This window comes from Oceanibacterium hippocampi (genome assembly GCF_900172325.1).
Taxonomy (GTDB): domain Bacteria; phylum Pseudomonadota; class Alphaproteobacteria; order Sneathiellales; family Sneathiellaceae; genus Oceanibacterium; species Oceanibacterium hippocampi.
Window position 1 is genome coordinate 57533 of sequence record NZ_FWFR01000005.1, and the last position, 57170, is coordinate 114702.

A 57170-nucleotide genomic window follows, 5' to 3' on the forward strand; every position below is an offset into this window, starting at 1 on the left:
TGGAGCCATGTCAGATCCGGAAGCCGAGCACATGCGGCAGCCACAGGGCGATTTGCGGGAACATGATCACGAGCAGCATCGCGATGCCCATGCACAGAACCAGCCAGAGAATCCACGGCACCGTCGCCTCCATCGTCACGCGCGCGATCTTCGCGGTGACGATCAGGTTGACGGCGACCGGCGGGGTGAACTGTCCGATCGCGATGTTCATCGCCATCACGACGCCGAACCAGGTGAGGTTCCAGCCGAAGGCGGTCGCGATCGGGACCAGCAGCGGCAGGGTGATCAGGTAGATCGATACCCCGTCGAGGATCATCCCGCAGACCAGCAGCAGCACCATGATGAGCCCCAGCACGACGGTGCCGTTGCCGCTGAAGGCGAGAATCTCGCGAGCCGCGTGGTCGAAGGCGCCGAGCGTCGATCCGGCCCAGGCGAACAGCCCGGCGAGCGAGATGATCACCAGGATGACGGCCGAGGTCTCGGCGCTGTCGGCCAGGACCCGCCAGGCGTCGGACCAGCGCATGCTGCGATAGATGAAGACACCGACGAAGAAGCCGTAGGCGACCGCGACGGCGGCCGCCTCGGTCGGCGTGAACAGGCCGGAGCGCAGGCCGCCCAGGATGATGACCGGCGCCATCAGGCCGGGCACCGCGCCGCGCAGGCTGGGCCAGAAGGGCGGCCGCTCGGAGCCTTCGGCGGCGCCGAAATCATGGCGGCGGCTGAGGAAGATCGTCGGCAGGATGACCGCGAGCCCGGCCAGCAGGCCGGGAAACAGGCCGGCGGCGAACAGCGCCCTGAGGTCGACGCCCGGAACCAGGATCGAGTAGACGATGAGCGCGATCGAGGGCGGGATCAGGATCGCGGTCGAGGCCGAGGCGGCGATCACGCTGGCGGAGAATTCGCGGGGATAACCGGCCTTCAGCATGGTCGGAATCATGATCGTGGCGACCGCGGCGGCGTCCGCCGGGCCGGAGCCGGACATCCCGCCCATGATCAGGCAGACCATGGTCGCGACGACGGCGAGCCCGCCGCGCCGGGGGCCGACGATCGACTGGGCGAAGGTGACCAGCCGGGCGGCCACGCCGGAACGCTCGAACACCATGCCGGTCAGCACGAAGAGCGGGATGGCGATCAGCGGATACTTGGCGACCGAGGCATAGGTGTTGCTGCCGACCATGGCGACGGTGTTCAGGTCGAGGCCGACGGCCACCGCCGCGGCGCCGGCAAGTCCGAGCGCCACGGCAATCGGCGTGCCGAGGGCGAGCAGGACGATGAAGACGCCCAGCAGCAGGAAATTGGCGGTAATCACGCCCGCCCCCGGATTGTGGCGATCAGCCGGCCGAGGATCCTGAGCAGGATGACGAAGCCGAGGATGGGCAGCCAGATCGTGTAGATCCAGGTCGGATAGCCGAGGCCGGGCGAGGTCTGCTCGAAGCGATACTCGTCCCACGTCAGTTCGCCGCCATACCAGACGATCAGCGCGAACATGAAGAAGGAGGCCAGCGCCGCGAGGACCTCGCAGGTCAGCCGCGCGCGCGGCGGCAGCCGGTCCAGCAGGAAGACGATGCGGATATTCTCGTTGGTGGCGAATGCCAGCGAGGCGCCGACGAAGGTCATGATGACCATCAGGAAGACCGAGAATTCTTCCGTGAAGGCGAACGACACGTCGGTCGCGTAGCGGACCACCACGTTGGCGAAGCTGATCAGGCAGATCAGGCCCATGGCGAGCGCGCCCAGCGATCGCTCGATCGAGATCGGGACGCGGGCATGGGGCGCTTCGCCGCGAATCGATTCCGCGGCAGGCGGTTCAGTGCGGGAATCTGACACGTTGTTCACCGTGTTCTGGAAGGGGTGGGCGCCCGGCGCCCACCCCCCGTCAGGATGCCGTTCAGCGCTTGGCGATCGATTCTTCCGCCATGGTGACGAGATCGGCGCCGATCTTTTCCTTCCACTCGGCATAGACGCCACGGGTGGCGTCGACGAAGGCCTGCCGTTCCGCGTCGCTCAGCCGGACGACCTTGACGCCGAGCGCCTCGAGCGAGGTCACCGCGGAATCGTCGCCGCCGGTCAGGCCCTTGCGGGCGATCTCGACGCCTTCCGCGCCGGCATCGACCGCCGCCTGGCGGACGATGGCTTGGTCTTCCGGCGTGAAGTTGTTCCAGACGTCCTGGTTGACCGCGAAGATCAGCGGATCGGCCACGTAGCCCCAGAGCGTGAGGTTCGATTGGCCGACTTCATGGATCTTGGCGATGGCGAAGACGCTGAGCGGGTTCTCCTGGCCGTCGACGGCCCCGGTGGTCAGCGCCGGCTTGGCGTCGGCCCAGCTCATCTGGGTCGGGTTGGCGCCAAGCGCGGTGAAGGTGTCGTTGAACAGCGGCGAGCCGACCACGCGCATCTTGAGGCCCTTCAGGTCGGCCGGCGTGCGGATCGGATGCTTCGAGTTCGAGACCTCACGGAAGCCGTTCTCGGCCCAGGCAAGCGGCTCGACGCCCTTCTCGCGCAGGATGGCGAACAGTTTCTCGCCGACCGGACCCTGCGTCAGGGCGTCGATCGCCGCGTAGTCCGGCATCAGGAAGGGCAGGGAGAAGAGGTTCAGTTCCTTGACCTGGGGCGACCAGTTGATGGTCGAGCCGACCGACATGTCGATGATGCCGCGGCGCATCGCCGTGAATTCCTTGGTCTGGTCGCCGGAGACCAGCTGGGTGCCCGGATAGACCTTCATCTTGATCCGCCCATCGGTCCGCTCGCCGACCAGCGCGGCCCATTTCTCGGCCGCGATGCCCCACGGGAACGGCGCCGGGACGACGGTGGAAATCTTGTACTCTTCCTTGTAGTCGGCGGCGCCGGCCGGCATGCCGGTCATCGCCGCCAGGCCTGCAAGCAGGGCCAGACTCAATAAACGCTTGGACATGGTTCCTTCTCCCTTGTTGATTCTTTTCGACACAATCACTGACCGGTCATATCGCGGGCCGCGGCGACAACCGCCTCGGCCGTCACCCGGACCTCGTTCTCGAGCGGCGGGGCATAGCTGATCGGCACCCGGGGCGCGCCGAGCCGGCGGACCGGGGCCTTCAGCGCGGCGTGGCAGGACTCGGCCACGGTCGCCGCGATCTCGGCGCCGAAACCGGCGACGGCGACCGCTTCATGGACGACCAGCAGACGGCCGGTCTTCTCGACGCTCGCCAGTACCGCGTCGCGATCCCACGGCCACAGCGTCCGCAGGTCGAGCAGGTCGGTCTCGATCCCGAGGCCGGCCAGTTCGCCCGCCGCCTGTTCGGCGGTATGCACCGCGGCCGACCAGGAGACGATCGTCAGGTCGCCGCCTTCGCGCACCAGGCGCGCCTTGCCGAACGGCGCGACGTCGTCGCCCTCGGGCACCTCGCCCTCGAGCGGCCAGAGCCCCTTGTGCTCCATGAAGACCACCGGATCGTCGCAGCGGATCGCCGCCTTGAGCAGCGCCCGGTTGTCCGCCGGCGTCGACGGCACGGCGACCACGAGCCCCGGGATATGCGCGTACCAGGCTTCCAGCGACTGCGAATGCTGGGCGGCCGACGAGCGCCACATGCCGATCGGTTCGCGGACGACGATCGGCACCCGGGTCTGCCCGCCGAACATGTAGCGGGCCTTGGCCGCCTGGTTGACCAGTTCGTCGACGGCGCAGAGCGCGAAGTCCGAGAAGCGCATCTCGACGATCGGACGGGTGCCCATCATCGCCGCACCGACGGCGGCGCCGACGATGCAGGATTCGGAAATCGGCGCGTCGGAGATACGATCGGGCCCGAACTGCTCGGCCAGTCCCTTGTACTGGCCGAAGACGCCGCCCCGGCCGAGATCCTCGCCGACCGCCCAGACCAGCGGATCGCGCTCCATCTCCTCGGCGACGGCGACGCGGGAGGCTTCGAGATAACTCAGGCGTCGCATCAGTAGGCCCTCTCACGCGGGTCGCCGATATCCTGGACATCGGTGAAGGCAAGTTCCCGTGCCGGCCAGTCGGTATTCCTCGCGGTTTCGCTGGCCTGCTTCATTTCCCGTTCCGCCGCCGCCGCGACGGCTGCGAGATCGGCGTCCGCCACCCCTGCGCCGGCCAGCACCTTGCGGGTATTCGCGATCGGGTCGTTCCGCCAGCGTTCCTCGACCTCCGCCTGCGGGCGATAGGGCGCGGTGTCGGCGCTGGTGTGCCCGGTCAGCCGGTAGGTGCGAGCGAGCAGGAAACGCGGCGTGCCGCGGCGCGCCACCTCGATCAGTTCGCGCGCCGCCTCGTCGACCGCAAGCAGGTCGTTGCCATCGACGGTCTCGGCCTTTATGCCGATGGCCTCGGCACGCGCCGCCGGGCCGTCGCCGCTGGTCATCGACTGGGTCCGCGTCGTCGAGGCGAAGCCGTTGTCCTCGCAGACGAACAGGATCGGCAGCTTGAAGACACCGGCCCAGTTGAGGCCCTCGAGAAACGGGCCGCGATTGATCGCGCCATCGCCGAAGAAACAGACGACGACCCGGTCCTCGCGCTTGAGCTTGATCGCGTGCGCGGCGCCGGCGGCGATGTTGATGTTCGCCGCGACGACCCCGTTGGCCCCGAGCATGCCGACTTCGAAATCGGCGATATGCATCGAGCCGCCCTTGCCCTGGCTGGTGCCGCCGGCGCGTCCGAACAGCTCGCGCATCATGGCCAGCGCGTCGGCACCCTTGGCCATGGTGTGGCCATGGCCACGGTGGGTCGACAGGATGATGTCGTCGCGGCGCAGGTTGCTGCACACGCCGACCGCGACGGCCTCCTGGCCGATCGAGGGGTGAATCGCGCCAAGCACGAGCTTTTCCTCGGCCGCCGCGATCGCGGCCTTCTCGAACTCGCGGATCCGGCACATCTCGCGGAACTGGGCGAGGTGGCGATCGACATTCAGATTGGAGGCGATCGATGAGCTACGTCCTGGCACTCCGACTCTTCCCTATCTAGGTTCCGAACGTGGAAGCGGGGAGCCGGCATTTGCCGATGGTCCGGGCACGAGGCGCACACGTGTGTCGTGGCGGGCGCGCGTCGGGCAGGCGAACCCTGACGATCGCTCGTGCCGATACCAGTTTCCCCCTCCGAAAGCACGCTGCACTTTCTTCGTGTGGACAGTTTCTTCTGTGCATCCGATGGCCGAACGAGTTGACAACAATTCGTTCCGTACAGCGGAATTTCGAAGAGGCTATTATGGAACAAAACGCCGGTCAATCCTCGATTCACCGCCTGGTTATCGGCATTCTGCAACCGCTGGTTCCGACGTTTCCGGAGCGCCTCGGGAGCATCCAATTACCGCGCGAGAAAGGTCTGCTCCAAGCCGCTCCGGAAACCCGAAATCGTTGAAACGGGTATGGTTTGGAGCAAACCATTAAGGCGAAAATCGACCCCGATTCTGTAAAAATTCTTTTCATTCCTCCCGGGCCGGTGTCGGGATAGGTCGAAAAACTCAACGGAATCAAACATTACTGATATGGCATTAAACTTGCGATATGGCCCTGCACAACCTCTTGATTCGGACCAGATCCGATGCCAAGGCCATAGAAGAAGTGAAAAGGGGTAATGCCATGAAGAAGGGCATGTTCTTAGCCGGCGCGATCGCGGCCTGCGTCATGTTCGCGGGGGCTGCGCAGGCGACGGTCATCAATCTCGCCACGGGCGGCGATGCGACCACGACGTCGTTCTCCAAGGCGGGTATTTCCGGCACGATTTCCGCGCGCAGCGGCGGCAATTCCTATCCGGGCAACAATGCGCTCAACAGCAACGTGATCAATCAGGACGCGTTCGGTCTCGGCATCAAGCTGAATAGCAATGATGACCCGGACGTTGACGGGCGGAACACCATCGAGTGGCTGGTCTTCGACTTTGCCTCCGCCGTCACCCTGAACAGCATCTCGTTCAGCGACGACAACCTTAGCGGCAACTGGGACGTCTGGATTTCCCTGGCCGGTGCGGTCACGAAGGTCGGCAACGGCTCGACCCAGAATCCCTTCACCTCGGGCCTCGGCGTCCTCGTCGACCGCTTCGTCGTGAAGGCCGACAGCAACAGCGATTCCTGGCGTGTCGGGAGCTTCGACGCGACCGCGGTGCCGGAACCGGCGACGCTCGGCCTGTTCGGCCTCGGCCTGCTGGGCCTGGGTCTCGCGTCCCGCCGTCGCAAGGTCGCCTGACCGACCTTTTACGACGCGTGGCGTAACGCGAAAAAAGCGTGGCGGCGGCTCCCCTGAGCCGCCGCCATCTTTTTGCGCGATCGGTGGAACGCCGCTCAGCGTCCGGTGAAGTTCGCCTGGCGCTTCTCGACGAAATGGGCGACGCCCTCGCGGAAGTCCTCGCTCCGGAAGCTCTCCGCCATTTCCCGGTTGCCGACGGCGACCGCCTCGGCGAGCGTCTCGAACTGGGCCGCGTAGACCTGCCGTTTCATGACCGCCATCGAACGCGGCGAGACGTTTTGGGCCAGATCGGCGGCGTAGGCGCGGACTTCGGTCATCAGCTCGGCCTGGGGCACGACCCGGTTGACGAGCCCGAGACGGAGCGCCTCCTCGGCCCCGACCTTGCGCGACGAGAGCAGCAGGTCGAGCGCCGCCGCGAGACCGATCAGGCGCGGCAGCATCCAGGAGATCCCGTGCTCGGCGATCAGCCCGCGCTTGGAGAAGGCGGTCGAGAAGACCGCGTCGGCGCCGGCGATACGGATATCGCAATAGAGCGCCATGACCATGCCGAGCCCGGCCGCCGGGCCGTTGATCGCGCCGATCACCGGCTTCGAAACGGCCGGGAAATAGGAATAGCGGGTCTGGTAGTCGGGCGGCACCGAGACGTCGAAGGGGCGGGTGCCGAGCGGCCGCGGCGCCCTGTCGCCGGCCTCGGTCCGGATCGTGTTCAGCACCGCCATGTCGGCCCCGGCGCAGAAACCCCGACCCGCCCCGGTCAGAACGATGACCCGGACCGCGTCGTCGCAGTCGGCGGCCTCCATCGCCTCGCGCACCTCGCGTTCCATCGCCGGGGTCCAGGCATTCAGCTTGTCCGGCCGGTTGAGCGTTATCGTGGCGATGCGGTCGCCTGTCTCGACCAGGATATCCTCGTGGCTCATGGTGTCTCCTCGCTCCCTCGACATCCCGCACTTGATTTCGAACATCCGTTTGGTCAAAAACCTAGTCCTGTCGGCGCCGGCTTGTCCATGACCAGTCGCCTTGCCCGCAGGCTCTCCCCGATCCGAAGGACCACGCGATGAACGAGCAGCGCCCCGGACCGAACGACGATGCCGCGATGATTCCGCCGGGCTTCCGGCCGCTAGACCTCGCCGGCGGCTACAACCGTCACAACGGCCCGCTCTATATCCGCGACGACGGCGAGCACCTGGCGCTTGGCTTCCGCGTGCTCGACCGCCACACCAACCCGGCGAACAGCTGCCACGGCGCCATGCTGATGTTCCTCGCCGACCTGCAACTCCCCCTCGGCGCCCGCCACCAGGCGAAGCTGGAAATCCAGTTCCTGCCGACCGTCAGCCTGACCACCGACTACCTGGCGCCGGCGCCGCTCGGCTCGTGGGTCGAGGGTCGGACCGAGGTCATGCGGGTGACCCGGAACCTGATCTTCACGCAGGGGGTGATCACCGCCGACGGGGAACCGGTGGTTCGCACGAACGGTATCTTCAAGCGGAGTTCTAGGCCGGTCCCCGGCCATGGCCTGCCGATCGAGTGAGCAGCGTTTCCGGCTATTCCGGGCCGCGTCGCCCGAAAAAAATGGCCGGCCACGGCGGGGGGCCACGGCCGGCCAAGGTGGGCGACGATCGGCAGGGAGGGCGCCAGCCGTTCCGGCACTGGAGACGCCGGCTTGCCTCGGGCGAGGTGCGATCGCCGTTGGCGGGGGAGTCCGACTGACGCCGGCAGAGCCGGAACGTTCCAGGCACGGATCGTAGGGAGGCCTGTGGCGTCCCGGTGAACCACCGATCAGGAGCACCTTCCCATAAATGGCGTGAATCGAACGTGATGCGAGAGTGATCTCGCGGTCATTCGCCCGGAAAAGACCTGTGCGCTGAGTTCAGCAGCCACCCAGGTCGACGCCGTGGGTGGCGAACAGGGCGACGATTTCGGCGCGCGCCGGCATCGCCGTCGTGCCGATCAGGACGAGCCGCGCCGCCGGTTCGCCCGTTCGCCGTTCGAGCCGCAAACGGCTGCCGGCCCGCTGGATGGCGATGGTCCGGGCCGCTTCGCCGGCCAGCCGCGCAAAGCCCTTCGCGCGCAGCACGGCGGCCGGCAGGGCGGCGAGCGCGGCCTCGAGGGTGCCTGCCTCGACCGGACCCCGGAACGCGAAGCTCTCGGCGCGAAAATCCGCGCCATGACGATGTGCGTCATGGCTGTGCGCCGGGGCCGGCCCGGTGTCCTGCGGCAATGGCGTGGCGAACAGCAGCTCCGGCGGCAGGCGGGCCTCCCGGGTCTCGACTACCGGCACGCCCGGTGCGCGCCCGGCCAGCCATTCGCGGAGCGATGGAAGCGCTTCCGGCCCGACAAGATCGCATTTGTTGAGCACCAGCAGGTCGGCTGCCGCCAGCTGGCCGGCGACTGTCTCGGTCAACCGCTCGTCGGCGGCCCGGGCGCGGATCGTCTCCGCATCGACGACGATCGTGATGGCATCGCCCGTGAGGCCGGGCAACAGGGCCGCGGGGCCGGCGATCTCGCGCGGATCGGCGACGCCGCTCGCCTCGACCAGGATATGGTCCGGCGGCTCGTCGCGGTCGGTCAGGTCGAGCAGGGTCGCCAGGTAGTCGTCGCCCATGGTGCAGCAGAGGCAGCCGTTGGCGAAGGCGATGGTGTCGCCGTCATGACGGGTGACGAGCGCCTCGTCGATGGCGAGCGCGCCGAAATCGTTGACCAGGACGGCGAAGCGCACACCGCCGGCATTGCCGAGGAGATGGTTGAGCAGGGTCGTCTTGCCGGCCCCGAGAAAACCGCCGATCACGGTCAGCGGGATCGGCAGGCGCGGCGCCGCCCCTGTCGCCGGGCGTTCTCCGCGTTCGGCGCTCATGCGGCTCCGTCGCAGGGGAACAGCCTGCCGCCGAGCGCGGTGCCCCAGACCCGGACATCCTTGAGCCCGGCGCCGCCGAGGTCGAAGGGATCGTCGTCGAAGATCGCGAAGTCGGCCCGCTTGCCGGTCTCGATGGAGCCCAGCTCCGTATCCAGCTTGAGCGTGTGCGCGGCGCCGAGTGTCACGGCGCGGAGCGCGTCCGCGACCGAGAGGCATTCGCTCGCGCCCAGCACGCGGCCCGACATGGTCTGGCGGTTGACGGCGCACCAGGCGGTGAAGAGCGGGGCCAGCGGCGTGATCGGCGCGTCGGAATGGATCGCGAAGGGCACTCCGAGCCGGAGCGCGGTGCCGGTCGCGTTCATCCGCTCGGCCCGTTCCGGCCCCATCGTCAGGGCGTAATGCTGGTCGCCCCAGTAATAGATGTGGTTGGCGAACAGGTTGGCCGAGATGCCGAGCCTGGCCATGCGCCGGAAATGCGCCTCGTGCGCCATCTGGCAATGTTGCAGCGTGAAGCGGGCATCGGCGTCGGGCCGGGCGCGGAGCGCCATCTCGATGGCGTCGATGACCGTCTCTGTCGCCTGGTCGCCGTTGGTATGGATATGCACCTGCAGGCCGGCCGCGTGATAGGTGGCGATGATCTTCGGGATCTCGTCCGGGTCCATGTACCAGAGGCCGTTCGGCTGGCCGTTGTAGTATCCCGGCCACTTGAGGCGGGCGGTGAAGCCCTGGATCGAGCCGTCGGAGATCAGCTTCACGAGCCCGAAGCGGAGCTTGTCGGTGCTCTTCGCGACCAGTTCCCGGACCCGCGCGACGCCCTGCTCGGCGGGCACGGCCGAGCCGAGGAAGGCCGGCACGATGCGCAACGGGTAATCGTCCTCGCCGGTCACCTTCAGCAGGTTCTCGACGGCGTGGTCGGGGCACTGGTTGGCGAGGTCGGTGGACGTCGTGACGCCCGCGTTCCGGGCCGAGCGGGCGAAGTTCCAGAGCGCCGTTTCCCGCGTCATCTCGGCGAAATGATCGCGGCCGATGGCATCCATCACCAGGAAGCGCGCGGGCATGCCCTGCAATTCCCCGTTCGCTTCGCCGTTGCCGTCCCTGACGATGCCCTGCACATTGGTGGCGCCGGTGATCCCGGCGCGCTCCAGCACCAGGCTGTTCACATTGACGATGTGGAAGCTCGCATGGACGACGATCACCGGCTTCGTCGTCGAGACCCGGTCGAGATCGTGCCGCGTCATGCGCGGGCCGTCGAAATAGATCGGATCGAAGCCCCAAGCCATGATGGTCTCGGGCGCGTCCGGCGCCTCGGCCGCCGCGCGGAGCCGGGCAACCGCCGCCTCGATGCTGTCGCAGCCGCCGTGGATGCTGCCGTCCGGCGCGCGACGATCGTAGGGGCCGACATAGACGTCCTGCCAGACGCTGCCCTCCATCGCGTGGGCATGGCCCTCGATCATGCCGGGCATCACGACCTTGTCGGCGAGGCGCTCGTCCAGCTCCCACTCGCCCCAGCCGGCAAGTTCCTCCAGCGAGCCGGCGCCGAGGATGCGGCCGTCGCGGACCGCGACATGATCGGCGAAGGGGCGCCGCGGATTCATCGTTATGATCCGGCGCGCGCGGAATATGGTCGTCTTACTCATGGTTGATGCCCCCGATGCGAACCCACTGTCATGGTGACCGTTCGCGAGCCGGTCGGGCAATGGTCAAGGCGCCTCTGGTCCGTTCTTTTGCCGGACACTGGTTCCTTTCAGGGCGCAAGCATCCGGCCGGCGACCCAGCGGTGAAAGTCGTAGGTCGGCCCGTCCATCGCCGCTGAGAACACGCCGCCCTCGAAAGCCGGGGAATGGCGACCCTGCTGCAGGGCCTCGACGGCGAAGACGTCCTCGCGGAAGACCTGGCGCCAGAGCATCGCGTTGGCCTGGCGGAGCGCCGCGAAATCGTTGCCGAGCGCGGATTCGTCGAAATAGCCGATCGCGACCCGCTCGATGGTGCGGTCGGGCTGCTTCGGCTCCAGGAGCACCGCGAAATAGTGATCGCGATGCACGCCGAGCAGCAGGTTCGGATAGAACGCCACGTATTCGGCGCCCTCGCGCCATTGCCGGCCGATATCGGCCAGTCCGGCGAAGGCCCGGCCGTCCCCGGCGAGGGTCGGGCGATAGGCGGTCGAGCCCTGGCCCGAGAAGCCGTCGCCGTCCCGGTTGCGGATCGGGTAGTGATCCTCGAGCCGGGAATAGCTGTTCAGCCCCGGATGCACCCAGGGCAGGTGATAGCTCTCGCAGTAATTCTCGACCGCGAGCTTCCAGTTGCAGGCGACGGCAAGCTCGAAACGGGAATCGGCCGCGCCCGGATAGAGGGTCCGCCCGGCGAAGTCGCGCCAGCGCTCCGCCAGCGGCTCGATCCGGGTCTCGAACCCGGCCGCCAGCCCGTCCGGATTGACGAAGACGACGTCCATCCAGCAGGCCGAACGGATCTCGGTCAGGCCGTGGCAATCGCGGTCGAAACCCGCCAGCTCGTTCCGGCCCGGCCCGCCGACATGGGGGGTCGCCCGGAGCCTGCCGTCGAGCCCGTAGGACCAGGCGTGGTAGCGGCAGCGGATCAGGCCGTTCGCGTGGCCGGGCGCATCGACCAGCCGCATGCCGCGATGGCTGCAGACATTGTGAAAGACGCGGATCTCGCCGTCGCGGCCGCGCACCAGCAGCATCGGCAGGCCCCAGAGCTCGACCGGGCGGATGTCGCCGGGGCGCGAGATGTCGGCGCCGAAGCCCGCCGCAACCCAGCCCGTCTCGAACAGCGAGCGGCGTTCGGCCGCGAAGACCCCGGGCTCGGTATAGCAGGCGTTCGGGAGGCCGCGCGCCTGTTCGATCGGGGCCAGCGCCCTGGCGAAGGCTGCCGTCGTCGCTTCGTCCTGCCAGACCGTCATCCGCCTGCCTCGCCCGTCGCTGGACCCTGTCAGGATCGAGACTGCGGCCGGGCAGGGGGCGATGCTGCTCAGCCAGCGACCTCGCCGATTGAGAATCCGACGCGGCGCCGGCCGGTACGCCGGTGAGGCGGCGAAAACGTCAGGAAAGCTCGCGCGGGCGGGCGAATTCGACCAGCGCGAAATCGGCCTTCCCGGCGGTCGCCCAGCGGGTCGCGGCGCACCGGAAGACGGCGAGGCCGGCGGTCGGGAACTTCCGGGCGATCTCGGCTGCCCGCTCGCCGCCATCCTTGCCGGCGAGTTGAAGCGCCAGGACCTGCATGCCCGGATTGTGGCCGATGATCATGACGGTCGAGGCGGCGTCCGGGACCTTGCGCAGGAGCGCCAGCATGGCGGCCGGCTCGGCCAGATAGAGGTCGTCGTGATAGGTCGCCTCGGGCGTCCGGCCGAGTTCCGCCTCGACCAGCGCCCAGGTTTCCCGCGCCCGTGTCGCGGTCGAGCACAACACATGGTCCGGGACCAGGCCCTGTTCGCGCAGGTAGCATCCTATGCGCGGGGCCGCCTCGCGGCCGCGAGAGGCCAGCGGGCGGGCGAAATCGTCCGACGCGGTCGATGACCAGCTCGACTTGGCGTGGCGAAGCAACAGGAGCCGGCGCATCGCGTCCTCTCGCTATGGCAAACGGTCGGGCGATGGTCTCACGCGCCGATGCGGGAAGGAAGCGCGCTCACGATTTCCTGAAGTTCCTCGTAGAAGCGGCCGAGATGCAGGCCGTCGATCAGCGCATGGTGGGCCTGCACGCAGACCGGCATGGTCCAGCGTCCGTGTTCCTCGACGAAACGGCCCCAGGCGAGGCGGGGAATGCAGTCGTCCGTGCCCTTCGTGGGATGCGTCATCGCCGTGAAGCGGAGCCAGGGCAGGCAGGTGAGAAAGATCCAGTCGTCCCGGGCGCCGACGTTGTCGGTCAGCGCTTCCTGCCGGCGGCCGCGTTCCAGCGCGTCGCGGCAGCGGCCCTCGAAGGTCGGCCAGTCGTCGGCATGTTCGAGTTCGCAGAAGACGAAACGCTCGCCCTCGATCGGCACGGTGACCGAGGGATGGACGACCTCATGCTCGACGATCTCCTCGCCGCGGAAGCGGACACGGAATTCCGGCACCCGGTTGGCGGCCAGGGTGATCGCGTAGAGGCTGGCCGCGAAGGGCGATATCCCCGCCGGCTTCAACAGGCCGATCAGCGCGCTGACGTCGATCTCCGCCGTCAGGCCGACATGGGGATGGGCGAGATTGCGGAAGAACTCGTAGTGCGACCGCCGCGGCCAGGTCGCCGGATCGATGCGTTTCATGGGGCCGGTCCTCGTCTCGACTTGTTGACATAAAGATATCTTTATGTGATTATGCCGCCATCATAAAACGCGTCGACAGCGAACAACGGGAAGATGCAGAATGGGAACCGGGACGCAAGCAAGCGATATCCTGCGGGCCGAGGCGGCTGAACGAATCCTGGTCCTCGACGGCGCCATGGGAACCAGCCTGCAAACCTGGAAGCTCGACGAAGCGGGCTATTGCGGGCGCCGGCTGGCCGGCCATGACCGGCCGCTCCAGGGCAACAACGACATCCTGAACCTGACCCGGCCGGACATCGTCGCCGACATTCATCGCGGTTTCCTGCAGGCCGGCGCCGATATCATCGAGACCAACACCTTCAATGCGACGGCCATCGCCCAGGCCGATTACGGCACCGAGAACCTGGTCGCCGAGATCAACCGGGCCGGGGCGGAAATCGCCCGCCTGGTGGTCGACGAGGCGAACAAGCTCAGGCCGAGCCGGCCGCGTTTCGTCGCCGGCGCGCTCGGCCCGACCAACCGGACCGCCTCGCTGTCGCCGGACGTCGCCGATCCGGGTTTCCGCAACGTCACCTTCGACGATCTGGTCGCCGCCTACCGCCAGGCCGCCGAGGCGCTGGTCGACGGCGGCGTCGATTTCCTGCTGATCGAGACGGTCTTCGACACCCTGAATGCCAAGGCGGCGATCTTCGCCTGTTCCGAACTGGCCGATGAACGCGGCGTCGAGATCCCGGTCGTCATCTCCGGCACCATCACCGACCGCTCGGGGCGGACGCTTTCGGGCCAGACGGTCGAGGCCTTCTGGTATTCGATCCGCCATGCCGAGCCGCTTGCCGCCGGGCTCAACTGCGCGCTCGGCGCCGACCAGTTGCGCGCCCATATCGCCGAACTCGGCCGCTACGCGGACACGCTCGTGATCGCCTACCCGAATGCCGGCCTGCCGAACGAGATGGGCAGCTACGACGAAACCCCCTGCGAGACTGCGAGCCATATCCGCGAATGGGCGGAATCCGGCCTGGTCAACATCGTCGGCGGCTGCTGCGGCACGACGCCAGAGCATATCCGCGAGATCGCGACCGCGGTCGCCGGCCTGCCGCCGCGCCCGATACCCGAGATTCCACCGGCCATGCGGCTCAGCGGCCTCGAAGGCTTCCGGTTCGCGTCATGACCCCGACATTCGTCAATATCGGAGAGCGGACCAACGTCACCGGCTCCGCCAGGTTCAAGAAGCTGATCCTCGACGGCGACTACGAGGCGGCCCTCGACGTCGCCCGCCAGCAGGTCCAGAACGGCGCCCAGATCATCGACGTCAACATGGACGAGGGGCTGCTCGATTCCCAGTCGGCAATGGTCCGCTTCCTGAACCTGATCGCCTCGGAACCGGAAATCAGCCGCGTCCCGGTGATGATCGACTCGTCGAAATGGGCGATCATCGAGGCCGGCCTGAAATGCGTCCAGGGCAAGTCGATCGTCAATTCGATCAGCCTGAAGGAAGGCGAGGCGCCGTTCCTGGCGCAGGCCCGCGCCGTCCGCCGCTACGGCGCCGGCGTCGTCGTCATGGCCTTCGACGAGGACGGGCAGGCGGAGACCGCCGAGCGCAAGGTCGCCATCTGCACGCGCGCCTACCGGCTGCTGGTCGACAAAGTCGGCTTCCCGGCCGAGGACATCATCTTCGATCCCAACATTTTCGCCGTCGCGACCGGCATCGAGGAGCATAACGATTACGCCGTTGCCTTCATCGAGGCGACCCGGCGGATCAAGGCGGAACTCCCGCACGCCCGGGTCTCCGGCGGCGTCTCGAACATCTCCTTCTCGTTCCGCGGCAACAATCCGGTCCGCGAGGCGATGCATTCGGTCTTCCTCTATCACGCGATCCGGGCCGGCCTCGACATGGGCATCGTGAATGCCGGGCAGCTTGCGATCTACGAGGAGATCCCGGCCGATCTCCGGGATTGCGTCGAGGATGTGATCCTGAACCGCCGGGCCGACGCGACCGAGCGTCTGCTGACGATGGCCGAGCGCTATCGCGGGACCGGCGGCGGCGTGCGCGACGCCAACGATCTCGGCTGGCGCGACGCCGATGTGCGGGCGCGTCTCAAGCACGCCCTCGTCAAGGGCATCGATACCTTCGTCGTCGAGGATACCGAGGAGGCGCGGCTTGCCGCCGATCGTCCGATCGAGGTCATCGAGGGACCGCTGATGGACGGCATGAACGTCGTCGGCGACCTGTTCGGCGAGGGGAAGATGTTCCTGCCGCAGGTCGTCAAGAGCGCCCGCGTCATGAAGAAGGCGGTCGCCCACCTGATTCCCTATATCGAGGCCGAGCGCGGTCCCGACGCGGGCGAGGCCCGCAAGCGCGCCGGCAAGATCGTGCTCGCCACCGTCAAGGGCGACGTCCACGACATCGGCAAGAACATCGTCGGCGTGGTCCTGCAGTGCAACGACTACGAGGTCATCGATCTCGGCGTCATGGTGCCGGCGGCGACGATCCTGGAGACCGCCAAGGCCGAGGGCGCCGACCTGATCGGCCTGTCGGGGCTGATCACGCCGTCGCTCGACGAGATGGTCAATGTCGCCCGCGAGATGGAGCGGCTGGATTTCTCCGTGCCGCTGCTGATCGGCGGGGCGACCACCTCCAAGGTTCATACCGCGGTGCGGATCGAGCCCGCCTACAGCCAGCCGGTCGTCCATGTCCTCGACGCCTCGCGCGCGGTCGGGGTCTGCGGCCAGCTTCTGAACCCGGCGTTCAAGCCGGCCTTCACCAGCGGCATCGCGGCGGACTACGCGCGCATTCGCGAGGCCCGGGCGGGCAGCGGCGGGCGCGACCTAGTGCCGCTGGAAAAGGCGCGCGAGAGTGCCTTCCGGCCCGACTGGTCGACCTATGTGCCGCCGGTGCCGACCTTCCAGGGCGCCCGCGACTTCACCGATTATCCGCTCGCCGAACTGGTCGAGCGGATCGACTGGACGCCGTTCTTCAAGAGCTGGGAACTGGCCGGAAACTTCCCCAGGATCCTCGACGATCCGGTGGTCGGCGAGGCGGCACGGGGACTGTTCGCCGATGCCGAGGCGATGCTGAAGCGGATCGTCGACGAACGCTGGCTGAAGGCGCGCGCGACGATCTCGTTCTGGCCGGCGAACGCGGTCGGCGACGATATCGAGATCTATGCAGACCCAGACGCGCGCGGGATCGCCATGGAACGCTTCCACATGCTGCGCCAGCAGATGCCGCGCGGCGCCGGGCGCTACAACCATTCGCTGGCCGACTTCGTGGCGCCGAGGGACAGCGGTGTGGGCGACTGGATCGGCGGCTTCGCGGTGACCGCCGGCGAGGGCATCGACGAGATCGTCGCCGATTTCCAGAAGCGGAACGACGACTACGACGCGATCCTGCTGAAGGCCCTGGCCGACCGCCTGGCGGAGGCGCTCGCGGAGCGGATGCACGAGCGGGTGCGGCGGGAATTCTGGGCCTACGCGCCGGACGAGACGCTCGACAACGAGGCCCTGATACGCGAGGAATATCGCGGCATTCGCCCGGCGCCCGGCTATCCGGCCTGCCCGGATCATACCGAGAAGGCGGCCCTGTTCCGCGCCCTCGACGCGACGGCGAGGACCGGGATTGTGCTGACCGAGAGTTTCGCGATGACGCCGACCGCGGCGGTCAGCGGCTTCTACTTCGCCCATCCGGATTGCCGCTATTTCGGCATCGGACGGATCGGCCGCGACCAGGCCGAGGATTATGCGGCCCGCAAGGGGATCGGCCTCGACGAGGCCGAGCGCTGGCTGTCGCCGATCCTCGGGTACGAACCGAAGGCCGCCGCCGCGTGAACAGGTTCACACTTCGGGCCGCGTTCACGAATCCTTTGATTGCATTGCAGCATCCGCGAATTAAGTCCCTCTTCCAGGGGCGAGAACAGCGGATCTGAAACACAATGCAGACTCTCATCACGACGCCGGCGTCCGGCCGGCGCGAACGGAACTCCCGTGTCACGCCGCTCGGCGTGGCGCTGTTCGCCATGCTGATCGGCATTCAACCAGCCGGCGCGCAGCAACAGGCGCCGGCGGTCACGGTCGCGACGCCACTGGCCCGCGAACTCGTCGAGTACGACGACTTCACCGGCCAGTTCGCCGCCGTCGAATCCGTCGAGATCCGTTCCCGGGTCAGCGGTTACCTGCAATCGATCAATTTCCAGGACGGCCAGATCGTCAGGAAGGGCGACCTGCTGTTCCAGATCGACCCGCGGCCGTTCGAGGCCGAGCTGGCGTCCGCCAAGGCCCGGCTCGCCCAGGCCGAGGCGCAGGTCGAACTCGCCAACCAGCAGCTCAAGCGCGCCGAGCAGCTTCGCAAGAACGACTTCGTCTCGCGCAGCGCCTATGACGAGCGGATGGCAGAACTGCGGGTCGCCTCCGGCGCGGCCGAGATCGCCCGCGCGGAGATCCGCTCGGTCGCGCTCGACGTCGAGTTCGCCCGCATCCTGTCGCCGATCGACGGGCGGATCAGTCGGCACGAGGTCAGCGTCGGCAACCTGGTGACCGGCGGTGCCGCCGGCACGCCGACGCTGCTCACCACGATCGTCTCGATTGATCCGATCCATTTCGTCTTCGACATGAGCGAGACGGATTTCCTGGCCTATCAGCGCGCGGTGGCGAAGGGCCTTCTCAAGTCCCAGCGCGACGCGGTCGAGGTCTATGCGCGGCTCGCCGACGAGCCCGACTGGCCGCGCGTCGGCACGCTCGACTACATCGACAACCGGGTCGACCGGACCTCGGGCACGATCCGTGTCCGGGCCGTCTTCCCGAACCCGGACGGGTTCCTCACCCCGGGCCAGTTCGGCCGCATCCGGATCCCGGGCTCCGAGCCCTATACGGCGCTGCTGATCCCGGAAAGCGCCGTGCTGTCGGACCAGTCCCAGAAGATCGTCATGGTGCTGGGCGAGAACAACGTCGTGCAGGCCCGCATCGTGCGCCTCGGCCCGACCTACGACGGTCTCCGCATCGTCCGCGCCGGCCTGGAGCCGGATGACAGGATCGTCATCGCCGGGCTGATGCGGATACGCGCCGGGGCCACGGTGACGCCCGAGGAAGGCGTCATCGAGGGCATCGGCGAGAAGCGGCCGGGCTGACGGACATGCGCATTTCCCACTTCTTCATCGACAGGCCGGTCTTTGCGACGGTGCTGTCGTTTCTGATCGTCATCGTCGGCGCGGTCGCCTATTTCGTCCTGCCGGTCGCGCAATACCCGGAGATCGCGCCGCCGACCATCGAGGTCCGCGCAAGCTATCCCGGTGCCTCGTCGGAGGTCGTCAGCGACACCGTCGCCACGCCGCTCGAACAGGAGATCAACGGCGTCGAGAACATGCTCTACATGAGCAGCCAGGCGACCGGCGACGGGCAGCTCGTCGTGCAGATCGCCTTCAAGCTCGGCACCGATCTCGACACGGCGCAGGTGCTGGTCCAGAATCGGGTGGCGATCGCCGAACCGCGCCTGCCCGAGGAAGTCCGCCGCATCGGCGTGACGGTGAACAAGAGTTCGCCGGACATGCTCATGGTGATCCACCTGAGTTCACCCGACGGCAGCCGTGACCAGCTCTATCTCTCGAACTTCGCGACGCTCCGGGTCCGCGACGTGCTTGCCCGCCTCGACGGTGTCGGCAGCGTGCGGATCTTCTCCGCCCGTGACTATTCGATGCGGATCTGGCTCGACCCGGACAAGGCCCAGGCGCGCGGACTGACCGCGGGCGAGGTCGTCGCGGCGCTGCGCGCCCAGAATGTCCAGGTCGCCGCCGGCGTCCTCAACCAGCCGCCCGTGCCGTCGCAGGGCGCCTTCCAGATCAACGTGGAAACGCTGGGCCGGCTCGACGACCCGAAGCAGTTCGAACGGATCGTCGTCCGCCGCGACGACGAGGGCCGCCTGACCCGGCTCGGCGATATCGCGCGGGTCGAGCTCGGTGCGCTCGACTACACCACGAACGCCTATCTGAACGAGAGCGGGGCGCTGCCGCTGCTGGTCTTCCAGCGGCCCGGCTCGAACGCGCTCGAGACCGCCGACCGCATCAAGGAGACGATGGCGACGCTGTCTGAGAGCTTCCCCGATGGCGTCAAGTACAGCATCATCTACAATCCGACCGAGTTCATCAGCCAGTCCATCGACGCGGTCATGACGACGATGCTAGAGGCGATCGCGCTGGTCGTCTTCGTCGTCATCTTGTTCCTGCAGTCATGGCGCGCCTCGATCATCCCGATCGTGGCGATCCCGATCTCGCTGATCGGCACCTTCACGGTGCTCTACCTGCTCGGGTTCTCGCTCAACAATCTCTCGCTGTTCGGCCTCGTGCTCGCGATCGGCATCGTCGTCGACGACGCGATCGTCGTGGTCGAGAATGTCGAGCGGAAGCTGCGCGAGGGGATGAAGCCGCGCGACGCGGCGCACGAGAGCATGGACGAGGTCGGCGGGGCGCTGATCGCGATCGCGCTGGTGCTGTCGGCCGTGTTCGTGCCGGCGGCGCTCATTCCGGGAATTTCCGGGCAGTTCTTCCGCCAGTTCGCGGTGACCATCGCGACCGCCACGGTGCTCTCCGCCTTCGTCTCGCTGACCCTGAGCCCGGCGCTCTGCGCGCTCCTGTTCAAGGAGCACCAGGGCGAACGCCCGGTGCCGTTCTATGCCCGGCCCGCGCATGCCTTCTTCCGGGGCTTCAACAACCTGTTCGGTCGCCTGTCGAACGGCTATGCGTGGCTGACGGGACGGCTGATCCGCAAGGCGGCCTTCGCGCTTGTCGTCTATGGCGGGCTGATCGGGCTCACCGCCTGGCAATTCGACCGGGCGCCGACCGGGTTCATCCCGCAGCAGGACCAGGGCTACCTGATCACCGTGGTGCAGGCGCCGCCGGGCGCCTCGATCGCCCGCACCGACGCCATCGTCCGCCGGGCGGCGAAGGAGATCCTGCAGATACCGGGCGTCGCCAACGTGGTGCCGTTCGCCGGTCTCGACGGCGCGACCTTCACCAACGCCTCCAATTCCGGCGCCATCTTCTCGTCGCTGAAGAGCTTCGAGGAGCGCCAGGCGCTGGGCGTCACGCTGGAAGACATCATCGGCATGCACTACCAGCGCCTCGGCGCCATCAAGGAGGCCTTCATCATCACCATCCCGCCACCGCCGGTGCGCGGCATCGGCACCGGCGGCGGCTTCAAGATGATGGTGCAGGATCTGCGCGGGCGCGGTCCGCAGGCGCTCGAGGCGGCGACCCAGGAATTGCTGCGCGCCGCCGCCGCGCGGCCGGAAATCCGTAATCCCTATTCGCTGTTCAACACGCGCACGCCGAAGGTCTATGCCGATATCGACCGGGTGAAGGCGGAGATGCTGAACGTGCCGCCGGAACGGATCTTCGAGGCGCTCGAGGTCTATCTCGGCTCGGCCTTCGTCAACGAGTTCAACTATCTGAACCGCACCTTCCGGGTGACCCTGCAGGCGGACGGGGCATTTCGCCAGGACCTGTCCTCCGTCGCCAACCTCAAGACCCGCAACACGCTGGGCGAAATGGTTCCGCTCGGCGCGGTCGTGAGCTTCGAGGATCGCACCGGACCCTACCGGGTGCCGCGCTACAACCTGGCGCCCGCGGCGGAGCTCCAGGGCACGACGGCGCCCGGCTATTCGAGCAGCGCCGCGATCGCCGCGATGGAGGAACTCGCCGACAACCTGTTGCCGGAAGGGTTCGGCTACGAATGGACGGAACTCGCGCTGCAGGAGAAGCTTGCCGGCAACTCCGGCCTGCTGGTATTCGCCGCTGCCGCGCTCTTCGTCTTCCTCCTGCTCGCCGCCCAGTACGAAAGCTGGCTGCTGCCGCTCGCGGTCATCCTGATCGTGCCGATGTGCCTGCTCGCTGCTGTCAGCGGGCTGCTGGCGCGCGGGATGAGCATCGACATCCTGGCCCAGGTCGGCTTCGTCGTTCTCGTCGGTCTTGCCGCCAAGAACGCGATCCTGATCGTCGAGTTCGCCCGGCAGGCCGAGGCCCTCGGGGCCGACCGCTTCGAGGCCGCGGTCTCTGCCGCGCGGACCCGGCTGCGGCCGATCCTGATGACCTCGATCGCCTTCATCCTCGGCGTCGTTCCGCTGGCGATCGCGACCGGGGCGGGGGCCGAGATGCGTCAGGTGCTCGGCACGGCGGTGTTCTTCGGGATGCTCGGGGTGACCCTGTTCGGGCTGATCTTCACGCCGATCTTCTATGTCGTGGTGCGCGGACTGTTCGCCCGCCGCCGGACGTCGTCGGCCCCGGCGGAAGCGGCGACCCCGGACTAGGCGCGGCGGTCGAGGGCGGCGAGCCAGCCCTGCAGCGCCCCAGCAAGGTCGCGGCGCGGCAGGGCGAGCCGCTCGTCAGGGTCGTGCAACGCTTCGATCCGCGCCTCGGTCCCGTTCAGGACGAGCACGTAGGCGTTGCCGACATGCTCCCCGTCGGCCTCGCCCCGGACCTGCTCGAGGAGCAGCCGGGCGTGCGCCGGATCCTCCTGCACGTCGCTTTCGAGCCAGTCGGCGAGGGCGCGGAAGAGCGCCGGCGCTCGGGCCCTCAGATGGCCGTCGACGGGATCGCGCACGATCTCGAGAACGGCGGTCATGGCCCGGCCCGGTAGAGCGGGTAGGCGGTGACGATCCGGCCCTGGCGGTCGATCCAGCCCTCGATCTCGAAGCCATGGCCGGACGGGCCGCGCCATTTCCTGCCGTCACGCGTGCCGGCCGCGCGAAAGGCACGCCGGATCAGCGCCAGCACCTCGTCGCGGGCGAGGCGGTCGGGAAAGAAACTGGAGAACTTCTCCTGCCACGGCGCGCTATCGTCGCGCCGGATCTCGACCCGTCCGGTGTAGATTCCGGCGTCGTTCGGACCGGCAAGTCGCCGGGCGAGCCGGGCATTGGCAAGGTCGCGGCCATCCGGCCGATGATGGAAGCCGCCCGGTCGGCCGGCCCGGTTGATCTCGCCCTCGAAGATATGGCCGACGGCGACCGGCGGATCGCCCGCGTCCCAGCGCGCGCCTGCCAGCGTCGGGTGATCCCGCGCGGCCCAGGCGAGCAGCAGGAAAACGAGAAACGCCGCACATGCCAGCAATCGCGTCATGCGACGATGCTGTCAGAATGCGGCGTTCGAAGATAGGGTTGCCGGTGGCGGCGACCGCCCGGGATCAGACGATCTTGGCAGGACGGCCCGCGACATAGGCAGCGAACAGCGGCGACATGCTCATGCCGCGGCCGACCGGACGGGCGCGGCGCGCCCGGACCAGGGCGCCGTCGGCCATCGCGTAACCGACCTCGTCGATCTGGCCGCGCTCGATGCCGAGGTCGCGCAATTCACGATCGCTCAACGCGCTGATTTCGCGGCGCACATGGCCGGCGGTGAGGCTGCGGGAAAACCAGCGGGAGAAGAGGGACATGACTGACTCCGTCGACCAGGGTTGGCAGGGACTGACGATGCGAAACATTAGCGCTTCCGTATCCGCTCCTTACTCCGCCACGTAATCCCGAATGATGCCGGAAGCCATAGCCGTTTCTTCATTTCAGCCATGTGTTTTTCGCATGTAATCGTGAACGCTTCTTCAATAACGCCCCCGCAATTACTGGGTCAATCCCAAGAAGTCGCATCGAAGATACATATTGTTCCAGATACGACCGATTCGACGTCCTGCCGTCTCGGCGAGGGCCGTGATGGCGCCTGATGCCGCGACGCGCTTGCGATTGACAGCCGGCCGCACACCCGATACATGACCGATCCGGGTCGAGGCCCCTGCCGCCCGCAGGCATGACGCCACGGTGAAGCCTCGCGATACACGACCGTTCAGCATCTGCATTCCCATGCGGCGCTTGGCAACGCGGGCATCCATTCGACAGCCGCATGCCGGACAGCAAGAGGCATCGCGATGAACGGATCGACCAATCTCCCCTCGCTCGAGGATCTCAAGGACCAGGCCAGGCGGCTGCGTGCCGAGCTCGCGCGCTCGGGCCAGGACATCAGCCATGGCCGGGCGCTCGAACTGATCGCCAGCCAGCACGGCTTTCGCGACTGGAACACCCTGCACGCGCGGGTCGGGAACGGCCCGCCGGTTTGCCCGGTGAAGCCGGGCGACCGCGTCGCCGGGCAGTATCTCGGCCAAGACTTCAAGGGCGAGGTCGTCGGCGTGCAGATTCTCGCCGGCGCGTCGCGCTACCGGATCGCCGTCCACTTCGACGAGCCGGTCGACGTCGTGACCTTCGAGAGCTTCAGCAACTTCCGGCGCCGGGTTTCCTGCACCATCGACGAGACCGGACGGACGCAGGAGCGGACCTCGAACGGCAAGCCGCACATGGTGCTCAAGCTCTGAACGACGCGGCGCCGGGCGGCTGCCCGGCGCCGCGTCGTCAGTCGCGGAAGTCGGGCATGTCGCGATCGAGCATGCGCAGGATCGCGGCGAAGTGGCGGGCCGCCACCTTCGGCATTTCCTCCGCGAACTGCTGCCGCGTCGTGGCGATCACCTCGTCGGACAGCCGGCGCAGCTTGCCTCCGGTCGAGCGCGCGAGGACCTGGAACATCGCCGCCCGTTCCAGGTAGTAGAGATCGTTGAAGGCCTCCGCGACGCTTGGCCCGGCGACCATGACGCCGTGGTTGGCCATGAAGAGGACGCCGCGATTGCCCATCTTCCGGGCCAGCCGTTCGCCTTCGGCCTCGGCCAGCGCGAGGCCGCCATACTCGTCGTCATAGGCGATCCGCCCGGCGAAGCTCAGGGCGTTTTGCTCGACCATCTCGAGGCGTCCGTCCTCGAGCAGGGTGAGCGCCGTCGCGTAAGGCATGTGGGTGTGCAGCACGCAGGCGGCGCCGGGCACACCCAGATGAACGCGGCTGTGAATGCAGAAGGCGGTGCGCTCGACCTCGTTGTCACCTTCCAGCACGGTGCCGTCGGCGTCGCACAGGACGAGCGAGGAGGCGGTCACTTCCGACCAGTGCCAGCCATGCGGGTTGATCAGGAAGCGGCGCCCGTTCAGCGCCCCGTCCTCGTCCGGCACGACGAGGCTGAAATGGTTGCAGACACCCTCCGAGAGGCCGAGCCGATCGGCCCAGCGGAGCGCCGCCGCGAGTTCGACCCGGCCCCGCCGCACGATGTCGTCCGTGTTCGTCCCCGTCATGCCGCCCTCCGTCGCGCCCGGTTCACTACCCGAGAGTGTTAGGAGTTCGGCCGTCAGCTGGCAAGGGTTCGGCGCTAACCGCCGCTGTAGCTCTGCACGAGGCTTGCCGCGACCAGGTTCCAGCCGTCCACGAGGACGAAGAAGATCAGCTTGAAGGGCAGCGCGATCATCACCGGCGGCAGCATCATCATGCCCATCGACATCAGCACCGAGGCGACCACCATGTCGATCACGATGAACGGCACGAACAGCAGGAAGCCGATCTCGAAGGCGCGGCGCAGCTCGCTGATGACGAAGGCCGGGATCAGCGCCTGCAGCGGCGTGGCGTTCGGATCCTCGAGCGGGCCGGTGCCAGCCAGGTCGAGGAAGAGCTGGAGATCCTTGTCCCGGACATGGGTCAGCATGAAGGCGCGGACCGGAACGACGACGCGGTTGAACGCCTCCTGTTCGTCGATCTGTTCGTCGATCAGCGGCGCAATGCCGCTGTCGTAGGCCTGCTGCAGCGTCGGCGCCATGATGAAGCCGGTGAGGAACAGCGAAAGCGAGATGATCACCACGTTGGGCGGTGTCGTCTGCACGCCGATCGCGCTCCGCAGCAGCGACAGGACGACGACGATCCGGGTGAACGAGGTCACCATGACGAGTATCGCCGGGGCCAGGCTGAGAACCGTGACCAGCGCGACGATCTGGATGATGCGACCGGTAAAGACCCCGCCGGCATCGCCGAGATCGAGACTGAGGCTCTGCGCCGCCGCGGGCGTTGCCGCGACCAGCAGGGCGAGAAGGGGAAGCAGGCCGCCCGCGCCGCGACCGATCGCCCGCAACGCGACCCCGGTCACGAGGCGATCTCGCGAATCCTGGCGGGCTCGGCGCGTGCGATCCCGCTTTCCACGACCAGGTCGTTCTCGCCGCCGATCAGCAGGAGATGCTGGACATCGTCGCGCTGCACGAGGATCAGCCGCCGCTTGGCGTCGATCGTCGTGACATCGACGACCGAGAGCCGCCTGACGCCGCCCGGGCGGCTGATCCGGGGCGCCATGCCGAACCGTTTCCCGGCCCAGGCAAGTAGCCCGATCAGCCCGAGCACGACGACCAGGGCGACGAAATACTGAATCAGCGAGATCGCTTCCATTACCGAACAGCTCAGCGAGTGGGGGGATTGATGGCCTCGAGCCGTTCGGCGAGCGAGTGGGCGCGTGTTTCCAGCGCGCTCGCCAGCGAGTCGAGCGCCGTATAGAGGCTGCCGATCCGCTGCCGGTAGGGGCGGCGCTCGTCTTCCGGGAGCGTCGCGATCGAATCGTGGAGCGCGGCGGCAAGCCCGTCGAGATCGGAGAGATCGACGCTCTGCTCGAGTTCGAGGGATGCGCCCGCGCTGTCGAGCCGGTGCTGGAATTCCTGGATCAGGCGTTCTGGCGATTCACTTATCACGGACGGGGCTCCCCGGGTTCGCGGTTCTCGAAGCGGTAGACATAGGCAAGGATCTCGGCAACGACGGCGAAGGCTTCCAGCGGGATCGGGCTGTCGACGTCGAGCGCCGAGAGCAGGGTGACCAGGTCGGCATCCTCGCGAACCTTCACGCCGTTGGCGAAGGCGATCTCCAAGATCTGCTCGGCGACGCTGCCCCGGCCCGCCGCGACCACGCTCGGCGTGTCACTTTGCCGCGGATCGAAGGCGATGGCGGCGGCGCGCAGGCGGTCGCGACTGTTCGAAGGATCGGCCAAGGCTTGTTCCACCGGTTGCCGGACGGCTTGCCCGGCGTCTGCGGCGATTCTCCTGTCCTTATGCTTAACAAAGCGTTAGCGGGCGATATTGGCGCGGCAGATTGGCCGGGGAGGGGATTTCAGCGGCCCTTTCTGGCCGTATTCGCTATTGCAAAGCAAGAATATTGCAATTGCGAGGGCAGCCCCCAAATCATCCTTGTCAGGGCGCTGTCCAGACTCTAGGTTCTGGCCACGGCTCGGCGCCGGTTATCGGCGCTTCCCATCATCCTCGGCGCGCGTGGTTCCCTCGCCCTGTCGGCGATATCCAGGCAACACACGCACTGGCGACCGTTTCGCCACCGTCCGACCGGCCCCAATCAGGCCGACTGTTCTGGCTGGCAGGAGTTGTGCGGCACCGTCCACGCAGCGACGCCCGCGTCCACGCTATTTTGCGTAATGAATTGAAAGGAGACCAATATGGAGGAGCAGGTCAAAGCGCTCACCGGTAAGAACATCGCTTTACTCGTGGCCAACGGCTTCGAAGAGGCCGAGATGACGTCGCTGCAGAAGGCGCTGATCGTTGCCGGCGCGAAAGTCGCGATCGTTTCGCCCGAGAAGGGCATCGTCAACAGCTGGCACGATGGGACCTGGGGCCATTTCTTCCCGGTCAACGCCTTCCTGCCCGAAGCGATGTCGCATCATTTCGACGGCGTCGTCGTTCCCGGTGGCAGCCGCCATGTCGAGCGACTGAGCAACAACCCGCAGACCACCCGTTTCCTGAACGGCTTCATGCTGGACGACAAGCCGGTCGCGCTGCATGACGCCGCGGCGCTGGTCGCCAACGGCGGGCTGGCCGACGGCCGCACCGTGGCGGCGACCGAGGATGTCTCGGGTGCCCTGATCCGCGAAGGCGCGAAGGTCGCGGACGAGCCCGTGCATGTCGACGGCCGGCTGCTTTCGGCGTTCGGCGAGGAGACGATGGGGCAGTTCGTGAGCGAGCTTCTCAGCCTTCTCGAGGGCGAAGCGGCGAAGCTCGGCGAGGCCGCCTGAGAAGATACCTGACAGGCACCGCCTGGCGGGTTACGGGGGCATCCGGTCGGATGCCCCTTTTTCGTTTCCGCGGTTGCCGGCCGGGCGATGCGGCGGATAGCGAAAATTTTACCGATTGTTAACCCGAACGGCCGATCATTAAGAAAGCGTATCAAGCGCGCGGGAAGGCCGCCCGATGAACCTGAACGACATACCGATATTCGCCGCCCTGCAGAAACGCATGGCCTGGCTGTCCGCCAGACATGACGTGCTCGCGCAGAATGTCGCCAATGCGGACACCCCGAACTACCGCCCGAAGGATCTGGTGGAGCCGTCCTTCGCCGAGCTGGTGAAGGGCCCGGAGACCGGCAAGGTCACGCTGCGCGCGACCCAGGCCGGGCATATCCCGGGCGGCGGGGCCGGGCACGATTTCGGGACCGGCGCGGTCTCGTCCGGCTACGAGACCGCGCCGTCGGGCAATTCGGTCGTGCTCGAGGAGCAGCTCATCAAGGTCGCCGAGACCCAGGCCGAGCATCAGCTTTCGGCAAACCTCTATCGCAAGCATGTCGAGATGATCCGCATCGCTCTCGGCCGGCGCGGCTAGCAGTAACGGGGACCAGTCATGGACTTCTCCAAGACCCTGATGATCTCGGCCTCGGGCATGAAAGCCCAGAGCGAGCGCATGCGCGTCATCGCCGAGAACGTCGCCAACAAGGATTCGCTGGCCAAGACGCCGGGCGAGAATCCCTATCGTCGCAAGGTCGTGGTGTTCAAGAACGCGCTCGACCGCGAACTCGGCGTCTCGCGCGTCGAGGTCGCGAAGGTCACCCGCGACCGCAGCGATTTCGGCCTCGAATACCGCCCCGGTCACCCGGCCGCCGACGAGAACGGCTATGTCCGCACGCCGAACGTCCACGGCCTGATCGAGATGATCGACATGAAGGAAGCCCAGCGGTCCTACGAGGCCAATCTCAACCTGATCGACGCCGCCAAGGCGATGCTCATGAAGACGATCGAGATCCTGAGATAGGCCCGAGCAAGGAAACAGCGTCATGGAAAGCAGTGCCGTCAATGCCGCCCTGGCTTATGCCCGGGCGATTTCGAATGCCGAGAACGCCGGCAACATTCCCGGCGACGACCTGGCCACCGACGCGGCCGGCGCCGGCGGGAGCTTCGCCTCGCTGCTGCAGGACGCCGGCAAGGACATGGTGGCCGGCGGGCAGACGTCGGAAGAGTTGAGCTTGCGCGCCGTCGCCCGCGATGCCAACGTCGCCGACGTGGTGGCCGCGGTCAGCAATGCCGAGGTCACCCTGGAAACCGTGGTCACCGTCCGCGACCGCATCATCCAGGCCTACCAGGACATCATCAAGATGCCGATCTGACGGGATCGGCGGTCGAGCGGGACCATGAACGAGGCGGACGTCATCGACATTTCGCGCGAGGCGATCTGGGTGCTGCTGAAGGTGGCGGGCCCGGTGATGGTCATCGCGCTGCTGGTCGGTCTCGCCATCTCGCTGATCCAGGCGCTGACCCAGGTCCAGGAAATGACGCTCGCCTTCGTGCCGAAGATCCTCGCGATCTTCGTCTCGATCATCGTCCTGATGCCGTTCATGATCGCCACCCTGACCGCGTTCATGGAGCAGATCGCCCAACGCATCGCCGCGCTTTGAGCGGCCGGGGCTGAACGCGCATGCTGCAACAGCTGCTGCCGGCCGGGGTCTTCGCCTTCTTCATCGTCTTCGCCCGCATCGGCTCGGCCTTCATGGTCGTGCCGGGCTTCAGCGAGGGTTTCGTGCCGCCGCGCGTCCGGCTGGTCATCGCCATCGGCGTCAGCCTGCTCGTCCTGCCGCTCGTGGTCACCACCCTGCCGGCGCTGCCGTCGTCACCGGCCGAACTGGCGCTGGTGATCGGCGGAGAGATCCTGATCGGCCTGCTGATCGGCGGCGTCGCCCGGCTGGCGATCAGCGGCCTGCACACCGCCGGCATGATCATCGCCCACCTGTCGAGCCTCGCCGCGGCGCAGTTCTTCGACCCGGCGCAGCAGACCCAGGGGGCGCTGGTCGGCAGCTTCCTGACCCTGATCGGCCTCGTCCTGATCTTCGTCACCGACATGCACCACCTGTTCATCATGGGCGCCGCCGAAAGCTACCGGACCTTCCCGCCGGCGGCCCTGCCGGCGATGGGCGACTTCGCCGGGCTGGCGAGCGACCTCGTGGCCGGGTCCTTCCGGCTCGGCGTGCAGATCTCCGCGCCCTTCATCGTCTACGGGTTGACGCTCTATATCGGCGCCGGCCTGATCAATCGCCTGATGCCGCAGGTTCAGGTATTCTTCGTCATGATGCCGCTGCAGATCGCGCTCGCCTTCCTCGTGCTCTCGGTTACCCTCGGCGCGATCGGGATGTGGTTCATCGACTACTACCGGGACGCGCTCGGCCTTCTGACGGGGTTGTAAGGCGATGGCCGACGAAGACCAGTCACAGAAAACAGAAGAGCCGACAGCCAAGAAGCTCGAGGATGCCTTCAAGAAGGGGCAGGTCGCGAAGAGCCAGGAGGTCGGCCATTTCTTCATGACCGCGGGGATCGCGCTCGCCGTCCTGACGGTCGCCGCCGGCGCCGGCGGCGATCTCGCCCGTTCGCTCTCGATCTTCGTCGAATCGCCGCATCTCTTCGACACCGACAGCGGCATCCTGCAGGCCGCCTTCGCCGATCTCGGGCTCAACCTGGCGCTGACGATGGCCCCGGTGCTCGGCATCCTGATCCTCGCCGCGCTGATCGGCAACGTGATCCAGCATCGCCCCTTCGTCTCGCTGGAGCGGATCAAGCCGAAGTTCAGCAAGATCTCCCTGATCGAGGGAATCAAACGACAATTCTCCCTGAAGGCGCTTGTCGAGTTCCTCAAGGGCCTGGGCAAGCTCACCCTCGTCGGCGCCGTCGCGGTGACGCTCATCTGGCCCCAGATGGACCGTCTGCCGCTCATCGTCAGCTACGATCCGAGCGACATCCTCGAACTCGTCCAGCGGCTGTCGCTGCTCATGCTGTCCGGGGTCGCCGCGGTCATGGCGGTGATCGCCGGCCTCGATTTCCTGTACCAGAGGTACAGCCACATCAAGGGCCTCAAGATGTCGCGGCAGGAGATCAAGGACGAGTACAAGGACGCCGAGGGCGATCCACTGATCAAGGCCAAGCTCCGCCAGCTGCGCATGGAGCGCTCGCGCCGGCGCATGATGGCGGCGGTGCCGACGGCCGACGTGGTGATCACCAACCCGACCCATTTCGCCGTCGCCCTGAAATATGACGGCGGCAAGATGAACGCGCCGAAGGTCGTCGCCAAGGGCCAGGACCTGGTCGCGCTCCGCATCCGCAAGCTCGCCGAGGAAAACGACGTGCCGATCGTCGAGAACCCGCCGCTCGCCCGGGCGCTGCACGCGACCGCCGATCTTGACAGGGAAATTCCGGTCGAACATTACAAGGCGGTCGCCGAGGTCATCAGCTACATCTACGGCTTGCGCAAGAAGCAGGGCACCCGGCGGCCGGTGCAATAGCCGATGAGCCGATATCGCGCGGGGCGCAGGCGTCAGGGGATGGCCGGATGAGAGCAGGGGACGGCGACCGGAAGACGGCCGGTGACAGGATTCCGTCGCGCGCCGCGGGGTCTGCCTTCGCTGTCGCCCTCGGGCTCGCGGCGCTCGCGGTCTGCGGCGCCGGGGCAATCGCCGGCGGACGCCTCGGGCTCGCGATCGGCCTGCTCGGTCTCGCCCTGCTCGGTGCCGTCGCGGCCTTGCGGCTGTCCGCCGGACGTTCCGGCGCGGTTGCCGCGATTGCCGGCGAGGCACCGCTCGCGTTCGACACGACATTGCTCGACTACGCCCCGACGGCCTGCCTGATAACCCGCCGGAACGGCAGCTTCGAATATGCCAACGCCGCCTACCGGAACCTCGTGGGCGCCGGTGGCGGCGACATTCCGCCGACGCTCGTGCAATTGCTGAACGACAGCCAGCCGGCCCTCGAGCGGCTGCTGGCGCATGCCCGCGCCGCGCTCGAACCCGGCCGCGACGAGGGTGCCGAACGGGCCGACGGACGGACCGGGGACGGCGAGGGGGAGCGGGACCCGGCCGGGCATCCGGCGCCGCTGGTGATCGAGCCGGGCGACGGCCGCAGCCTCTCGGTCACGGTCTGCCGCCATCCGGGCGCCGGCGACCTGGTGCTCTGGTTCGTCGACGACCTGAGCCATTCGCCGCTGGCGCTCGAACTCGGCGACGAGCGCGGCAGCATCGCCGATTATCTCGACAACGCGCCGGTCGGATTCTACTCGATCGACCCGCAGGGCCGCTTCCAGTTCGTCAACGCCACGCTTGCCCGCTGGCTCGGCTGGGAACGGGAGGATCTGGTCGGCGGCGACGTCCAGCTTCGCGACGTCCTGGTCCGCGAGGCCGGCGGCGGCCAGTATGTCGACGCCTTTCCCGACGAGCGCCCGCTGACCGACGGCGAGCGGGGTCTGCGCGCCCGCGGCGGCCAGGTGCTGCCGGTGCATATCACCCAGACCGTGATTCGCGACGCCGCCGGCGCCAAGCTCGGCAGCCGCGCGGTCGTCCGCGAGCTCACCACCGAACAGGAATGGCAGGACCTGCTGCGCCGGGCCGAGCTGCATTTCCGTCGCTTCTTCGACGCCGCGCCGGTCGGCATCGTCACCCTCGACCGGGACGACCGGGTGGTCGAGGGCAACCCGGCGCTGCTTGCCCTGCTCGACACCACGGCCGAGAAATTCAATCGCCGCCCGATCGGCGACTACCTGTCCGGCGAGAGCCGCCAGCAGCTCGGCGAGCATCTCAAGGCGGTCCGGGAGGCGGCCGGCGAACTGCCGCCGATCGAGGTGCAGATCGGCGACGCCGCCCGGCAGCGGACCGCCCAGGTCTATGCCCGCCGGCTTGCCGGCACGAACGAGAGCGGCGGGCTGCTGCTCCACCTGATCGACACCAGCGAGCAGAAGATGCTCGAACTCCGCATGGTCCAGGGCCAGAAGATGCAGGCGGTCGGCCAGCTCGCCGGCGGCGTCGCCCATGACTTCAACAACCTGCTGACGGCGATGATCGGCTTCTGCGACCTGCTGCTGCTCCGCCACGAGCCGGGCGACCAGTCCTTCTCGGACATCATGCAGATCAAGCAGAACGCCAACCGCGCGGCCAACCTGGTGCGCCAGCTGCTCGCCTTCTCGCGCCAGCAGACGCTGCGGCCCAAGGTCCTGGTGCTGACCGACGTGCTGGCCGAACTCTCCAACCTGCTGCGCCGCCTGATGGGCGAGCGGATCGCCCTCAAGGTCGTACACGGCCGCGATCTCGGGCTGGTCCGGGTCGACCAGGGGCAGTTCGAACAGGTGGTGATCAATCTCGCCGTCAATGCCCGCGACGCCATGCGCGACGGCGGCGACCTGACGATCGCGACCGAGAATCTCTCGCTCGAACGGCCGCTCAGCGCCGGCGGCGACACGATTCCGCCCGGCGATTACGTGGTCATCACGGTCAGGGATACCGGGCACGGCATCGCCAAGGATCACTTCGAGAAGATCTTCGAGCCCTTTTTCACCACCAAGGAAGTCGGCGCCGGCACCGGGCTCGGGCTCTCGACCGTATACGGCATCATCAAGCAGACCGGCGGCTTCATCGTGCCGGAGAGCACCGTCGGCGCCGGCACGACCTTCACCATCTACCTGCCGCGCCATCAGCCCGAGGCGGCCGAGGTCGCCGGCGAGGAGGCGGGCGACCAGCGGATCGCCCGCGATCTGACCGGCAAGGGCACGGTGCTGCTGGTCGAGGACGAGGACCCGGTCCGGCTGTTCGCCGCCCGCGCGCTCAAGAACAAGGGCTACGAGGTGCTGACCGCGGATTCGGGCGAAAGCGCGCTCGAGGTCGTGCGCAGCCATCAGGGCCACATCGACCTGCTGGTGTCCGACGTGGTCATGCCGCAGATGGACGGCCCGACCCTGGTCAGCCACGTCCTGCACGAGTATCCGGCGATCAAGGTGATCTTCATCTCCGGCTATGCCGAGGATACCTTCCGCCGCTCCTTCGACGTCGAGCTCGAGGATATCGACTTCCTGCCCAAGCCCTTCAGTCTCGAGGAGCTGGCCGGCAAGGTGAAGGAAGTCATGGAAAGCCGTCGCCCCTGAGCGCCCGGCCGGTCGCCGGCATGCGGGTGGTTTGGAATTATCGGTGCCACCCAAGGAAGCCAGCGCTAATTGGCCTCATTTCCGTCCTCGAGCAATTGGAACTTGCCAACGGAGGAGTTCGCCCCGCCGTGCCACCAATTGAACCGCTAGAAGTGCGGTGCACCGAACACATCCCGGAAATAAATTTCACCGCTTACATAGGCAACTAGTTTCCCGTTCTGAAAGTCGCTTACTTCGGCATGTGTGAGAGACTTCTTTCCAAGCCAGTAAACATGCGCGTCTTGACCAGGATTGATGTCCCGGCCTCGTTGTGGCTCGCCACTCAGGACGGGCTGATCACCGGGACGGCTGAATGCCCCTTTGATCGAGTAGCTAATTTCTTTTGCCGGCGTGTTGCCGGAGTTTTTGACAGTTACTTCGACCATCGGCACCCGGTTACCGCCGAACGATAGAGTGAGATTTGGCGTTGTCGACAAGTACGGTCTCAGTTGCAGTTGCATGTTCTCGCGTGACAGATCAATTGCAGCGAAGGCTGCCGTAGCGCCGCGTTCGGCTTCCTTGGTAGCGTCTCTTGTGGCACGCAACGTCTGTTTAAGGAGCCAAACAGCCCAAATGCTTACGATGAGAGCAACCACGCCGGATACCGCCATGATCCATTGTGGAATCGTATCGCCCCAGGGAATGCTGCTCGACCAATCTAGTTCCTCTTCCAACTGATCGGATTCGTCAACGCGGGTTTCGTAATCATGCGGGGCGTCGCGAGCTTCAGCATTCGGAGTTGGCTCGATGAGCCGGAGAGTTCCTTGGGTTTCAGCAGCCGATTGATCGGGGGAGTGGCGATGGTCTTCCTTTGGGGATGATTCTTGCTGAAGTTGTAAGTCTGGCGCGGCGACTTGAGGCCATGCTGACATTGGCAACATTAGAACGCCGATTGCCGTGAGCGCCAAGAGTACGGTGCTAGTGTTTACCACTGTTTCATCCTCCCCCGGATCGATGCCGCACTAAGAATGTGTCCGAAAAAATACACGACAGTCGCTTTAAAGATAATTGAAATACACGGTGTGATTGCACCCGTCTGTTCGGCACCAGATTTCTTGCTGGTGGTATCGCGGGCATTCCGAAGCCGGTACCTTGCGGATGCGGTGCCACCTCGTATGGCGGGAGCAAATCTCGCAATCGCCTCGGTTCCGGCATATATCCCCTTTACCTATGTAGTGGAGCGGCGGTTGAAGATGCTCTATAAAGATCAGCTTGCGAACACTGGGTTTGGCGGGCGGCTTGAAGATACTACGCAGGATTATCGCGCTTACTCGAAATTGGCGCATCGTTCCACCGGTCGGCGCCCCACCGGCTGCTGCGGCAATTGTGTGCGAGCGGTGGGCAACAATTGTTAGATGGATCAAATCGAATTGCGAAATTGAATGGGCCGTTGATTTGATTTCTGTTCCTGGGCTGTGGCCAGCCGCCGTGGTGCTCTTTGTGGGGTATTTCGTGGTCTTATTACTTAAGAACCGAACTCTTATGAATCGCCTGAAGCCGAGGCTGACAATTGGCGCAAACGGCTACGGTACGATCATCGCGACGCGCGAGAAAATGGGGGGCGCTGGAAGGCCCCTTGTTACAACGACGGGATCTGCGTTTCCCGCCACCGTGAACAAGGTAGAGAACATTGGTGCTAGTAAGACAGATCACGAGGTAGTTTTTATCCGGGCCATTGTGTCGGCTTGCGGAACGGAGACTGTAAGCGACTGTCGAGTATATTTAGTGGCACTATGTAAGATATCTTCTAATGGTAGTGTGGAACCTTCGGCCCTTACTGATCCTATTCAGCTGCCGTGGTATCCATCGAACCATTGTGCCGAGAACATTCACCCTGACCTGATCAAGTATGCAGCCGTCTTGCGGATTCCGTCGCACACCAACATTCCGGAGATTGCTGGAGATTATCCGTTGGTACTCAGCGGATTCTTCAATGAGAGCGCAGAGTATGAGTTGGGCCTACATGTGACAGGTAACAACGCATCTGCGAAGGCGACTATTGTCGTAACCTGGGCCGGTGATACAGACTCGCTTACGGTGAAGGAGAAAGGTGATGTTGCAGGACAAGGAATTAAGCCTAGAAGAAGCTCGCAAACTGGGTCAAATGGGGGAGTTCGTCCGGGATCACCCTTCGATTGGCGATGAGGATGTGTTCGATGCCCTGCTCGGTGCTATGGCTTCGGGAAAGCCTGCACCAGTAGATCAAACATCAGATGAGGCTGCTTCCGAAGATTGAAGCGGAATTCGAACTCCGCGAGATAGCTCGACAGATGCTTGTCTGACACCCAGATGTAGGTTCCCTCGACACCGCGCTTGAGCGCCGCCCAGAACGACTCGATGGTGTTCGTATGGACCGGACCTCGCACGTATTCCTTAGCGGCATGATTGACGACGCCGTGGCGATAACCCCTTGAGGAGAGCAGGACGAAAGAGCCAGCCTGATCGGTGGCGACGCGCGTGCCCTGCTTGACCCATTCGGTGATATGCGGCGTGACCGTATTCCGGCTGCGGTTGGGGATGACGCGGGTGATGATATCACCGCCGCGTTCGACCATGCCGAGTACGATGTACTTGTCGTCCTGACCCTGTTCGTCCCTACCTCCGATGAAGACCTTATCGACTTCAACGATCTTCTGGCCGCCCAGCATGGCGTCGCCATCGACCCAGCCCATGTACTTGCGGATCTCGTGGCCTATGCGCCACGCGGTCTTGTAGGTCACGCCCAACTGGCGCTCCAGCTCCTTGGCGGAGACGCCGTTGCGGGTCGTGGTGAAGAGGTACATGGCATAGAACCACTTCTGGAGCGGGGTGCGTGTCCGAGCGAATGGGGTGCCTGCCATCGGGTGGATATGATGCCCACACCATTGGCATTCCCAAGCCGGTTCCTTGCGGATGCGATGAAACTTGGTGTGGCGCGAACACTTTGGGCAATCACCCTCGGTGCCGTAGCGGACCAGCATCAGGTGCTCCAGGCACGCCTCATCGGTAGGGAAGCGATTGAAGAAGTCCTGAATGGTGAATTGCTTGGCCATATCCTGTTCCTTTCGACACCTTGGATATGGGAATTCACACTACATAGGTCAAGGGGATATATGCCTCGGTTCCCCGGACATGAACAAATATCGAACATGGTTTGTTCTCCCCGTTCCGGCCGTCCCAGAAGAGGGCTATTGCCAACAAGAACAAATCATGTACATTGTCCGTGTTTGCATCCCGCCGGGTGCTGTGGAATAAGAAGGAGAGAGGCATGTCCTCCACCCCACTCCGTCTCGTTGAAGCAGGCAGCATGGACAAGAAGAAAGCACTGGATGCGGCGCTGAGCCAGATCGAGCGTGCCTTTGGCAAGGGCTCGGTCATGAAGCTCGGACAGCGCGAGACGGTCAAGCTTCCGTCGATCTCGACGGGCTCGATCGGGCTCGACATCGCGCTCGGCATCGGTGGCCTGCCGACCGGCCGGATCATCGAGGTTTACGGCCCGGAAAGCTCGGGCAAGACGACGCTGACCCTGCACGCGGTCGCGGAATGCCAGAAGGGCGGCGGGACCTGTGCCTTCATCGACGCGGAACACGCGCTCGATCCCGGCTATGCCCGCAAGCTCGGCGTCGATGTCAGCGAACTGCTGATCTCGCAGCCCGATACCGGCGAGCAGGCGCTCGAGATCGCCGACACCCTGGTCCGTTCCGGCGCCGTCGACATGGTGGTCGTCGATTCGGTCGCCGCCCTGGTGCCGCAGGCCGAGCTCGAGGGCGAGATGGGCGACACCCATGTCGGTCTCCAGGCGCGCCTGATGAGCCAGGCGCTGCGCAAGCTCACCGCCTCGATCTCGCGCTCGAAATGCATGGTCATCTTCATCAACCAGATCCGCATGAAGATCGGCGTCATGTTCGGCAGCCCGGAGACCACGACCGGCGGCAACGCGCTGAAGTTCTACGCCTCCGTGCGGCTCGACATCCGGCGTATCGGGGCGATCAAGAATCGCGACGACGTGGTCGGCAACCAGACCCGGGTCAAGGTCGTCAAGAACAAGGTGGCGCCGCCCTTCAAGGTGGTCGAGTTCGACATCATGTACGGCGAAGGCATCTCCAAGTCGGGCGAACTGCTCGATCTGGGCGTCAAGGCCGAGGTGGTCGAGAAATCCGGCTCCTGGTTCTCCTACGGCGATCTGCGGATCGGCCAGGGGCGGGAGCAGGCGCGCGCCTTTCTCAAGGAGAACCCGGCGGTCGCCGACGAGATCGAGGAGAAGATCCGCCGCAATGCCGGCCTGATCGCCGAACTGATCGACGAGGGACCGGACGCGGATTCGGACGAGGCCGACGCCGCCGAGGGCTGACGGCGCCGGACAGGCCATCCCGGACCGGGAGGCGCCGCGCGGGTTTCCGCGCGGCGTTTGCCGTTGTCCGGACGGCCGCCGCGTTCGTGCGGGCTTGGCTTTCGCCGGGACGCTATGCTAGTGAGCCGGGCCGGGCGTCGGCTCTGGACGCGGAAGTGGGAAGATCGAAGGGTTCGAGATGATCAGCGGAAACGAGATACGCCGGACGTTCCTCGACTATTTTGCCGCCAACGGGCACGAGCCCGTGGCCTCGTCGCCGCTGGTGCCGCACAACGATCCGACCCTGATGTTCACCAATGCCGGCATGGTGCAGTTCAAGAACGTCTTCACCGGCGTCGAGCAGCGCCCCTACAAGCGGGCCGCGACCTCGCAGAAATGCGTGCGCGCCGGCGGCAAGCACAACGATCTCGACAATGTCGGCTATACCGCGCGCCACCACACCTTCTTCGAGATGCTCGGCAACTTCTCGTTCGGCGACTATTTCAAGGAGCGGGCGATCGAGCTCGCCTGGAACCTGATCACCGACGAGTTCGGGCTTTCGAAGGACCGGCTCTGCGTCACCGTCTATCACGAGGATGACGAGGCCCACGACCTCTGGCGCCGGATCGCCGGCCTGCCGGAGGAACGGATCATCCGGATCGCGACCTCCGACAATTTCTGGGCGATGGGCGATACCGGTCCCTGCGGCCCGTGCTCCGAGATCTTCTACGACCATGGCGACCATATCCCGGGCGGCCCGCCGGGCAGCCCGGACGAGGACGGCGACCGCTTCGTCGAGATCTGGAACCTCGTCTTCATGCAGTACGAGCAGCAGAGCGCCGACAGGCGCGTCGACCTGCCGCGGCCGTCGATCGACACCGGCATGGGGCTCGAGCGGATCGCGGCGATCCTCCAGGGCAAGCACGACAATTACGACACCGACCTGCTGCGCAAGCTGATCGAGGCCTCGGCCGAGGCGATCGGCGTCGATCCGGACGGCGAGGGCCGGATTTCGCACCGGGTCATCGCCGATCACCTGCGCGCCTCGTCCTTCCTGATCGCCGACGGCGTGCTGCCGTCGAACGAGGGCCGCGGCTACGTGCTGCGCCGGATCATGCGGCGCGCCATGCGGCATGCCGAGATGCTGGGCGCGGAGGAACCGCTGCTCCATCGCCTCGTGCCGACGCTGGTCGGCATGATGGGCCAGGCCTTCCCCGAACTCGGCCGCGCCGAGCCGCTGATCCGCGAGACCCTGAAGCTCGAGGAGAACAACTTCAAGCGCACGCTGGCGCGCGGCCTCCGGCTGCTTGAGGACGAACTGGAGCGCCTCGGCGACAGCGCGGCGCTGCCTGGCGAGGTCGCTTTCAAGCTCTACGACACCTACGGCTTCCCGCTCGACCTGACCCAGGACGCGCTGCGTGCCCGTGGCCGCGGCGTCGATGTCGACGGCTTCAACGCGGCGATGGCGCGCCAGAAGGCGGAGGCGCGGAAGTCCTGGGCCGGCTCCGGCGAGCAGGCGACCGAGGCGGTCTGGTTCGACTTGCGCGACCAGGTCGGGGCCAGCGAGTTTCTCGGCTACGCGACGGAACGCGCCGAGGGCGAGGTCGTCGCCATTGTCCGTGACGGGGCCCCGGTCGAGCGGCTGGAAGCGGGCGAGAGCGGCGCGCTGATCCTCAACCAGACGCCGTTCTACGGCGAAAGTGGCGGTCAGGTCGGCGATACCGGGCGCATTGCCGGCCCGGGCGGCGTCCGCTTCATCGTCGAGGACACCCAGAAGCGGGCCGCCGACCTGCATGTCCATACCGGCCGGATGGAGAAGGGCGCGATCGCCGTCGGCGACGCGCTCACGCTCACCGTCGATGGCGAGCGCCGCAACCGGATCCGGGCCAATCACTCGGTCACCCACCTGCTACACAAGGCGCTCCGCGAGACCCTTGGCGAGCATGTGACGCAGAAGGGCTCGCTGGTCGCCGACGACCGCCTGCGCTTCGATTTCAGCCACCCGAAGGCGCTCACCGAGGACGAGATCGCCGCCGTCGAGGCGGCCGTCAACGGCGTGATCCGCAGCAACGGCGCGGTCGCGACCACGCTGATGCGGCCGGACGAGGCGGTCGAGGCCGGCGCGCTCGCCCTGTTCGGCGAGAAGTACGGCGAGGAAGTGCGCGTCGTCGCCATGGGGCGCGGGACCGACCGGCCCTATTCGGTCGAGCTTTGCGGCGGCATCCATGTTCGCCGGACCGGCGATATCGCGCTCTTCAAGATCATCTCGGAAGGCGCGGTCGCGGCCGGTGTCCGCCGTATCGAGGCGGTGACCGGCGAGGCGGCGCGGCAATACATGCTGTCGCAGGAAATCCGCCTGCGCGAGGCCGCCTCGGCCCTCCGCGCGGCGCCGGCCGACGTGCCGGGACGGGTGGTGCAACTCATCGAGGAACGCAAGCGGCTGGAGCGCGAGCTGATGGAGGCGCGCAAGGCGCTGGCCACCGGAGGCGGCAAGGGCGGCATCGAGGTCCGCGAGATCGAGGGCGTGCGCTATGCCAGCCGCAAGCTCGACAACGTGCCGCCGAAGGACCTGCGCGGCATCGTCGATCAGAGCAAGAAGGATATCGGCAGCGGCGTCGTTGCCCTGGTCTCGGTCAGCGACGGCAAGGCGGCCCTGGTCGTCGGCGTGACCGACGATCTCCTGTCGCGCTGCGACGCCCGCATCCTGGTGCGCGCCGGTTCCGCCGCGCTCGGCGGCAAGGGCGGCGGCGGCCGGCCGGAGTTCGCCCAGGCCGGCGGCCCGGACGGCGCGGCGGCCGAGGCGGCGCTCGCCGCTATCGCCGAGGCGATCGTCGCCCCCCAGGCCGCCTGACGGCCGTCACCTTCCCGCCGACCGGAAACGAAACGGGCCCGCCGGCTGCAGCCGGCGGGCCCGATCCATTCCTGCCCGGTGACGGGCGGCGGCGGGCTCAGTTGTAGCCCATCGCCTTCCGGAAGTTCGTGTCGATCGCGTCGAGGAACTTGTTGGTGGTCAGCCAGGGCTGGTCCGGGCCGATCAGGATCGCCAGGTCCTTGGTCATCTGCCCGCCCTCGACGGTGGCGATGCAGGTCGCCTCGAGCGTCTTCGCGAAGTTCGTGAGCTCCTCGTTGTCGTCAAGCTTGCCGCGATGCATCAGGCCGCGCGTCCAGGCGAAGATCGAGGCGATCGGGTTGGTCGAGGTTTCCTTGCCTTCCTGGTGCAGGCGGTAATGGCGGGTGACGGTGCCGTGCGCCGCCTCGGCCTCGACCGTCTGGCCGTCCGGCGTCATGAGCACCGAGGTCATCAGGCCGAGCGAGCCGAAGCCCTGGGCCACGGTGTCGGACTGCACGTCGCCGTCGTAGTTCTTGCAGGCCCAGACGAAACCGCCCGACCATTTCATCGCGCAGGCGACCATGTCGTCGATCAGGCGATGCTCGTAGGTGATCCCGGCCTTGGCGTACTTGTCGGCGAACTCCTCGTCGAAGATCTTCTGGAACAGGTCGCGGAACTGTCCGTCATAGGCCTTCAGGATGGTGTTCTTGGTCGACAGGTAGACCGGGTAGTTGCGCAGCAGGCCGTAATTCATCGACGCGCGGGCGAAATCCCGGATGGAATCGTCGAGGTTGTACATGCCCATCGCGACGCCCGAGCCCGGGAAGTCGTAGACGTCGTAATTGACCGGCTCGCCGCCGTCCTCGGGCGTGTAGGTCATGGTCAGCTTGCCCTTGCCGGGCACGCGGAAGTTCACGCAGCGATACTGGTCGCCGAAGGCGTGGCGGCCGATGATGATCGGCTGCGTCCAGCCGGGCACCAGCCGCGGCACGTTCTGGCAGATGATCGGCTCGCGGAAGATGGTGCCGCCCAGGATGTTGCGGATCGTGCCGTTCGGGGACTTCCACATTTCCTTGAGCTTGAATTCCTTGACCCGGTCCTCGTCGGGCGTGATCGTCGCGCACTTGACGCCGACGCCGTATTTCTTGATCGCCTCGGCCGCGTCGACCGTGATCTGGTCGTTGGTCGCGTCACGCGCCTCGACCCCGAGGTCGTAATATTCGAGATCGACGTCCAGGTAGGGAAGGATCAGCTTGTCCTTGATGAAGGCCCAGATGATGCGGGTCATTTCGTCCCCGTCGAGTTCGACGACGGGGTTCCGGACTTTGATCTTGCTCATTCAGAGGTTCCTCGCGGGAATGGCGGCGTGACAAAGGGTTGCCGCAAAATAGCAAAGACGGGGGCGGGCGCAAGGGCGCAGGATTCCGCGCCGCGCAAGTTTCCGGACGGCGGAACGCCCGGTTACAGGCGCGCCGGCCGGTCGGCGACGGTTGGCGGCATGGCTTTCTCGATCGCCGGGATCACCTCGTCCACGTCGTCGACCACGGTGAACAGCCGGCGGACGGCGACACTGGCGAAGTCCTCCGCTACGATGGCGTCGATCAGATTGAGCAGGGGGCGCCAGTATCCGTCCTGGTTGACCAGCACGATCGGCTTGTCATGAAGGGACAGCTGTCGCCAGGTGATCATCTCGAACGCCTCGTCGAGCGTGCCCAGCCCGCCGGGCAGGATCACGAAGGCGTCGGCGCTCTCGAACATCCGGTGCTTGCGCTCATGCATGCTGTCGACGACCTCGAGTTTCGTCAAATTAGCGTGACCGACTTCGCTTGCGGCGAGATGTCCCGGTATGATGCCGAACACTTCACCGCCGGCGGCGAGCGCGGCGTCAGCGGCGACGCCCATCAGCCCGACATGGCCGCCGCCGTAGACGAGGCGGATGCCGCGTTCGCCGACCAGACGCCCGAGCCGCTGGGCCGCGCGGCGGAGAGACTGGTTCCTCGGTTGTCGGGAACCGCAATAGACACAAAGTGAGGTTAGCGTCGCCATGATTGCTATGCTTCGTTTCCTGGTTCCACAAATCCGGCGCCGGTTTCTCGCGATCCCGGTCGCGGCACTGGTTGCGATCACGATTGCCGCGGCCGGATCGGCGGTGGCCGGTCCGGCTGACGTCGTCGCGGTCACTGTCGAGAAGACCGGGCCGGAAGTATACCGGTTTCGGGTCACCGTGCGACATGACGACAGCGGCTGGGATCATTATGCCAATAGGTGGGAGGTGCTCGACATGCAAGGAAATCTGCTCGGGCAGCGGGTCCTGATGCATCCCCATGTCGACGAGCAACCCTTTACCCGGAGCGGCATGATCAGCGTGCCGATGGACGTCAAGCGGGTGCGCGTCCGCGCTCACGACCTGAAGGACGGTTACGGCGGCGCCGAGGTCACCGTCGAACTGGACGCGCCGTGAGCGGCGGCGGGCGGCGCTCGCGGCACGGTGTCGCGGCCGGGCTGGGCCTGCTGGCCGGGTTCGCGTTCTTCGCCTGGGCCGGAGCCGCGACGGCGGCCGACGAGGATGCGGTTGCCCGCGGCCGCTACCTGGCAAACGCCGGCGGCTGTCTCGGCTGCCACACGAACTACGCCGGGAACGGCGCGCCCTACGCCGGGGGAAGGGCGCTCGCGACGCCGTTCGGTACCTTCTACAGCCCCAACCTGACGCCCGATCCCGCGACCGGCCTCGGCGGCTGGACGGCGGATCGATTCGTGCGTGCGCTGACCCATGGCCGGCGGGCCGACGGCGCCGCCTATTTCCCGGTCTTTCCGTTCACCAGCTACGCCCGGATGCGGCCCGGGGACGCGCACGACATCTTCGCCTATTTCCAGAGCCTCGAGCCGGTCGAGAACAGCGTGCCCGACCATGACGTCGGCTTCCCGTTCTCGATCCGCGCGCTGCAGCGGGTCTGGCAGTGGCTGTTCCTCGATGCCGAGACGTTCGTGGACGATCCGGCGCGCTCGGCCGAATGGAACCGGGGCGCCTACCTGGTCCAGGCGCTCGCCCATTGCGGGGAATGCCACACGCCGCGCAATGCCTTCGGCGCGCCGCAATGGGACAAGGGGCTGATCGGCACGCCCGACGGGCCGGACGGCGAGCGGGTGCCCAACATCACCCCGGATCCGGCGACCGGCATCGGCGACTGGTCGGAGGCCGATATCGCCTCGTTCCTGGAAAGCGGACTGAAGCCGAATTACGACGACGTCCAGGGCAGCATGAAGGAGGCGATCCGCGACGGGCTCAAGGAACTGAACAAGGCCGACCGGACGGCGATCGCCGTCTATCTGAAGTCGTTGCCACCGGTCGAGAACAGGGTCCCGCGCAAGACGCAATGAGCCGCCGGGCTTCCTTGCCAGATTGGCGCGGCCCGTCATAGTCTAGCGGAACAGTTCTCAACCGGATCGGCCGCCGTGCGCAAAGTCATTCCCGCCCTTCTCGTCGTGTTGCTGGTCGCCATCCTCGCCGGCGCGGCGTTCTATTACTGGTTCGGGCGCGAGGACAGCCCCTCCCTGGCCGACAATGCCACGGAGACTGCCGCCGGCGAGGCCCCCGGCGGAACGGCAACGACCGGCAAACCGGCCGGAGAGGCATCCTCCGGCGGCACTGACGGCGAAACGACCGCCAACGAGGGTGCCGGCGCGGACAAGCCGGCCGCCGGGGCCAGTGCCAGCGCCCCGATCGTCGAATCCGCCGGCACGCCCGCCAAAACAGGAACGGAAACGAAGGTCGAAGCGCTGGCTGAAACCGTCAGCGAGGCCGCCAGCAAGGCGGGCGCGCTGGTCGGCAAGGCGGCCAGGAACGCCAGCGAAGCGGTCGAGGAGGCGACCAGGGAAGCGGTCGAGACCATCGAGAAGTTGGCCGACGAGGCGCGCGGCACCACCGGGACGGTTGCCGGCGGGTTGGGAACGCCTGCGAAACCGGCCGGCGAGACGGATTCCGCCCCGGCGACGCCAGCCGTTCCCGGGCAGGCCATCGCCTCGGCGGCCGACCAGGCGACGGATGCCGCGAAGGCGGCGGGGCCATCCGCGCCCGAGCCGGTGGCCGGAGGGCAGACCAAACAGGGTGGACAGGCCGAAACCGGCGGGCAGGCCGTCGCCGCCCTGCCGCAGGGCGGGGCGGATGCCGCCGATAAGGCCGCCGGCAAGGCCGCGGCTCCCTCGGAAGAAGGTGCGGCTCCCGGTGATGATTCCGCGGTGCCCGGCCCGAGCTTCGATATCGTCCGTGTCGAGCAGAATTGCGAGGCCCTGTTCGCCGGCCGCGCCGCGCCGGGCGCGACGGTCACCATCGAAAGCGACGGCACGGTGATCGGCACGATTGTCGCTGACGGTCGCGGCGAATGGGTCTTCCTGCCGCCCGAGCCGCTGCCCGCCGGAACCCATGTCTTCTCGCTCCGGTCGACGGTCGACGGCGCTGCGACAGGCGCGTCGGCGGAAACCGTGACCATCCTGGTGCCCGATTGCGCCGGCAAGGGCGGGGTCGAGGCGCCGGAAACGGCGATCGCGGTGCTGACCCCCAACGCAGGCGACGCGCCGTCGAAACTGCTGCAGGGGCCGCCACCGTCCGGCGATCGGTCGAAGGCCCGGGCGCTGGCGCTCGGTGCGGTCGATTACGACGAGGAAGGGCAGGTCGCGCTTTCCGGTACCGCCGAACCCGGCAACCTGGTGCGCGTCTACATCGACAACAGGCTGGTCGGCGAGGCCCTTGTCGATGCCGAGGGGCGCTGGCGGCTGCGGCCGGACGGCATGGTCGAACCGGGCGTCCATGACCTCAGGCTCGACCAGATCGGCAAGTCCGGCGAAGAGGCCGACACCGTGGTCTCGCGCATCAACCTGCCGTTCAAGCGGGCCGAGCCCGGCGAGATCAGGCTCGCGGTCGGCGAGACCAATCTCCGGGTCGTCGTCCAGCCCGGCAACAGCCTGTGGCGGCTCGCCCGGCGGTTCTACGGCAGCGGCGTCCGCTACACCGTCATCTACCAGGCCAACGACCGCCAGATCAGCGATCCCGACCTGATCTATCCCGGCCAGATCTTCACCGTGCCGAAGGACAAGGCGGCCGGCAACGGCTAGGCGGACGGGCGTTTCCGGAACTGGAAGCATGCCGGTCACGTTGTCGGCGATATCGTTGTAAATCATTGCGATAGCCGTGTAACTTGACAACGCGCATCATCCCGGGGTCGGGCGCCGAGGGCCCGGGCAGGTGATGCCGGGATACCGGAACAGACAGGCTAGGGCAGGTGTCAGCAAGCAGCGGCGAGATAACCGACGACGAGAAGGGCAAGGCGCACGGCCGCACCCTCCGGACGTTGATCACCTATCTCTGGCCGCCCGGGCGGACGGACCTGAAGGCACGTGTCGTCATCGCGATGGCTTTCCTGGTCGCCGCCAAGGTCGTCACCGTCTATGTCCCGTTCCTGCTCAAGGACGCGGTCGACATCCTGGCCGGCGAACGGGCGGTGGCGATCGTCGTCCCGGTGGCGCTGCTGCTCGCCTACGGTGTCGGCCGGGTCGCGATGCAGGCCTTCGGCGAGCTTCGCGATGCGGTTTTCGCCAAGGTCGGCCAGCATGCGATCCGCACGGTCGCGCTCGAAACCTTCCGCCATCTCCATGCTTTGTCGCTGCGCTTTCACCTGGAACGGCAGACCGGCGGGCTCAGCCGGGCGATCGAGCGCGGCACCAAGGGCATCGAGTTCCTGCTCCGCTTCTCGCTGTTCAACGTCCTGCCGACCGTGCTCGAGATCGGCTTCGTCTGCATCATCCTGCTGGTGCGCTACGACGTCGCCTTCGCGGCGATCACGCTGGTCACGGTGGTTGCCTATATCGCCTTCACCCTGCTGATCACCGACTGGCGGATCAAGTATCGCCGCTCGATGAACCGGGCCGACAGCGACGCCAACACGAAGGCGATCGACAGCCTGCTGAACTACGAGACAGTGAAGTATTTCGGCAACGAGGCCCACGAAGCGCGCCGCTTCGACAAGGCGATCGCGGCTTACGAGAAGGCCGCCGTCAACAGCCAGACCTCACTCGCCGCGCTGAATATCGGCCAGGGCGTGATCATCGCCTTCGGCCAGGTCAGCGTGCTCTACCTCGCGGCGCGCGGCATCGTCGACGGCAGTCTCACCATCGGCGACTTCTTCCTAGTCAACGCCTTCCTGATGCAGCTCTACATGCCGCTCAACTTCCTCGGCTTCGTCTATCGGGAGATCAAGCAGAGCCTGGTCGACATGGAGAAGATGTTCGACCTGCTGGCGATCGGCGAGGAGATCTCGGACCCGCCGGAAGCCGGCCCGCTCGCCGCCGGACCGGGCGAGGTCCGTTTCGAGCATGTCTCCTTCGGCTATGAAAGCCGCCGGCCGATCCTGAAGGACATCTCCTTCGTCGTCCCGGCCGGCGCCAAGGTGGCGATCGTCGGCCCGTCCGGTGCCGGCAAGTCGACGATCTCGCGGATCCTGTTCCGCTTCTATGACGTGCAGGACGGCCGGGTCACCATCGACGGGCAGGATATCCGTGACGTCACGCAGCAGAGCGTGCGGGCCGCGGTCGGCATCGTTCCGCAGGATACCGTGCTCTTCAACGACACGATCCGCTACAACATCCGCTATGGCCGGCCGGCCGCCGACGACGCGGCCGTTGCGGAGGCCGCCCGCATGGCCCATATCGAGGGCTTCATCGAGTCGCTGCCGGACGGCTTCGAGACCATGGTCGGCGAACGCGGGCTGAAGCTTTCCGGGGGCGAGAAACAACGGGTGGCGATCGCCCGGACGATCCTGAAGGATCCGCGCATCCTGTTGCTCGACGAGGCGACCTCGGCGCTCGACAGCGCCACCGAGAGGGAGATCCAGGCCAATCTTCTGGAGGTTTCACGGAACCGGACGACGCTGGTGATCGCCCACCGGCTCTCGACCGTGGTCGACGCCGACGAGATCCTCGTGCTCGACGCCGGCCGGATCGTCGAGCGCGGCCGCCATGACGCGCTGCTCGCCCTCGACGGCCAGTATGCGGCGATGTGGCGGCGCCAGCAGCAGGCGGCCGACATCCAGAAGCAGCTTCGCGAATATCGAGAAACCTTCGGCGTCGCGCCGCCGCTGGAACAGGGCGTTAACAATCCGGCCGATGGCGACTAGATTGGCGCATTTCAGTAATCGGAAAACCTGATGGAAACCTTGCAGTCCGTAATGACCCCGATCCACCGCGAAGGCCATCGCTTCATCGCGATATTTGCCGCCGTCACGGTCGTTCTGTTCCTGATCGCGGCCCCGCTCGGCTGGCTCGGTGTCCTGCTGACGCTCTGGTGCGTCTATTTCTTCCGCAATCCCGATCGCCACGTCCCGACCCGGGAGGGGTTGATCGTCAGCCCGGCGGACGGCGTCGTGCAGCTGATCGAGCGCGCCGTGCCGCCGCCCGAGCTCGACATGGGCAGCGACCCACGCATGCGGATCAGCATTTTCCTGAATGTCTTCAACGTGCATGTGAACCGGGTGCCCGCCGATGGCCGCATCACGCGCACGGTCTATCGCCCCGGCCGCTTCCTGAACGCCATGAAGGAGAAGGCGTCTGAGGACAACGAGCGGCAGTCGGTGCGGATGACGACCGCCGATGGCCATGACATCGCCTTCGTGCAGATCGCCGGGCTGGTGGCGCGACGGATCGTCTGCGACCTCGACGAGGGCCAGTCGGTGCGCGCCGGCGAGCGCTTCGGCCTGATCCGTTTCGGCAGCCGGACCGACATCTATCTCGACGACGGCATGGTGCCGCTGGTCGCCGTGGGGCAGACCACGATCGGCGGCGAGACCGTGCTCGTCGACAGCCAGACGGGAGATGTCGCGGCCCGCGGCGCGGAGGTCCGCTAGATGGTCCGGGCCAACCGGCGGCGCCTGCGCGACCTGCCGGTCAATTCGCTGATCCCGAACATCCTGACGGTGATGGCGCTCTGCGCCGGCCTGACGGCGATGCGACTGGCGCTGCAGGACCGCTGGCAGGAAGCGGTGGCGGCGATCCTGATCGCCGGCCTGCTCGACGGCCTCGACGGTCGTGTCGCGCGGCTGCTGAAGGGCACCAGCAAGTTCGGCGCCGAGCTCGATTCACTTTCTGACTTCGTCTGTTTCGGCGTCGCGCCGGCCTTTACCCTCTATCTCTGGACGCTGTCCGACCTGGCCGGGATCGGCTGGACGGTGACGCTGGCCCTTACCGTCTGCTGCGGTCTCCGGCTCGCCCGCTTCAACACCGCCCTGGAGGGCACGGTCCAGCCGCACTGGACGGTCAATTTCTTCACCGGGGTGGCCTCGCCGGCCGGCGCGGCGATGGCGACGCTGCCAATGATGCTGAGCTTCTATTCCGGCCTGGAGTTCCTGCGGAATCCCGTATTCGTGGCCTTCTGGGCACTCGGCGTGGCCTTCCTGATGGTCAGCCAGATCCCGACCTTCTCGTTCAAGCGGGTCAGGGTCCGGCGCCAGTACATCATGCCGGTGCTGCTGCTGGTCGGCCTGCTGACGGCGCTGCTGGTCAGCTATCCGTGGATCCTGATCTCGTTCGTCGTGATCGTCTACCTGTTCTCGCTGCCGCTCAGCATGCGGCAGCACCGGCGCCTGTCGCGCACCCATCCGCCGGATGAGGCGGGTGATGCGGACTGTGACGACGATGCCGCCGAGGAAGGCGAGGCGGACCGGCCGACCTGAGGATCTGCCCGGCTATTCCGCCGGCGCGCTCGAAGCCTCGCCCGCATTTCCGGCACGCTCTGCTCGACGGGCCGCGCGCCGCGCCCGGCGCCGGTTCGAGGCGTCCTGAATCCGGACACCGAGCGCCAGCAGGCAGGGCGTCAGGATCAGCGTCAGCACGGTCGCGAAGGTGAGGCCGAAGGCGACCGCGGTCGAGAGCTGCACCCACCATTGCGAGGACGGCGCGCCGACCGTGACCTCGCGGGTGATGAAGTCGATGTTGGTCTGGAAGACCATCGGCACCAGGCCGAAGATCGTCGTCACCGTGGTCAGCATCACCGGGCGCAGGCGCTGGGCACCGGTCCGGATGACCGCCTCGATACCCGGCATGCCGCCCTTGACCATGTAGGCGAAGGTATCGATCAGCACGATGTTGTTGTTGACCACGATGCCGGCGAGCGCGATCACCCCGACCCCGGTCATGACGATACCGAAGGGCTGGCCGGTGATGATCAGGCCGACGAAGACGCCGATCGTCGACATGATGACGGCGGTCAGGATCAGGAAGGCGCGGTAGAAGCTGTTGAACTGGGTGACCAGGATGATCGCCATCACGAACAGCGCGACCCCGAAAGCCTTCATCAGGAAGGCGCCGGCCTTCTTCTGCTCCTCGTCCTCGCCCTTGAAGCTGTAGCTGACATTCGGATCGATCGGGACGCCGGAAAGCCAGTCGGAGATCTCCCGGACCTTGTCGTCGATGAGGATGCCGGGCGCGACGTTGGCCTGGACCGTCAGCATTTCGCGCAAATCCACGCGGTTGATCGTGCCGACCTTCGGCTGCGCGGTGCGAACGACGAAATTGGACAGCGGCACCGGTCCGGCCGAGGTCGGCACGCGCAGCATGTCGAGCTGGTTGACGGAGCGGTCGGCCTCCGGGAACCGGGCCCGGATCTCGACCTCGTCGTCGGTGTCGTCGGGCCTGATCTCGTCCAGCTTGTAGCCGTTGGTGACAAGCTGGATCATGACGCCGATCGAGGCGATGTCGGTGCCGAAACGGCCGGCGTTGGCCCGGTCGACCGACATCTGCCATTCGACGCCGGGGACCGGGCGGCTGTCCTCGATATCGAGCAGCCCGGAGACATTCCGCTCCAAGTGCTGGCGGATCATCTCGGCGACCGGGGCGAGGGCGGCGCGATCCCGCGAGGTGAGCTGGATCTGGATGTCCTTGCCGGTCGGCGGGCCATTGTCGGGCTTGCGTGCCTCGACCTCGATACCGGCGATTCCGGCCGTGCGCTCGCGGATATCGCTCAGCACCACATCGGCCGGACGTCGCTCGGTCCAGTCCTTGAACTCGACCTGGATGGTGCCGATCACGTCCTCGGATACGTCCTGTCCCTGGCCGGCGCTTCCGGTCCGCGCATAGACATGGTCGAAATCGTCGAGTTCCAGCACCCGGGCCTCGACCTCCTGGACCAGACGATCCTTTTCGACGGTCGAGAGATTGCCGCGCGCATGGACATGGATGATCGCCTGCTCCGGCTCGACGTCGGGGAAGAACTCGACCCCGTTGCCATGCATCGCGTAGTAGGCCTGCACCCCGATCAGCGTGGCGAAGGCGACCGCGACGACCTTGAGCGGATGGCGGACGAGGACGCTGAGCAACCGGGCATAGGCGCCGGTGAAGCCCCTGATCTGTGTCACGTCGCCATGCTCGGCGGCGGCCAGCGCCTTCATCGTCTCCTGGTTGCCGGCGCCGGCCTTGCCGATCAGCGAGCCGAGCGTCGGCACGAAGATCAGCGCCATCAGCAGCGATCCCGACAGCGTCAGGATCAGCGTGATCGGCAGGAACTTCATGAACTCGCCGACCACGTCGGGCCAGAACAGCAGCGGCATGAAGGCGGCCAGCGTGGTTGCCGTCGAGGCGATGATCGGCCAGGCCATCCGCTTGGCGGCGATCGAGTAGGCCTCGCGCCGGTCCAGCCCCTCTGTCATCTTGCGGTCGGCGAACTCGGTGACCACGATGGCCCCGTCGACCAGCATGCCGACCGCCAGGATCAGCGCGAACAGCACGACGATATTGATCGTCATGCCGAAGATGTAGAGGTAGAGAATCCCGATCAGGAACGAGCCCGGGATGGCGATGCCGACCAGCGCGGCCGACCGCAGGCCGAGCGCCGCGACGACGACGATCATGACCAGCAGGATCGCGCTCAGCACGTTGTTCTGCAGGTCGCGCAGCATGTTGGCGATGTCGTCCGATTTGTCCTGGCTGAAGCTGACGCGGACATTCGCCGGCCAGTTCGCCTGTTCCTCGGCGACCAGCGCCCGGACCTGGGCGATTGTCTCGATGATGTTCTGGCCGAGCCGTTTCTTGACCTCGATGGCGATCGCCTGCTCGCCGTCGAGCCGGGCGAAGGTCGTCGCGTCCTTGAAGGTGCGGCGCACGGTCGAGACATCGGCGAGAGTGACGACGCTGTCGCCGCTCACCTTGACCGGCAGTTCGAGAACGTCGCGGGCCGTCTTGATCAGTCCCGGAACCTTGATCGGGAAGCGTCCGGCGCCGGCATCGAGTTCGCCGGCCGAAACCAGCCGGTTGTTCAGGTCGACCGCTTGGTAAAGTTCGCCGGCGCTGATGTTGTAGCTTTCGAGCTTCTGCGGGTCGATGATGACCTCGACCACTTCCTCGCGGTCGCCGACGATGTCCGCCTCGAGTACCGGCGGCAGTCCCTCGATCGAATCGCGAAGTTCGCGCGACAGGCGCGACAACGTGCGGTAGGGCAGGTCGCCGGAGAGCGTCACCACGAGCACCGGGAAGAGGCCGACATTGACCTCGTTGACGGTCGGGTCGTCGGTTTCGTCGGGCAACTCGGTCTTGGCGATATCGACCTTCTCGCGCACGTCGTCGAGCGCGGCGTCGGAATCGAAGCCGGCCTCGAACTCCAGCACCACCGAGGCCGAGCCCTGGCGCGCGGTCGAGCGCATCTCCTTGACGCCCTCGATGGAGCGGAGCTCCTGTTCCATCGGCCGGACCAGAAGGCGCACCGCGTCTTCCGGCGAGATCCCGTCATGCGTCATCGAGACGTAGATGATCGGGATGTTGATGTCCGGGTCGGATTCCTTCGGAATCGAGATATAGGCGATGGTGCCCGCGATCAGGATCAGCACAAGCGTCGCGATGATCGTTCGCGAGCGTTCGATTGCCGCGTCGATCAGTGCATTCATGACGTCTCGCCCTTCGGCTCCTGCGTCAGCTCGGCCGCATCGACCGGCTTGACCTTCTGACCCTCGCCGACGAATTCCTGGCCGACCGTGATGACCCGGACCCGGTCGGGCAGCCCGGTTATCCAGACACCCTTGGTGGTGTCGGAAATGATCCGGGTCGGGAGGAAGTGGACGATGTCCTCGTCATCGACGATGCGCACGCCGATCACGCCGTCGTCGTTGAGGGTGAGGACCGCGGGGCTGACGAAATGCGCCTTCACCTCGCCGACCGGGAAGCTGATCGTCGCGGTGACGCCGGATCTGAGCGTCCGTTCGGGGTTCGCGACCTCGAGTTCGACCCGGAACGTCCGTGTCGTCTCCTCGGCGCGCTTGGAGATGAAGCGGACCGTGCCTTCGGCCGTCTCGCCGCTCACCAGCCGGGCGACACCGGGCGTGCCCTGCGTGAGCGCGCGGACATCGGTTTCGTTGACGTAGCCGACGACCAGGAACGGGTCCTCGTCGATGACCGTGGCGACCTTGTTGCCGACATCGAGGAAATCCCCGATATCGGCGCTGCGTTCCTCGACGAAGCCGTCGAAGGGCGCGCGGATGGTCAGGTGGTCGAGGTTGACTTCCCAGAGCGCGATATCGGCCTTGGCCGAGTCGTAGGCGGCCTGCGCCTGGGCGACCGTCGTTTCGGCGGCGAATCCCTTCTTGCTGAGCGACGAGGCGGCCTTGAGCTTGATTTCCATTTCGGCCAGTCCGGCGCGCGCCTTGGCCAGCCGCGCCTCATGATCCTCGACCGCGAGGCGCACCAGGATGTCGCCTTTCTTGACCCGCTGGCCGCGCTCGACCTTGACCGCGACGACACGTCCGGCACCTTCCGCCTTCACATCGACCGACCGCAGGGCCTCGGTGCGGCCGCGCACGGTGACGTCGATGGAACGGGTTTCCGCCGCCAGTTCGGCGACGCGCACGAGGGTGAGGGGCTTCTCCGTCGCCGCCTCGTCGGCCGACGAGGCTTCCTCGTCCGCGCCGATTGCGACATTGGCCTGGGCGGCCGGCCTCTCGTCGCCGGTAAAGCGGTCGATCTGGCCGGACAGGATCCAGCCGGCGACAACGACGGCAAGCAGCAATGCAATGATAACGGAACGGTTCACGGCTCCGGCCTTTCCAGTTCGGGGCGGCGCGCCCGCCTATTCAGCGGCGCGGGTGCTGCCCATCAGCGCCTCGCTTTCCAGCAGGTGGCGATTGTCCTCGAGATATTGAACCGCGGCGCTGTACACGGCCTTGCCGTAGCCGCAGATGAAGGTCTCTACCTCACCCGCCATGACGCCGGCGCACTCGCGATCGATGTGCGCGATACGGTCGCGGTACTCGTCGATCCGGTCGTCGATCAGACGGCTCAGATGCCCCGCCGGCAGGAGCCGGGCGAACATCATGACCGCAAGAAACTCGGAACGGATGCGATCGCGTCCCGGATGCTTCTGCAGCGCGTCCATGAAGGCGAGCTTGCCTGCGGACGTGACCGAATAGACCTTCTTGTCCGGGCGCTTGTCCTGGGCCTGCTGGTCGCAGGTGAGCAGGCCTTCCTCGGTCAGCTTGTTCAGGGCGGGATAAATCGAACCGTAGCTCGCCTCGTAGAAATGGCTGAGCGGCCCCTCGAAGGTCTTCTTGATCTCGTACCCGGTGGCCTCTTTCAGGGTCAGCAGGCCGAGGCACAGCATCCGAATGTCCATGTCACGCTCCGGTACGCATACAAAAAATCGTCATATATCGAGTTGATATATTATGCAGTAATGTAAATCACCTTCTTGTGAATTGCAAGGGCCTGCCGGTTGCCGGTGTGTGGCTACCGGCTTCGAAGCCGGGCAGCCCGGACGGGCGTCCGGCGTTCCCGGATGCGATGCACCCGTCCGGATCGAACGGCGTGTCCTGTTCAGGAAAAGGAAAAGCCCCGGCGAGGCGGGGCCTGGGACGATCGGTCGGCGGGCGATGATCGGGCCGGGCGGCCCGGCCGGCGGATGGCGCCCCTAGGTCTTCTGGTTCGTCCGGTAGAAGACATGCCGGCCGATGGTCTGGGTGCGCTGCAGATGCGAGGCCCAGCGCGGCGCGACATAATCGGCATGGTAGTGCGTCGCCGCGTCGGTCAGGTCGCGCAGCGTCCGGCTCAGCACCATGTCGGCGACGCCCTGGGCCCGCGCCCAGGATGCCGGGTCACGCGGCGTGTCGGAGCGGCCGTCGCAGGCAAAGGAGAACTGGCAGGCGTTCCGGCGCGTGGCATTCTGGTAGACAACGCCGCAGGCGCTGTCCGGATAGCGGCGATCCTGCATCCGGTTGGCAATGACGAGGGCAACCGCGAGCTGCCCCATGTAGGGCTCGCCACGGGCCTCGAAATAGACCGCCTTGGCCAGGCAATCCCGTTCCTTGGCGGCGAGCGCCGCGCGGTCGGCGTCGCTCGGGCAGATCAGCGGCAAGGCGGCCAGGAGGCCGGCCAGGTAAATCACCGTCAGGGTCGTCAATACCGTGAGTCGCATCTCGCTCCCCTTGTGCGACGCCTCACATCGTCATTCGTTCAATATCGCATTAGGGGAATATTGAGGCGGAACTATGGCGTCTCAGCCGCCCTCGTTCGCCTCGGGCGTTCCGGCGAAGCGGGCCCGCGCCGGACGCTTGCGGGGACGCGCTCGGCCACCGCGGCGCGCCCGCAGGACGGCCAGCAGCGCCATCCGCGCCTCGTTGGGCATGCCCGGCCAGTCGGCGATCTCGGCACCGCTCCGCCAGCAGCCCCGGCACAGGCCGGTATCGCTTTCGAGAATGCAGATGCCGACGCAGGGCGAGGGGATGTCGATCTGGCTCATGGAGGTTCCGGTGGCGCCGTTCTGGCGGCCGGTCGCCGGCCGGCGGGTCCGCGCATCATTCGTCGCGGCGGGGCCCCGAGTCAACCATCCGCATTGCCACATGACCCGGCCGTCGGCTATGCATGATGTGCGGGGTGGAGTGTGAATTGAACCGATGTCCGAGATAGGCGAGGCAGCGGGCCAACGGGCTTTTGGCTGGCGGCCGGACGGCGTTGCGACGGCGATGGGGCATGTCGCGACGAAGCATGCCTGTTGTCGACGCGCCGCTCGCGGTGCTGAACGCGCACGCCGGCCATGAGACGAAGGCGGGCGACCAATCTGCTGCTGATCGTGCTCGCGGTTTACGCGGTCGCGGCAGGGCTGGTCTGGCATTTCCAGCGTGAACTGCTCTATGGCAGCGGTGACCCGGTGGCCGAGAATATCGCGCCGCCGGGCCTGAACGCGGTCCGCTTCATCACCGAGGACGGCTTGACCCTCTACGGCTGGTTCAAGCCGCCCGGCGAGGCGAAGGAGATCGTGGTCTTCTTTCACGGCGCGCAGCAGTCGGTCGCCGACCAGTGGCTTCGGGCGCAGCCGCTGCTGACGCAGGGATATGGCGCGCTCCTGGTCGAGTTCCGCGGCTATGGCGGCAATCCTGGCGATCCGTCGGAGTCCGGGATTCTCCTCGACGCGCGCGCCGCGCTGAATTACGTGCTGGCAAGCGGGATCAATCCGTCCCGGATCGTCCTGTTCGGCCGGGCCATGGGCGCCGACGTCGCGGTCTCGACGGCGCTCAAGACGGAGGTCGGGGCGCTCGTCCTCGAAACGCCCTTCACCAGCTTCGCCGACTACTGGACCGCGCGCTTTCCCTGGCTTCCCTTCGGATTCCTGCTCAAGGACCGATTCGCGACGATCGAGAAGATCGGCCGCGTCAAGGCACCGATCCTGATCCTGCATGGCGGCCGCGACCCGCATGTGCCGATCGCCCAGGGACGGGCGGTCTTCGAGGCGGCGCCGGCCAAGAAGGAAGCCTTTTTCGTCGACGATGCGGGCGACGCCGAACTGTTCGACCGAGGCGCGACCGAGGCGGTTCTCGATTTCCTCGAACGGGTCATGCAGCCCGACGGCCAGAACGGCGTCTGATACCCGGGCGCGTGCCGGCCGCGCGCGGCCTCAATCGCTGCCCTCGCTCGCCGCGGCCAGCATCTCCGGGGTATCGATGTCGAAGAAGATCGCGTCGCCGTCGATCGGGACCTCGACCGTGACCTCGTCGTTCTCGGCGATCAGGTGGCGCGCCCCCAGGTCGCCCTTCAGCGCGGCGATGTCGCCGGCGAACTCGCGCCCGATCAGCACTGGATTGCCGCGCTTGCCGCGATAGGTCGGCACGACGATGGCGCGCCCCTCCCGCGGGTCGAAGGCGGCGATCATGCTGTCGAGCAGCGCCGCCCCGACGCGCGGCATGTCGCCCAGCATGACGATCGCGCCGTCGGCCGCCTCGGGAAGGGCCGCGTAGCCGGCGCGCAGCGAGGCGCTGAGCCCCGCGGCATAGTCGCTGCTGTCGACGAATTGCACGGCGCGGTCGCCGAGCGCGGCACGGACCTGGTCCGCCTGGTGCCCGGTCACGACCAGCACCGGATCGCAGGCGGCGGCGAGCGCCGCGTCGACCGCATGGGCGACCATCGGCTTGCCGCCGACCGGTTCGAGCAGCTTGTTGGCGGCCCCCATGCGACGCGACTGGCCGGCGGCGAGCACGATCGCGGCGACGGAGGGGCCGATCTTCGGCCGCTCGCCGGGCCGGCGATCGCGCGGTTGCGGCCGGCTGTGGATCTCCTGCAGCAGGCCGCCGGCGCCGAGCCGGGCGAGGTCCGTGCTGCCGACGGCAACGCCGGCGATCAGCCGCTCCAGCACCCAGTCGAAGCCGTTCAGCTTCGGTGAACGGGCGCAGCCCGGCAGTGCCACGA

General features: G+C 66.7%; 52 protein-coding genes and 1 pseudogene (1 of these 53 cut by a window edge). 24 read left to right on the plus strand and 29 right to left on the minus strand.

Going from position 1 to position 57170, the window contains the following annotated elements:
- Positions 1–10: 10 nt before the first annotated feature.
- The 5 genes from OCH7691_RS20650 to OCH7691_RS20670 form a co-directional block, all read right to left on the minus strand.
- On the minus strand, positions 11–1306 hold the full coding sequence (locus OCH7691_RS20650) for a TRAP transporter large permease (RefSeq protein WP_085885588.1): 1296 nt from the start codon (positions 1304–1306) through the stop codon (positions 11–13).
- Positions 1306–1827, minus strand: coding sequence for a TRAP transporter small permease (locus tag OCH7691_RS23065; RefSeq protein WP_217808179.1), 522 nt, complete (start codon positions 1825–1827; stop codon positions 1306–1308). Before OCH7691_RS23065 ends, OCH7691_RS20650 begins: the two co-directional genes overlap by 1 nt.
- Before the next feature lie 61 nt (positions 1828–1888).
- Positions 1889–2911 (minus strand): DctP family TRAP transporter solute-binding subunit, encoded by a 1023-nt coding sequence (locus tag OCH7691_RS20660; RefSeq protein ID WP_085885513.1) that lies wholly within the window; start codon positions 2909–2911, stop codon positions 1889–1891.
- 35 nt (positions 2912–2946) lie between these two features.
- A complete protein-coding gene (locus tag OCH7691_RS20665) occupies positions 2947–3921 on the minus strand; it encodes an alpha-ketoacid dehydrogenase subunit beta (RefSeq protein ID WP_085885514.1) in 975 nt (324 codons plus the stop codon).
- Entirely contained in the window at positions 3921–4928 is a 1008-nt protein-coding gene (locus OCH7691_RS20670; RefSeq protein WP_217808180.1) for a thiamine pyrophosphate-dependent dehydrogenase E1 component subunit alpha, read from the minus strand. The genes OCH7691_RS20665 and OCH7691_RS20670 overlap by 1 nt, the downstream gene beginning before the upstream one ends.
- A gap of 646 nt (positions 4929–5574) precedes the next feature.
- Here OCH7691_RS20670 and OCH7691_RS20675 point away from each other — a divergent pair.
- Entirely contained in the window at positions 5575–6165 is a 591-nt protein-coding gene (locus OCH7691_RS20675) for a PEP-CTERM sorting domain-containing protein (protein WP_176245190.1), read from the plus strand.
- A 95-nt stretch (positions 6166–6260) separates the two neighbouring features.
- On the opposite strand, the gene OCH7691_RS20680 is transcribed toward OCH7691_RS20675, so the two are convergent.
- On the minus strand, positions 6261–7082 hold the full coding sequence (locus tag OCH7691_RS20680; protein WP_085885517.1) for an enoyl-CoA hydratase: 822 nt from the start codon (positions 7080–7082) through the stop codon (positions 6261–6263).
- Positions 7083–7219: 137 nt separating this feature from the next.
- Here OCH7691_RS20680 and OCH7691_RS20685 point away from each other — a divergent pair, with 137 nt between their 5' ends.
- Positions 7220–7693, plus strand: coding sequence for a PaaI family thioesterase (locus tag OCH7691_RS20685; RefSeq protein ID WP_085885518.1), 474 nt, complete (start codon positions 7220–7222; stop codon positions 7691–7693).
- Between the two features lie 339 nt (positions 7694–8032).
- Here the strand turns inward: OCH7691_RS20685 and OCH7691_RS20690 are convergent, their stop codons facing one another.
- The 5 genes from OCH7691_RS20690 to OCH7691_RS20710 all read right to left on the minus strand — a co-directional run bounded on the left by OCH7691_RS20690 (position 8033) and on the right by OCH7691_RS20710 (position 13268).
- The gene (locus OCH7691_RS20690) at positions 8033–9016 is read right to left on the minus strand and encodes a CobW family GTP-binding protein (RefSeq protein WP_085885519.1); all 984 of its coding nucleotides are present in this window, start codon (positions 9014–9016) and stop codon (positions 8033–8035) included.
- Complete coding sequence (locus OCH7691_RS20695; protein WP_217808181.1) at positions 9013–10611, minus strand: amidohydrolase; 1599 nt, start codon at positions 10609–10611, stop codon at positions 9013–9015. The genes OCH7691_RS20690 and OCH7691_RS20695 overlap by 4 nt, the downstream gene beginning before the upstream one ends.
- Before the next feature lie 149 nt (positions 10612–10760).
- Positions 10761–11933: an aromatic ring-hydroxylating oxygenase subunit alpha gene (locus OCH7691_RS20700; protein ID WP_085885521.1), complete on the minus strand. Its 1173-nt coding sequence runs from the start codon at positions 11931–11933 to the stop codon at positions 10761–10763.
- Between the two features lie 139 nt (positions 11934–12072).
- On the minus strand, positions 12073–12588 hold the full coding sequence (locus OCH7691_RS20705; RefSeq protein ID WP_085885522.1) for a SixA phosphatase family protein: 516 nt from the start codon (positions 12586–12588) through the stop codon (positions 12073–12075).
- 38 nt (positions 12589–12626) lie between these two features.
- Positions 12627–13268, minus strand: coding sequence for a chloramphenicol acetyltransferase (locus tag OCH7691_RS20710; protein WP_085885523.1), 642 nt, complete (start codon positions 13266–13268; stop codon positions 12627–12629).
- A 100-nt stretch (positions 13269–13368) separates the two neighbouring features.
- On the opposite strand from OCH7691_RS20710, the pseudogene metH reads away from it, so the two are divergent.
- The 3 genes and pseudogenes from metH to OCH7691_RS20730 all read left to right on the plus strand — a co-directional run bounded on the left by metH (position 13369) and on the right by OCH7691_RS20730 (position 21558).
- Positions 13369–17093: pseudogene (gene metH / locus OCH7691_RS20720) on the plus strand (methionine synthase).
- 104 nt (positions 17094–17197) lie between these two features.
- Entirely contained in the window at positions 17198–18388 is a 1191-nt protein-coding gene (locus OCH7691_RS20725; RefSeq protein WP_085885526.1) for an efflux RND transporter periplasmic adaptor subunit, read from the plus strand.
- A 5-nt stretch (positions 18389–18393) separates the two neighbouring features.
- On the plus strand, positions 18394–21558 hold the full coding sequence (locus OCH7691_RS20730; RefSeq protein WP_085885527.1) for an efflux RND transporter permease subunit: 3165 nt from the start codon (positions 18394–18396) through the stop codon (positions 21556–21558).
- Here the strand turns inward: OCH7691_RS20730 and OCH7691_RS20735 are convergent.
- The 3 genes from OCH7691_RS20735 to OCH7691_RS20745 all read right to left on the minus strand — a co-directional run bounded on the left by OCH7691_RS20735 (position 21555) and on the right by OCH7691_RS20745 (position 22727).
- Positions 21555–21872 carry a hypothetical protein gene (locus OCH7691_RS20735; protein WP_085885528.1) on the minus strand — a complete coding sequence of 106 codons (318 nt, stop codon included), beginning with the start codon at positions 21870–21872 and terminating at the stop codon, positions 21555–21557. The two genes, OCH7691_RS20730 and OCH7691_RS20735, sit on opposite strands and share 4 nt — an antisense overlap.
- On the minus strand, positions 21869–22366 hold the full coding sequence (locus OCH7691_RS20740) for an EndoU domain-containing protein (RefSeq protein ID WP_085885529.1): 498 nt from the start codon (positions 22364–22366) through the stop codon (positions 21869–21871). Before OCH7691_RS20740 ends, OCH7691_RS20735 begins: the two co-directional genes overlap by 4 nt.
- A gap of 64 nt (positions 22367–22430) precedes the next feature.
- Positions 22431–22727, minus strand: coding sequence for a DUF1127 domain-containing protein (locus OCH7691_RS20745; RefSeq protein WP_085885530.1), 297 nt, complete (start codon positions 22725–22727; stop codon positions 22431–22433).
- 435 nt (positions 22728–23162) lie between these two features.
- On the opposite strand from OCH7691_RS20745, the gene OCH7691_RS20750 reads away from it, so the two are divergent.
- The gene (locus OCH7691_RS20750) at positions 23163–23603 is read left to right on the plus strand and encodes a glyoxalase superfamily protein (protein WP_085885531.1); all 441 of its coding nucleotides are present in this window, start codon (positions 23163–23165) and stop codon (positions 23601–23603) included.
- Between the two features lie 37 nt (positions 23604–23640).
- Here the strand turns inward: OCH7691_RS20750 and OCH7691_RS20755 are convergent, their stop codons facing one another.
- From OCH7691_RS20755 to OCH7691_RS20775, 5 genes are all read right to left on the minus strand, one after another.
- The gene (locus OCH7691_RS20755; RefSeq protein WP_085885532.1) at positions 23641–24402 is read right to left on the minus strand and encodes an aldolase; all 762 of its coding nucleotides are present in this window, start codon (positions 24400–24402) and stop codon (positions 23641–23643) included.
- Positions 24403–24476: 74 nt separating this feature from the next.
- The gene (fliP, locus tag OCH7691_RS20760) at positions 24477–25241 is read right to left on the minus strand and encodes a flagellar type III secretion system pore protein FliP (protein WP_085885533.1); all 765 of its coding nucleotides are present in this window, start codon (positions 25239–25241) and stop codon (positions 24477–24479) included.
- On the minus strand, positions 25238–25534 hold the full coding sequence (locus OCH7691_RS20765; RefSeq protein ID WP_085885534.1) for a FliO/MopB family protein: 297 nt from the start codon (positions 25532–25534) through the stop codon (positions 25238–25240). The genes fliP and OCH7691_RS20765 overlap by 4 nt, the downstream gene beginning before the upstream one ends.
- 11 nt (positions 25535–25545) lie before the next feature.
- Positions 25546–25830, minus strand: coding sequence for a hypothetical protein (locus tag OCH7691_RS20770; RefSeq protein ID WP_085885535.1), 285 nt, complete (start codon positions 25828–25830; stop codon positions 25546–25548).
- Complete coding sequence (locus tag OCH7691_RS20775; protein ID WP_085885589.1) at positions 25827–26123, minus strand: EscU/YscU/HrcU family type III secretion system export apparatus switch protein; 297 nt, start codon at positions 26121–26123, stop codon at positions 25827–25829. The genes OCH7691_RS20770 and OCH7691_RS20775 overlap by 4 nt, the downstream gene beginning before the upstream one ends.
- 456 nt (positions 26124–26579) lie before the next feature.
- Between OCH7691_RS20775 and OCH7691_RS20780 the strand changes: the two genes are divergently transcribed.
- From OCH7691_RS20780 to OCH7691_RS20815, 8 genes are all read left to right on the plus strand, one after another.
- Positions 26580–27152 carry a DJ-1/PfpI family protein gene (locus OCH7691_RS20780; protein ID WP_085885536.1) on the plus strand — a complete coding sequence of 191 codons (573 nt, stop codon included), beginning with the start codon at positions 26580–26582 and terminating at the stop codon, positions 27150–27152.
- 175 nt (positions 27153–27327) lie between these two features.
- The gene (locus OCH7691_RS20785; RefSeq protein ID WP_085885537.1) at positions 27328–27735 is read left to right on the plus strand and encodes a flagellar basal body protein; all 408 of its coding nucleotides are present in this window, start codon (positions 27328–27330) and stop codon (positions 27733–27735) included.
- Positions 27736–27753: 18 nt separating this feature from the next.
- A complete protein-coding gene (gene flgC / locus OCH7691_RS20790; RefSeq protein WP_085885538.1) occupies positions 27754–28161 on the plus strand; it encodes a flagellar basal body rod protein FlgC in 408 nt (135 codons plus the stop codon).
- Positions 28162–28183: 22 nt separating this feature from the next.
- Positions 28184–28513 carry a flagellar hook-basal body complex protein FliE gene (gene fliE, locus OCH7691_RS20795; protein WP_085885539.1) on the plus strand — a complete coding sequence of 110 codons (330 nt, stop codon included), beginning with the start codon at positions 28184–28186 and terminating at the stop codon, positions 28511–28513.
- Between the two features lie 24 nt (positions 28514–28537).
- Complete coding sequence (gene fliQ / locus OCH7691_RS20800; RefSeq protein WP_085885540.1) at positions 28538–28801, plus strand: flagellar biosynthesis protein FliQ; 264 nt, start codon at positions 28538–28540, stop codon at positions 28799–28801.
- A 20-nt stretch (positions 28802–28821) separates the two neighbouring features.
- Positions 28822–29583 (plus strand): flagellar biosynthetic protein FliR, encoded by a 762-nt coding sequence (gene fliR / locus OCH7691_RS20805; protein ID WP_085885541.1) that lies wholly within the window; start codon positions 28822–28824, stop codon positions 29581–29583.
- A 4-nt stretch (positions 29584–29587) separates the two neighbouring features.
- A complete protein-coding gene (flhB, locus tag OCH7691_RS20810; RefSeq protein WP_085885542.1) occupies positions 29588–30673 on the plus strand; it encodes a flagellar biosynthesis protein FlhB in 1086 nt (361 codons plus the stop codon).
- Between the two features lie 47 nt (positions 30674–30720).
- Positions 30721–33294 carry a hybrid sensor histidine kinase/response regulator gene (locus tag OCH7691_RS20815; protein WP_085885543.1) on the plus strand — a complete coding sequence of 858 codons (2574 nt, stop codon included), beginning with the start codon at positions 30721–30723 and terminating at the stop codon, positions 33292–33294.
- A 146-nt stretch (positions 33295–33440) separates the two neighbouring features.
- Here the strand turns inward: OCH7691_RS20815 and OCH7691_RS23070 are convergent, their stop codons facing one another.
- Positions 33441–34265: a DUF8453 domain-containing protein gene (locus tag OCH7691_RS23070; RefSeq protein ID WP_176245192.1), complete on the minus strand. Its 825-nt coding sequence runs from the start codon at positions 34263–34265 to the stop codon at positions 33441–33443.
- Between the two features lie 307 nt (positions 34266–34572).
- On the opposite strand from OCH7691_RS23070, the gene OCH7691_RS23075 reads away from it, so the two are divergent.
- Positions 34573–35478 (plus strand): hypothetical protein, encoded by a 906-nt coding sequence (locus tag OCH7691_RS23075; protein WP_139839829.1) that lies wholly within the window; start codon positions 34573–34575, stop codon positions 35476–35478.
- Between the two features lie 26 nt (positions 35479–35504).
- On the opposite strand, the gene OCH7691_RS20820 is transcribed toward OCH7691_RS23075, so the two are convergent.
- Entirely contained in the window at positions 35505–36365 is an 861-nt protein-coding gene (locus tag OCH7691_RS20820; RefSeq protein WP_085885544.1) for an IS1595 family transposase, read from the minus strand.
- A 215-nt stretch (positions 36366–36580) separates the two neighbouring features.
- Between OCH7691_RS20820 and recA the strand changes: the two genes are divergently transcribed.
- Together recA and alaS are read left to right on the plus strand one after the other, a co-directional pair.
- Positions 36581–37663, plus strand: coding sequence for a recombinase RecA (gene recA, locus OCH7691_RS20825; RefSeq protein ID WP_085885545.1), 1083 nt, complete (start codon positions 36581–36583; stop codon positions 37661–37663).
- A gap of 178 nt (positions 37664–37841) precedes the next feature.
- A complete protein-coding gene (alaS, locus tag OCH7691_RS20830; RefSeq protein WP_085885546.1) occupies positions 37842–40493 on the plus strand; it encodes an alanine--tRNA ligase in 2652 nt (883 codons plus the stop codon).
- Between the two features lie 97 nt (positions 40494–40590).
- Here the strand turns inward: alaS and OCH7691_RS20835 are convergent, their stop codons facing one another.
- Both OCH7691_RS20835 and OCH7691_RS20840 read right to left on the minus strand, forming a co-directional pair.
- The gene (locus OCH7691_RS20835) at positions 40591–41811 is read right to left on the minus strand and encodes an NADP-dependent isocitrate dehydrogenase (RefSeq protein ID WP_085885547.1); all 1221 of its coding nucleotides are present in this window, start codon (positions 41809–41811) and stop codon (positions 40591–40593) included.
- 122 nt (positions 41812–41933) lie between these two features.
- Positions 41934–42518, minus strand: a complete 585-nt coding sequence (locus OCH7691_RS20840) for an LOG family protein (RefSeq protein ID WP_085885548.1) — start codon at positions 42516–42518, stop codon at positions 41934–41936.
- Between OCH7691_RS20840 and OCH7691_RS20845 the strand changes: the two genes are divergently transcribed.
- The 6 genes from OCH7691_RS20845 (at position 42517) to OCH7691_RS20870 (ending at position 49189) form a co-directional block, all read left to right on the plus strand.
- Complete coding sequence (locus tag OCH7691_RS20845; protein ID WP_217808182.1) at positions 42517–42933, plus strand: hypothetical protein; 417 nt, start codon at positions 42517–42519, stop codon at positions 42931–42933. The genes OCH7691_RS20840 and OCH7691_RS20845 overlap by 2 nt on opposite strands.
- Positions 42930–43850 carry a c-type cytochrome gene (locus tag OCH7691_RS20850; protein WP_085885550.1) on the plus strand — a complete coding sequence of 307 codons (921 nt, stop codon included), beginning with the start codon at positions 42930–42932 and terminating at the stop codon, positions 43848–43850. Before OCH7691_RS20845 ends, OCH7691_RS20850 begins: the two co-directional genes overlap by 4 nt.
- 75 nt (positions 43851–43925) lie before the next feature.
- Entirely contained in the window at positions 43926–45581 is a 1656-nt protein-coding gene (locus OCH7691_RS20855; protein WP_085885551.1) for a LysM peptidoglycan-binding domain-containing protein, read from the plus strand.
- 167 nt (positions 45582–45748) lie between these two features.
- Complete coding sequence (locus OCH7691_RS20860; RefSeq protein WP_245826626.1) at positions 45749–47638, plus strand: ABCB family ABC transporter ATP-binding protein/permease; 1890 nt, start codon at positions 45749–45751, stop codon at positions 47636–47638.
- A 30-nt stretch (positions 47639–47668) separates the two neighbouring features.
- Positions 47669–48364, plus strand: a complete 696-nt coding sequence (locus OCH7691_RS20865; RefSeq protein WP_085885552.1) for a phosphatidylserine decarboxylase — start codon at positions 47669–47671, stop codon at positions 48362–48364.
- Positions 48365–49189 carry a CDP-alcohol phosphatidyltransferase family protein gene (locus OCH7691_RS20870; RefSeq protein WP_085885553.1) on the plus strand — a complete coding sequence of 275 codons (825 nt, stop codon included), beginning with the start codon at positions 48365–48367 and terminating at the stop codon, positions 49187–49189. It abuts the gene before it with no gap.
- A 12-nt stretch (positions 49190–49201) separates the two neighbouring features.
- On the opposite strand, the gene OCH7691_RS20875 is transcribed toward OCH7691_RS20870, so the two are convergent.
- From OCH7691_RS20875 to OCH7691_RS20895, 5 genes are all read right to left on the minus strand, one after another.
- Positions 49202–52390 carry an efflux RND transporter permease subunit gene (locus tag OCH7691_RS20875; RefSeq protein WP_085885554.1) on the minus strand — a complete coding sequence of 1063 codons (3189 nt, stop codon included), beginning with the start codon at positions 52388–52390 and terminating at the stop codon, positions 49202–49204.
- A complete protein-coding gene (locus OCH7691_RS20880) occupies positions 52387–53529 on the minus strand; it encodes an efflux RND transporter periplasmic adaptor subunit (protein ID WP_085885555.1) in 1143 nt (380 codons plus the stop codon). The genes OCH7691_RS20875 and OCH7691_RS20880 overlap by 4 nt, the downstream gene beginning before the upstream one ends.
- A 36-nt stretch (positions 53530–53565) precedes the next feature.
- Entirely contained in the window at positions 53566–54108 is a 543-nt protein-coding gene (locus tag OCH7691_RS20885) for a PadR family transcriptional regulator (protein WP_085885556.1), read from the minus strand.
- A gap of 294 nt (positions 54109–54402) precedes the next feature.
- Entirely contained in the window at positions 54403–54906 is a 504-nt protein-coding gene (locus OCH7691_RS20890) for a cell wall hydrolase (protein WP_085885557.1), read from the minus strand.
- Positions 54907–54987: 81 nt separating this feature from the next.
- Entirely contained in the window at positions 54988–55230 is a 243-nt protein-coding gene (locus tag OCH7691_RS20895) for a DUF1289 domain-containing protein (protein WP_085885558.1), read from the minus strand.
- Between the two features lie 294 nt (positions 55231–55524).
- Between OCH7691_RS20895 and OCH7691_RS20900 the strand changes: the two genes are divergently transcribed.
- Complete coding sequence (locus tag OCH7691_RS20900; protein ID WP_085885559.1) at positions 55525–56352, plus strand: alpha/beta hydrolase; 828 nt, start codon at positions 55525–55527, stop codon at positions 56350–56352.
- Positions 56353–56382: 30 nt separating this feature from the next.
- On the opposite strand, the gene OCH7691_RS20905 is transcribed toward OCH7691_RS20900, so the two are convergent.
- On the minus strand, positions 56383–57170 hold the 3' portion of the coding sequence (locus OCH7691_RS20905; protein WP_085885560.1) for an NTP transferase domain-containing protein. It continues 838 nt past the right edge of the window; 788 of the gene's 1626 nt are visible here — the last part of the coding sequence; the start codon falls outside the window, past its right edge — the gene reads right to left on this strand; the stop codon is at positions 56383–56385.

Coding starts and splice junctions, on each gene's coding strand:
- OCH7691_RS20660 (WP_085885513.1), bottom strand. CDS start 2,911: ATGTCCAAGCGTTTATTGAGTCTGGCCCTGCTTGCAGGCCTGGCGGCG.
- OCH7691_RS20665 (WP_085885514.1), bottom strand. CDS start 3,921: ATGCGACGCCTGAGTTATCTCGAAGCCTCCCGCGTCGCCGTCGCCGAG.
- OCH7691_RS20675 (WP_176245190.1), top strand. CDS start 5,575: ATGTTCTTAGCCGGCGCGATCGCGGCCTGCGTCATGTTCGCGGGGGCT.
- OCH7691_RS20680 (WP_085885517.1), bottom strand. CDS start 7,082: ATGAGCCACGAGGATATCCTGGTCGAGACAGGCGACCGCATCGCCACG.
- OCH7691_RS20685 (WP_085885518.1), top strand. CDS start 7,220: ATGAACGAGCAGCGCCCCGGACCGAACGACGATGCCGCGATGATTCCG.
- OCH7691_RS20690 (WP_085885519.1), bottom strand. CDS start 9,016: ATGAGCGCCGAACGCGGAGAACGCCCGGCGACAGGGGCGGCGCCGCGC.
- OCH7691_RS20695 (WP_217808181.1), bottom strand. CDS start 10,611: ATGAATCCGCGGCGCCCCTTCGCCGATCATGTCGCGGTCCGCGACGGC.
- OCH7691_RS20700 (WP_085885521.1), bottom strand. CDS start 11,933: ATGACGGTCTGGCAGGACGAAGCGACGACGGCAGCCTTCGCCAGGGCG.
- OCH7691_RS20705 (WP_085885522.1), bottom strand. CDS start 12,588: ATGCGCCGGCTCCTGTTGCTTCGCCACGCCAAGTCGAGCTGGTCATCG.
- OCH7691_RS20710 (WP_085885523.1), bottom strand. CDS start 13,268: ATGAAACGCATCGATCCGGCGACCTGGCCGCGGCGGTCGCACTACGAG.
- OCH7691_RS20725 (WP_085885526.1), top strand. CDS start 17,198: ATGCAGACTCTCATCACGACGCCGGCGTCCGGCCGGCGCGAACGGAAC.
- OCH7691_RS20730 (WP_085885527.1), top strand. CDS start 18,394: ATGCGCATTTCCCACTTCTTCATCGACAGGCCGGTCTTTGCGACGGTG.
- OCH7691_RS20735 (WP_085885528.1), bottom strand. CDS start 21,872: ATGACCGCCGTTCTCGAGATCGTGCGCGATCCCGTCGACGGCCATCTG.
- OCH7691_RS20740 (WP_085885529.1), bottom strand. CDS start 22,366: ATGACGCGATTGCTGGCATGTGCGGCGTTTCTCGTTTTCCTGCTGCTC.
- OCH7691_RS20745 (WP_085885530.1), bottom strand. CDS start 22,727: ATGTTTCGCATCGTCAGTCCCTGCCAACCCTGGTCGACGGAGTCAGTC.
- OCH7691_RS20750 (WP_085885531.1), top strand. CDS start 23,163: ATGAACGGATCGACCAATCTCCCCTCGCTCGAGGATCTCAAGGACCAG.
- OCH7691_RS20755 (WP_085885532.1), bottom strand. CDS start 24,402: ATGACGGGGACGAACACGGACGACATCGTGCGGCGGGGCCGGGTCGAA.
- OCH7691_RS20765 (WP_085885534.1), bottom strand. CDS start 25,534: ATGGAAGCGATCTCGCTGATTCAGTATTTCGTCGCCCTGGTCGTCGTG.
- OCH7691_RS20780 (WP_085885536.1), top strand. CDS start 26,580: ATGGAGGAGCAGGTCAAAGCGCTCACCGGTAAGAACATCGCTTTACTC.
- OCH7691_RS20785 (WP_085885537.1), top strand. CDS start 27,328: ATGAACCTGAACGACATACCGATATTCGCCGCCCTGCAGAAACGCATG.
- flgC (WP_085885538.1), top strand. CDS start 27,754: ATGGACTTCTCCAAGACCCTGATGATCTCGGCCTCGGGCATGAAAGCC.
- fliE (WP_085885539.1), top strand. CDS start 28,184: ATGGAAAGCAGTGCCGTCAATGCCGCCCTGGCTTATGCCCGGGCGATT.
- fliQ (WP_085885540.1), top strand. CDS start 28,538: ATGAACGAGGCGGACGTCATCGACATTTCGCGCGAGGCGATCTGGGTG.
- fliR (WP_085885541.1), top strand. CDS start 28,822: ATGCTGCAACAGCTGCTGCCGGCCGGGGTCTTCGCCTTCTTCATCGTC.
- flhB (WP_085885542.1), top strand. CDS start 29,588: ATGGCCGACGAAGACCAGTCACAGAAAACAGAAGAGCCGACAGCCAAG.
- OCH7691_RS20815 (WP_085885543.1), top strand. CDS start 30,721: ATGAGAGCAGGGGACGGCGACCGGAAGACGGCCGGTGACAGGATTCCG.
- OCH7691_RS20820 (WP_085885544.1), bottom strand. CDS start 36,365: ATGGCCAAGCAATTCACCATTCAGGACTTCTTCAATCGCTTCCCTACC.
- recA (WP_085885545.1), top strand. CDS start 36,581: ATGTCCTCCACCCCACTCCGTCTCGTTGAAGCAGGCAGCATGGACAAG.
- alaS (WP_085885546.1), top strand. CDS start 37,842: ATGATCAGCGGAAACGAGATACGCCGGACGTTCCTCGACTATTTTGCC.
- OCH7691_RS20835 (WP_085885547.1), bottom strand. CDS start 41,811: ATGAGCAAGATCAAAGTCCGGAACCCCGTCGTCGAACTCGACGGGGAC.
- OCH7691_RS20845 (WP_217808182.1), top strand. CDS start 42,517: ATGATTGCTATGCTTCGTTTCCTGGTTCCACAAATCCGGCGCCGGTTT.
- OCH7691_RS20840 (WP_085885548.1), bottom strand. CDS start 42,518: ATGGCGACGCTAACCTCACTTTGTGTCTATTGCGGTTCCCGACAACCG.
- OCH7691_RS20865 (WP_085885552.1), top strand. CDS start 47,669: ATGGAAACCTTGCAGTCCGTAATGACCCCGATCCACCGCGAAGGCCAT.
- OCH7691_RS20870 (WP_085885553.1), top strand. CDS start 48,365: ATGGTCCGGGCCAACCGGCGGCGCCTGCGCGACCTGCCGGTCAATTCG.
- OCH7691_RS20875 (WP_085885554.1), bottom strand. CDS start 52,390: ATGAATGCACTGATCGACGCGGCAATCGAACGCTCGCGAACGATCATC.
- OCH7691_RS20885 (WP_085885556.1), bottom strand. CDS start 54,108: ATGGACATTCGGATGCTGTGCCTCGGCCTGCTGACCCTGAAAGAGGCC.
- OCH7691_RS20890 (WP_085885557.1), bottom strand. CDS start 54,906: ATGCGACTCACGGTATTGACGACCCTGACGGTGATTTACCTGGCCGGC.
- OCH7691_RS20895 (WP_085885558.1), bottom strand. CDS start 55,230: ATGAGCCAGATCGACATCCCCTCGCCCTGCGTCGGCATCTGCATTCTC.
- OCH7691_RS20900 (WP_085885559.1), top strand. CDS start 55,525: ATGAGACGAAGGCGGGCGACCAATCTGCTGCTGATCGTGCTCGCGGTT.